Here is a 57,671-nt window from a genome sequence, read left to right on the forward strand (position 1 = left end):
ACCACCTGGTGCTGCTGCGCGAACTTCAGCAGCGCGTCCGGATCGATGCTCTGCACGTAGCCCGTCGTCGTCGCCGGGACCGGGTGCCAGGTCAGGTTCGCGGGCGGTTGGCTGGGCGGGGTTGCCGGTTCACGGGCTTCGTGGCCCAGTTCGGCGGGGAACATGCCGTCGATCGAGCGCAGCGTGTCGCGCATCACCGAGCGGGCGATTTCCCCGGCCTGGATCGTCGAGGCGATGTGGTGGATGAAGAAGATCAGAAATCCGATCGCGACGATCGAAAGCACCAGTCCACCAACCACCGCGAGTGACGGGACGAACTGGCCATTGCTGCCGCCGCTGATCGTACGAAGCACGAGCAGACAGTAGGTGTAGACCCCGACGAACACGCCCAGCACGACCTGGTTTGCGCGGTCGCGCATGAAGTTGCGCAGCACGCGCGAGGTGTACTGCGTCGACGCCTGCGCGAGCGCCACGATCGTGATCGAAAACACCACGCCAGCGACCGTGATCATCGAGCTTGCGATCGCCGACAGCATCGCGCGCGAGCCCTCGGCCTCGGCCGCGAACATCCGGGGCCAGCGCTTGCGCAGCGTGTCGTCGACCTGCTGGTCCACCTCGACCAGCCCGAGCGCGAGCGCGATGAAGGCCAGCATCATCACGCCGGGCACGAACCAGAAGCTCGAACGGATGCTGGTCGACAGCTGCTTGAGTTTGCCCGCGGGCAGGATGCCGGTCATCGGTCCTCATTGATCTCGTGGAGTGGTTCGCTGGCTGACACGAACGCGGCAGCAGGCCGCCCGCTGCGCCTGCCACAGGGTGTTTCGAAGAGTAGGGCGCCGCCGTGATCGCAGGGGCAAGGCGACGGGCAGGTCGCGAGGCGCCGCGCTCGAGCCCAATTGCAAATGCGAATGATTCGCAGTTAAATGCGCGGCACTTTTCCCCCACTGCCGCCGTGGCGCGTCGCTTTCGCGCCCCGCAAGCCCCGGCGATCGCCCACAGAGGTCACCTTGAGTCTCCGCATTTGCGCCTGCCCCCGCGCCGTCCTTCCGTTTCGCCGACACGTGCTTGCCGCCTCGCTCGCCGTCGCACTCGTGCCCGCGCTGGCCACCGGAGTGAGCGCGGCCGACGACGCGACCGAGCTCGACCGCGTGGTCGTCTCCGGCGCGCACCCGGATGGCTACTCGGCCGGTGAAACCTCGGCGGCGACCGGCCTGGTGCTGACGCCGCGCGAGACGCCGCAGTCGGTGAGCCTGGTCACGCGGGAGCAGATCGAGGATTTCGAACTCGACAACATCAACGAGGTGCTCGCCCTCACCACGGGTGTCAACGTTGAGCGTGTGGAGACCGGGCGCACGTACTACACCGCGCGTGGCTTCGACATCACCAACTTCCAGCGCGACGGCCTCGGCATCCCGCTGCCGTACGGCATCCAGAACGGTGATGTGGACACGGCGATGTTCGAACGCATCGAGGTGCTGCGCGGTGCGAATGGCCTGATGTCGTCGACCGGTAATCCGTCCGCCACCGTGAACTTCGTCCGCAAGCGCCCGACCGCCGACGCGCAGGGCCGCGCTTCGCTCACGCTCGGTAGTTTCGACCGCGTACGGGCCGAGGTTGACGTGTCGGGACCGCTGGCTGCATCCGGGTCGGCTCGCGGTCGGGCCGTGCTTGCCGCCGAGTCGAGCGACAGCTACCTCGACCGCTTCGAACACGCGAAGGCGATCGGATACGGCGTCATCGAGGCCGACCTCGGCGAGCGCACGCTGCTGACCGCCGGCGTCTCGCACCAGCGCAACGATGCCGATAGCCCGCTATGGGGCGCGCTGCCGCTGTACTACACCGACGGCACGCCAACGAACTACGACCGCAGCACGAGCACCGCCGCGGACTGGTCGTACTGGGATACCGAGGACACGCGCGCATTCGTCGAGCTCGCGCACGGCATCGGCGCGGGCTGGGAGCTGCGCGCGGCCTACAACTTCGAGCGCGCGACCGAAGATACGCAGATCTTCTACGTGTACGGCACGCCGGACCGGGTGACCGGTGAAGGCCTGTTCGCGTACCCGTCCGATTACGAGGGCGAATGGGATGCGCACCAGCTCGACGTGCGGGCGGCGGGCGGTTTCATGCTGGGCGGGCGCGAGCATGACCTCGTGCTGGGTGCGGGCTGGAGCCGGGGCGACATTGTGGAGACGTCGCTCTACGGCGGCGTCGGCGATCCACTGCCAGCGCCGCTCGAGCAGTGGAGCGGCGCATTTCCGAAGCCGTTTTTCGACCCCGCATTCCCGGACGGCTCGAACTTCGATTTCCGACGCGAGAGCGTCTACGCGACTGCACGGTGGAACCTGTCCGACGCCTTCAAGCTGATCACCGGCGCGAACCATGCGCGCGTGCGCAGCACGGGTGTCGGCTACGGCGAGGCCAAGGACGCCGAGGAAAGCGCCGTGACGCCGTTCGTTGGCGCGGTGTGGGATGTGTCGAGCAACGTGTCGCTTTACGCGAGCTACGGCGAGATCTTCGCGCAGCAGACCGAGATCGACATCAATGGCCGCACGCTGCCATCGGTCGAAGGCGACAACGCCGAGATCGGCGTCAAGGGCGAATGGTTTGCAGGCCGCCTCAATGCATCGGCCGCAGTGTTCCGCGTGCACCAGGACAACCTTGCCGAGTACGCGGGCTACGACCTCGTGAACTTCCGCTCGTACTACGCGGGCCAAGATGCGGTGTCGGAAGGCATCGAGCTGGATATCGGCGGCAGCATCGGCGAGCACCTGTCGTTGTCGGCCGGCTTTGCGCATGTGCAGATCGAGGACGCGGACGGTAACCGCGCACGCACCTACGTGCCGCGAAACACATTGCATGCGGCTGCCGTGTGGAACCTGCCGCAGCTCGATGGTCTGCGCCTCGGCGCGACCGTGCGCTGGCAGGACGACATTTACCGCGAGCAGAGCCTCGTGCTCGATGACGGCACGACGGTCGTCACACGACAGGACGCGTATACGACGCTCGGGCTGATGGCCGGCTACCGCTTCGACACCGGCTGGGATGCGACGCTCAACATCGACAACGTGACCGATGAGAAGTACCTGGCCAGCCTGTACTGGGAGCAGGGCTTCTACGCGCCGCCGCGCAGCGCGTCGCTGACCGTCGCGTACCGGTTCTGACGGAGCACCCGTGATGGCCGCCACTGCCTCCCGTCCCACGCGCCTGCGCCACGCACTCGACGTGGCCATGCGCACGCTCGCCGCACTCGTGGCCGGCTACGCCTGCGCGCATACGTTCGCTGCGTTCATGACGGTGGTGCTGCCGTTTGCACGGCCGGACCGTGTCGTGGCCGGCACGCTGCTGTCGTTCGTCGTGTGGACGCTGGTGGCGCTGCATGCCTTCGCTGCAGCATCGCCATGGCGCGCGTGGTGGCTGCCGGCTGTGGCGTTCGCACTGATGATGGCGGTCGTGTTCGCGTTCCCGGACGCCGGCCTGCGGCCCTGAGGAGATCGCAGCGATGAAGAACTCCCTTCGCCAGTCGATGGCGTGGCTGCACACCTGGGCCGGCCTGCTTGCAGGCTGGTTGCTGTTCGTGATTTTCGTAGGTGGCACGCTGTCGTGTTTCGACCGCGAGCTCGACGACTGGATGCGGCCATCGCTGCACGACATCAATGCCACGCCCGCACCGAGGTTCGATGCGCCGATGTTCGACAACGCGTTCGCGCAGATCGCCGCACGCGCGCCCGGGGCGCACTCGTGGTGGGCGCACGCGCCGCACGAGCGTGAGCGCGCGATGGAGACGTTCTGGATGCTCGACGACGGCACCACGCGCAAGCTCACGCTCGATCCGCGGACCGCGACGCCGGTGCCGGAGACGGCCGGCGGCGATTTCTTCTTCGAGCTGCACTGGAACCTGCACGCCGGCACGACCGGCATGTTCATCGTCGCGTTTGCGGGCATGTTGATGCTCGTCGCGTTGGTGGCGGGCGTGATCACGCACAAGCGCATCTTCAAGGACTTCTTCACGTTCCGGCCGTCGGCGGGCGGGCAGCGCGCGTGGCTGGACGGGCACAACCTGACCGGCGTGCTCGGGCTGCCGTTCCACCTGCTGATCGCGTACACGGGCGTGATCATCTTCGCGACGAGCTACATCACCGGCGGGCTCGACACCGCGTACAAGGGCGATCTGAACCGCTTCTTCCAGGAGGCCGGTGGCTTCCACGAGCGCGAGGACGCGGGGCGTCCGCTCGCGCGCCTGCATTCGATCGATGCGCTCGTGGCCGATGCGCAGCGGCGCATGGGCCAGCCGGTGGACTGGGCGTCGGTCGAGCACCCGGACGATGTCAGCGCGCTGATCATCTTCGGCACCGACCATGCACGGCACGTGGCGTGGGACATGCAGCAGGTGCAGTACGACGCGGCGACCGGCGCGTTCGTGCACCACAGCGCGCCGCCGACGGTCGGGTATCTGACGTATTCGTTTCTCGGCGGGCTGCACATGGTGCAGTTCGGCGGCGGTGGGCTGCGCGCGCTGTATTTCCTGCTCGGCCTGACCGGCTGCGTGATGCTGGCAAGCGGCATGCAGGTGTGGGTGCGCAAGCGCGCGCAACGCATCGCGGCAGCCGGGCCGGTGTCGGGTTACGGAATCGTGCAGGGGCTCAACATCGGCGTCGTGGCCGGCATGCCGTTCGCATGCGCGACGCTGCTGCTCGCCAACCGCTTGCTGCCTGCGCAAACGCCGGAACGCGCACGGGCGGAGATCGCCGTGTTCTGCACGGCCTGGGCCGTCGCCGCCTGCTGGGGCATGGGGCGCACGCGCAGCGGACGTGGCTGGCGCGACCTCTTCGCCGGCACGGCGCTGGCATGCGTCGCGATTCCGCTCGTCAACTTCGCCACCACCGACGCGAGCCACCTGCTTGCGACGCTGCCGCAGGGGCAGTGGTCGCTGGCGTCGGTCGACCTCGTGGCGCTGGCGTTTGCGGCCGGGTTCGGCTGGCTTGCGCACCGGGCCGCTCTACGCAGCCCACTGCGGCCGCCGATGGCGCTGCGCACCGCCGCACAGGGGGCATGACATGGCGCTGGCCGGTGCGTTGCTGATCCTCATTGCCTGGTCGTTGCTGGCGCTGTCGATGGACAAGCATTACGAGGCGCTGCTCGGGCGCCGGCTGCCGCCTGCGCGCTCACGCAGGTGGCGCTTGGGCGCGGTCGCGGCGCTCATCGCCAGCCTTGCGTGCTTCATCGTTGCCCGCGGGTGGGAGCAGGGCCCGGTGTTCTGGACGGTCGCGCTGATGCTCGGGGCGCTGGTCTCGGCGCTTTTACTGACGGCGCTGCAGTCGGGGCGCACGCAGCGCTCGCGCGCCCGGCGGTAGGACGGGCGGGGCACCGCTCACCGCCGACGAATCGGCACCGTGCGCGAACCATCTGCACGAGGCGCGTCGCGACCGCTGGCGTTGCTGCGATGCCTCCACTTCGGACGCACGCGATGGCATTCGCCGTCACGGCCGGTGTCACGGCGCGTAGGCGCGGCGCCGTGAAAATCGGTGCCTGCGCGAATTGAGCCGACCCTGCGCCCGTGGCCGGGCATGCATGTCCCGCTAACGACGCAGTGCGGGAGCAGGCAGGCGCACGTGAACCGCACTGCGGCGCCAAGGTCAGCGCGCGCGCACATCGCTGCACACCGAGGTGAACCGACGATGCCGAACACGAACGCGCATACCGAAGGCCGTCTGCAGGCGCGCCCGAAGCAGGTCGAGCAGGCGGACGACACCGGACTGCAGTCGCTCGGTTACGACCCTGCGCGGGACAGTTACTTCTATGTGCCCGACGGATACCGCCCCGATCGGCCCGCGCCGGCCGTGCTTTTGCTGCACGGCGCGGGTGGGCACGCGCACCATGGGCTTTCGTTGCTGCGTGACCTGGCCGATGCGCACGGCCTGGTCCTGATCGCGCCCGCATCGCGCAAGGGCACGTGGGACGTGATCGCCGGCGGCTACGGGCCGGACGTCGCACTGATCGACCAGGCGCTGACAACCGTGTTCGACCGCTACTCGGTGGACCCGCAGCGGCTGGCGATCGGCGGGTTCTCCGACGGCGCGTCGTATGCACTATCGCTGGGCATCACGAATGGCGACATGTTCACCCACGTCCTCGCGTTCTCGCCTGGCTTTGCGGCTCCGGCCGACCAGCGGGGCGCACCGGCGATCTATATCTCGCATGGCACCGACGACGCGGTGCTCCCGATCGAGGCCTGCAGCCGCGTGCTCGCACCGCGGCTGGAGCGCGCGGGCTATCGCGTGCGCTACCGCGAGTTCAGCGGTGGCCACGTGATTCCTCCGGACATCGCGCGCGAGGCGGTCGACTGGTTTTTCGACGGGACCGCCGAGGCTTCCGGGGCGAGCTGATCGCACCGCCGCGCCGCGTGCTCACATCTCGCCGCGGACTGTCGGAACGCACGGCCGCAAAACGGGCGCGGGCCCGATCGGGCCCGCAGTAGATGGTCTTGTGTGTAGCGGCGCCCGGTCGGACGCCTTCCGGGTCAGTGCACGTTGCGGCTGAAACCCGCTCCCTGGCCGTGCATGGCCGTGGGCTGGCCTTCGGACTTCGCACCTTCGGACTGGTCGGAGAAGTTGTCGTCATGGACGAGCAGCCCACCCTTCTTCGTCTGCGTGTTGATACGGCCCTGGTTCACGGCCTTGTTCAGCACCGGGCTCTTGGTGTCGTTGTTCTTCGGCTTCTTCATGGTGACTCCTCATGCGTACGACCGCCGGGTCGTGGCGGCACGGCACCAGACTGGCGCCGCGGCCGTTAGAGGAAGGCGATCATCGCGTTGTCGAAGCGTGTCGGGACGGCATGGCCACGCTCGCGGTTCAGGCGCAGGCGACGTTCGAATGGCCGTCGAACGGCCGAGCCCGCGTTGAAGCCGGCGGAGCCCTACAGGCTGGATGATCCGATCGGCCCTGCTCCTGAGGCGCTGCGTTCACCTGCCCCGGCGTATCCCTGACGCCTGGCCTTGTGCCGGTAGCTCAACCGACAACGAATCAAGCAATGAACACACCCGAGCAGGTCCGGCAGGGCCTGGCACAGCTGGCAAGCCATCTGCGTGAGCAGCGCGACGAGATCCTCGACGCCTGGCGCGCGATGGTCGAACAGGACCCGTCGCTGCAGGACACGTCCGAGTGGACCGCCGCGCAGTTCGTCGATCACTTTCCCGAGGTGCTCGATGGGTTCGAGCGCCTGCTGCTCGCGTGGCCCGACCCGGCCCCCGGCATGTGGCGTCGGCATCTGAAAAAGGCCGAGTCGCATGCGCGGTTCAGATGGCTGCAGGGCTACAGCCTGCGCACGATCAGCCAGGAGTGGGGCTACTTCAATCGCTGCGTCGTGGCGCGTCTGACGACGTTCCGCCCCGACGCGGGCGATGCCTGTGACGAGGTGCTGCACCACGCGCACCAGATCTGGGCCGGCGTGCTTGATCAGCACCTGACGGAAAGCGTCAACGAATACCACCACCTGCTGCAGGCCGAGGCGGGTACGCGCGCGCAGGAGCTGTCCGAAGCGCTCGCGCGCGTGCGCGAGCTCGAGAAGCGGCGCAGCGAGGTGATGCACGGCGCGGCGCGCGAGATCCGCAGCGAGTTGTCGCTGGTGCTGACGACCGCCAGCGTGCTGGATGACACCGGTCTGGATGAGGCCGAGCGCGACGAGCTGCGGCGGTTGTTCCAGTCGGGGTTCGCGTCGCTCGACCAGGCGCTGGACAACCTGGTCAGGCTGGCGCAACTCGAGGCCGGTTCGGAACAGCTGGCACCGGCGCCGCTGGATGCAGGCGAGGCGATGACATTGGCATGCGCAGCGCTGGTGCCAATCGCCGAGCAGCAGAATGTCGAGCTGCGGTTCGATGGTCCCGGTTCGTTGCCGGTCGAAGGCGATGCCACCCGCATCCCGTTGCTGGTCAGGCACCTGCTGCTGGCCGCCGTGCCCGGATCACGCAGGAGCACGATCGATCTGCGCTGGGGCGAGGACCGCCGGTCGAACGGGCGCTGGTTCATCAACCTGCGGTTCAACCTCTCGCCAAGCGGCGATCGCATCTCGTCGCCGACCGCATCGGTGCTGTCCGAGGCCACGCGCGATGCGCATCAAACCCAGCGTGGCTCGCGGCTGCCGCTGGAAGGAGAAGGGCGTGCCCCGGCCGCCACCAGCCCGCTCGGCACCGACGGCGTGCATCTGGCGATCGCCAAGCGTCTGTGCGAACTGCTGGAGGCAAGCCTCGAGCTGGAAGCGATCGAAGGCGGCCTGCAGTACCGCGTGACGCTGCCGCGCACGTATTCGTCCGATCTGGTTCCGCGCTAGCCGCACTGGACGCCGCGGGCACCACCGGCTGCAACCGACGGCCGACGGCAGACACAGCCGACCGCGGTGTCGTCGCCGCGGCGGTTATTTCGGGCCGACGGTCGCTACCGCGTCGAGCAGCTGGCCGGCGTCGACCGGCTTGACGAGGTGCAGGTCGAACCCGGCTTCCTCCGACAGCGTGCGGTCCTCCGCACGCCCGTAGCCGGTCACCGCGATGAGCTTGGCATCCGCAGCGCCCGGTTGCTGGCGCAGGCGCTGTGCGAGCTCATGGCCGGACATGTCGGGCAGGCCGATGTCGAGGATGTAGAGCTGGGCCGGCTGCGCCCTGGAATCGGCCAGCGCGGTGGTCGCGTCGTGATGCACGCGCACTTCGTGGCCCTGTAGTTCCAGCAGCAGCGCGATCGTACGGGCCGCATCGGCGTTGTCGTCCACCACCATCGTGCTGAGGCGGGCATCGACGGCGCGGCGCGACGGCATGCGGCCGGTGCCGGGCTCGGCGCGCTCGAGCTCCGCCAGTGGCAGCAGGACCTTGAACTCGCTGCCGCGGCCGCGGCCGGCACTGTTAGCGACGATCGAGCCGCCGTGCAGCTCGACGATGCTCTTGGCGAGCGCCAGCCCGATGCCGAGCCCGCCGAGCGAGCGGTCGGGGCCGCGCGCGCCCTGGGTGAACAGCTCGAACACCTGGGGCAGCAGCTCCGGCTCGATACCGCTGCCGTTGTCGCTCACCTCGATCACCGCGCAGCCGTCGTCGACTGCGAGTTCGAGTTCGATCCGGCCACCGCTGCGGGTGTACTTGGCCGCGTTGTTGAGCAGGTTCGACACCACCTGCACCAGTCGGATCCGGTCGCCCATCACCAGCAGTTCGCCGTCGGGCAGATGCGTGATCAGCTGATGCTTGCGCTCGTCGATCAGCGGTCCGATCTGCTCGATCGCGCTGCGCGCGACGGTAGCGAGATCGACCACGTCACAGTCCAGTCTCGCCAGACCGCGCGTCACGCGCGAGACATCCAGCAACTCGTCGACCATGCGCGTCATGTGGCCGACCTGGCGGCGGATCACGTCGCCGAGCTGGCGCACCCGCTTCGGGTCATCCGGGGTGGCGGCCAGCACGCTGGCGGCGGTGCTGATCGGCGCCAGCGGGTTGCGCAGTTCGTGCGCGAGCATCGCCAGGAACTCGTCCTTGCGGCGCGACGCGTCCTCGAGCAGCTTCTGCGCGAGCACCTGTTCGTGGATGTCGGTGCAGGTGCCCATCCAGCGCACGATCTGGCCATCGTGGTTGCGCACCGGCAACGCGCGGCCGAGCACCCAGCGGTATTCGCCGGAGCGGTGCCGCAGCCGGTACTTGATTTCGTAGGGATCGCCGGTCGCGACGCTCGTGCGCCACGTGTCGAGCGCCTCGTCGCGATCGTCGGGATGGACGAGCTCGTGCCACGGCTCGTCGCCGATCGTGCCTTCGGGCATGCCGGTGTAGTCGTACCAGCGCCGGTTGTAATAGTCGTGCTGGCCGTCGGGCCGCGTCGACCATGCGATCTGCGGCATGACATCGGTGATCGTGCGGAAGCGGATCTCGCTTTCGCGCAGCCGCGCCTGCATCCGAACCTGGTCGGTGATGTCCATCTCGGCCACGACCGCACCGACCAGGGCGCCGTCATGGGTGCGCACCGGACGGGCGTGCACCTGCGCCGTGCGGCGTTCGCCGGGGCGGCCGAACGGCTCGATCTCGATGATCGCGCTGACTTCTTCCTCGCCGCGCAGCACGCGCGTGATTGGCCATTCATCGGGGCCGACCGGTTGGCCGTCGCGCTCGGAACCATCGGCCCACCACGCCTTCCAGCGGTGGTATTCGCTGACGTCGGTGGCGTCGGGGTGGTTGCCCCACATCTTGCGGATCGCGGCGTTGACCACTTCCAGTCGACCGTTCGCATCGGCATAGATGATGCCGACCGGCGCGGCCTCGAGCAGCGCGTCGAGCCGGCGCGCATGCATCTCCGACTCCAGTGCCAGGTCCAGCGCCTGCACCTCGCTGTGCCGCAGCTGATCCTCGAGATGGTGGTGTTCGGTGACGTCGGTGCCCTGGACGAATACACCGGTGACCGAGCCGGTGCTGTCGGTGATCGGCTGGAACACGAAATCGACGTAGCGCAGCATCGGGCTGCGCTCGCCGGGCGGCTGCAAGTGCACCGGCATGCGCCGGCCGACGAAGGCCTCGCCGGTTGCGTACACCTGGTCGAACAACTGCAGGTACACCTGGTCGGCCAGCTCGGGGATCGCTTCGGACACGCGCTTGCCGGCGAGGTCGGTCCGCCCGACCAGGCGCATGCAGGACTCGTTGGCCAGCTCGAGCATGTGGCCGGGGCCCGACGTGACCGCCATGAAGCCCGGCGCCTGCCGGAACAGCTGCTGCAGCCGCGCGAAGGAGTCGGCGCGGTCGCGCTCGGCGCGTACTTCGTTCGTGGTTTCGGTCAGCGCGCAGTAGATGCCCGCCACGGCTCCGGTTTCATCGTGGACCGGGGTGTACGAGAAGTTGAACCACGCCTCCTGCTCGACGCCATCGCGGCGGATCAGGAAGCGTTCGTTCTCGAAATACAGTGCCTCGCCCGCCAGGCTGCGGTAGACCAGCGGCTGGATCGCGTCCCAGATCTCCGACCAGACATCGGGCAGCGGGCGGCCCAGCGCTGCCGGGTGGCGGTCTCCAAGGATCCGGCTATAAGCATGGTTGTAGACCATGCACAGCTCGGGCCCCCAGACGATGAGGGTCGGCGTCTTCGAGCCCAGCGCCAGGTCGGTCAGCGTAATCAGCGGTTGCGGCCAACTCTCGCGCGGCCCCAGCGGCGAGTCCGCCCACGGCCCATGGCGAAACCAGCCGGCAGTCTCGGCCTTGGTGACAGGTGTGACGGGGCGGCTGGGATGCGTGCTCATGCGTGAAGCTCGACCACTGTTTGCAGCGCGCTCCGAATCTAGAAACAAACCCGCCGCGGGTTGGAAGCTGCGTCTCGCGTCTGGCTCACTAGCGCCGGGATGCGACGGTGCAGTGACCATACGCGTCAGGGGTGCAGCGATCCGTGAAGCGCCGCGAGCCTCGCGGTTGGCGTGGGAGCGGCTGACGCGGCCGTCGGTCGCGTGGTACGGCGAAGGCGGCGGTATTCGTAGGGTTGTTGGCCATGCCGGTTGCGATGCGCGGCCTGGCTCGGCCGTCGGGTCGGTGCGTCGCGTAGTACGGCCGCCGGGCTGCAACCGCGTCGGGCCGCATGCGCGCGCGCGCCAGCGCTCGCCCGGCGCCAACTCAGGCGGGGCGAGCGGGGGTTCCTGGCCGCCCCTGATCGGCTAACGGCTCACGTGGTCGCGGCGACCGTGCCCGGACGACGGCAGTACTGCTCGACATACGCCTGGTGCGACGGCAGCTGCCGCACGGTTTTCTCGATGCCCGAGCGGATGCCGCCGAGGAAGCTCGACAGTTCCGCGTCGCCCATCAGTTCCGCGACCGGGTGGTGCTGGCGCGGCACGATGCCCTGGCCGAGCATCACCTGGATCCACGAGTTCTCAGCGAACAGCTCGTTCGGAATGCGGAACACGCGCGCCGATTCGCGGAACAGGTCGATGCGGTGGCGCAGCGACGCAGGCACGTCCATCTCGCGACAGCCGCGCCAGAACGCCGTGTCCTGCCGGTCGGTGACGTGGTAGTGCAGGATGATGAAATCGCGGATGTGCTCGATCTCGGCGCGCGTCTGCTGGTTGTATTCGTCGACGTCGACCTGGTTGATGCCTGCCGCCGGGAACATCTGCATCAGCCGCACGATGCCGCGCTGGATCAGGTGGATGCTGGTCGATTCGATCGGCTCGAGGAAGCCGCTCGCCAGGCCGATCGCGACGCAGTTGCCGCGCCAGGTCTGCCGGCGCTGGCCCGGCTGGAAGCGGATCACGCGCGGCGGCGTCAGCACCTCGCCCTCGAGATTGCCGAGCAGCGTGCGTGTTGCGGTCTCGTCGTTCAGATGGCGGCTGCTGTAGACCAGGCCGTTGCCGACGCGGTGCTGCAGCGGGATGCGCCACTGCCACCCGGCATCGCGCGCGATCGAGCGCGTGTACGGCACTGCAGGCCCGACCGATGCGGTCTGCACCGCAACCGCGCGATCGCAATGCAGCCACTGCGACCAGTCCTCGTATTCCACCCCGAGCGTCTGGCCGATCAGCAAGGCGCGAAATCCCGTGCAATCGATGAACAGGTCGCCTTCGAGTTCGACGCCTGATTCCAGCCGCAGCGAACGGATCTGCGTACCGGAGTCATCCGTCTGCACCGAGACGATCTTGCCTTCGACGCGCTGCACGCCGAAGCCTTCGCTGAAGCGGCGCAGGAAGCGCGCATACAGACCCGCATCCATGTGGAACGCATAGTTCATGCCGCCACGCGGCAGGTGCGCGAAGCGGTCTGCGCGCGCCGCCCGCAGCTCGAGGCAGTAGTCGCCGTAATCGCTGGCCAGGCCGCGCTCGTGTCCTTCGAGCCAGAAGTGCTGGAACCCGGCGGTCCAGTGGTCCTTGCCGGTGACGCCGAACGAGTGGATGTAGTCCCGATCGACGTCGCGCCAGTTCTCGAACGAGATGCCGAGCTTGAACGTGGCCTGCGTGGCGGCCATGAACTCCTGCTCGTTGATGTCGAGCAGGCGATGGAATGTCACCAGCGTCGGAATCGTCGCTTCGCCGACGCCGACCGTGGAGATCTCGTCGGACTCGACCAGCTTGATGTCGAGCAACTTGCCCAGCGTTTTCGACAGCGCGGCCGCCACCATCCAGCCGGCGGTCCCGCCGCCTGCAATCACCACGCGCCGGATCGGTTTTGCAGCGGTGGCGGTCGGATCATCAGCGCGCATGTCGCGTACTCCTAACGGTTGATTCGCTTCAGCAGGCGCGCACGCAGTTCGCGCGCGCGTGTCTCGTCCATCGGCCCCAGCACGCGCCGGGCCGGTTCGGGAATATGGGCAGCGGTGTTTTCGTCGGCCTCGAACACGTAGTGCTGGAACAGCGCCTGCCAGGCCGAGCGCTGCGCCGGTGGCAGGTCGCGCACGGTCATCAGCGCCAGCATCAGCGCGTTCATCGGCGTGTCCATGTACGCCGGCGACTGCCGCCACCAGTAATTCACCAGCACGTTGAACGCGTCGAGCGCCTCGACGTGGTGCCACCACATGCTCGGAATGAAGATCGCGTCCCCAGGCCCGAGTTCGGCCACCTGCGCGTGCTCGGCCGCCTGCGCGAAGCGCGGGAACCGCTGCAGATCGGGCTGCGCGAAATCCACGAGACTGATCGCCTGTCCGGCCGGCGTCAGGTCGAGCGGCCCGATGTAGAGGTTGGCGACCTGTTCGGGCGGGAACAGCGTGAAGCGGCGGCGGCCCGCCACGACGCAGGCGAGGTTGTCGGGCAGGTCGTGGTGCGCGGCGATGCGCGTGCGGTTGCCGAGCCAGATACTGACCAGTGGATTGCGTCCGCCCATGCCGAAATCGTTCGCGGCGCGGAAGCCCGGCAGGCAGGCATCGACGGTCGTCGATCCGACGTACAGCGCCGGCGGGGCGTCATCGTCGAGGTGGCTTGCGAGCGTGTCGAGCATCGCCAGTAGGGCGGGCCGCTCCATATGGAAATTGAAGCCGCTCAGATCCTCGTTGTAGAAAAACCGCCCGCCGATCTCCGGCGCCCCGACCATCGCCGCCACGGTCGATCCCGCATCGAACCTGCGCAGGTAGTCGATGCCGGCACCCCGCGAAGCGCGTGATGCCTGCACCGCAGGCCAGCCCGCCGCCAGCCCGCGCAGCACGACCGGCCGGGTCGAGGTCAGCACCTCATCCGGCAGCGCGTCCGCATCGACGCCGGTGAGTTCGCACACCCGGTCAGCGGTCTGCAGCATCGACCCGGTTCACCCGCTCGATCAGCGCGCGGAAGTTCGACAGCGAAGCGACGGCCATGTAGATCGCCTCCAGATGGCCGGCGCGATGCAGTCGCTCGAGCGCCGTTCCATCCAACTGCGCAAGGCGGTCCTCGTTGATTGTGTAGAAGCCGGCCAGGCGGTTCTGCGAGCCGTCAGGCAGCTCGATGTCCAGCACGAACGACTCCAGCAGGTCGAGTTCGACCAGCATCGCGACGAATGCCGGCACCGCACGGACGCCGTCGTGCAGCGTCAGCAGCACCGAGCTGATGCGTTCGAGCGCGGCCGTCGTGCCGCCATGCTCGAGAAACAACGGCTCGCCCGCGTCGACGCCGGTGCGCGGGCTGTCGAGGTCGATGTGGATCACCGGTTCGCCTTCCGCCGTGCCGATCAGAAACGGCTGGCGCTCGATCGCGAGCGGCAGGTAGGTCACGTCCCAGCTGCCGGATTCCAGGAACAGGTTCTGCCCCTCGCGGAAGCCGAACAGCGCGACCGGCTGGAACGAGGTCCCGTTCGGCGTCTTCGCGAACACGATCGGGTAGTGCGCCTGCAGGTTGCGGAACTCGGTCGGGAAGGTGGGCGCGAACATCACCTCGTCGCCCAGCCCGCGGACGCGGCGCATGTCGACGCGCAGGTCTTTGTGGTCGATGTTGTTGAGCAGTACCGCGTTGGCCATGCGTCAGATCCTTGGCAGCCCGTGTCGCGTGATGTGGGTGATGAGCTCGCGGTGGCCGGGCAGTCCGGCGAGCATGCGGCAGGTCAGGTCCGCGGCTTCGCGGAAATAACCCTCGGCCGAGTCGAGCTCGTCCAGCCGCGCACGCCGCGCCGACGGATCCGGGCGGAACCCCATCCCGTAGAGGATGTACTGGTAGCTCGCCGACGGAAACACCTCGTCCACGCGCACCAGGTCGTAGCGCGACGGCGGCCGGTAGCGCCACAGCGCGAGCAGCTCCTGCAGGCGCTCGGGGATGGATTCGGCGCGCAGGTGGTCGCGCCAGAACGGCGTGTCGGTGCGCCGCGTCAGCACGTAGTGCAGCTTGAGGAAATCGATCACGCGCTCCCAGCGGTAGCGGAAGCTGTCGTTGAACCGGCGGGCGACGCCGTCCATGTCCGCGCGCGTGACCGGCATCTGGTCGCTGAGCATCGCCGCCGACAGTTCAACCAGGGCGATTGCCGATGCCTCGAGTGGCTCGATGAAACCAGCCGACAGGCCGATCGCGACGCAGTTGCGATGCCAGAAGCGCTCGCGATAGCCGGGCCGGAACGAAAGCTTGCGCGGCGAGGGCAGGTCGGTCGGGCCGTCGGAGCGCCTGACATACGTCAGCAGCTCGGCTTCGGCGGCTTCATCATCGGTGTGCGCGCTCGAATACACGTGCCCGATGCCGCGCCGCGAGGGCAGGCCGATGTCCCAGATCCAGCCGCTGCGCTGCGCCGTCGATATCGTGTGCGAGGCGATCTCGGACTGCTGATCGGCGTACGGCACCTGCATCGCGAGCGCACGATCGTTGAACAGCACGTGCTTCTGGTCGATGGACCCGACACCGAAGTGCCCGCCCAGCAGCAGCGACTTCATGCCGGTGCAATCGACGAACAGATCGCCCGCGAGCGTGCCGCGCGTGGCGAGCTCCACGGCGGCGATGTCGCCGTTCTCCGCTGATGTCACCGACGCGACGTGATCGACGACGTGCTGCACACCGAGGCGCTCGACGCAGTGCGTGCGCAGGAATTCGCCGAACCGTCCCGCGTCGAGGTGGTAGGCGTAGTTCGCGACTGCCGCGAACTCGGGCGTGGTCGCCTGCTTCGGTGCACGACTGCGCGCGCACAGGTGCGGCTGGAAGCTCACCAGCGGCGCGAACGGCCGCTCCGGGTGGCGTTCCAGCCAGCCGGCCACGAGGTTCGCCTGCGTGTAGCCATGCGGCAGCACGAACGGATGGAAGTAGCGGTCATCGTCGGCGCCGGTTACCCATCCGCGGAACTCCGACCCCTGCTTGAACGAAGCCTCGCAGGCGCGGAAGAACTCGCTTTCCGACACGCCGATACCGCGCAGCGTGTCGCGCATCGTCGGCCAGGTGCCTTCGCCGACGCCGATCGTCGGCACGTCCGGCGACTCGACGACGGTGATCCGCAGGCCGCCGCGCGCATCGGGCCGGTGCGCGGCCGCCAGAACGGCCGCGGTCAGCCAGCCGGCCGAACCGCCTCCGACAATCACGATCTCGCGTATCACGTCATTCCCCGGCACGGTTCCATGCTAGCCCAGCGCTACCGCCAGCGGACACGAAAACGAAGAGCCGCTGCGGGCAGCGGCTCTCCGAATCGAACAGTGACGACAGGTGCAATGCCGGTACCGCCCTTGATCAGAACCGGTAGCGCAGTCCGAGCATGTAGCGCGGCCCGGTCTGCGTCGCGAACAGCAATTGGTTTTCGTGGCGGCCGTGGATGCGCTGCGTCTCGTTGGTCAGGTTGATCGCCTCGGCCGACAGCGACAGCTGCTCGTTGACCTGGTAGCTGAGGTTGACGTCGAGTTGGCCGTAAGCCTCGACATAGTTCGGGTTTGGCCCGGAGCCGTCGAAGCGACCGGCCAGGAACTTGTCGCGCCAGTTGTAGGCCGCACGGACCTGCCACGGCCCCTTGTCGTAGAACGCGACCAGATTGGCCGAATCGCTCAGGCCTTCGAGCGCGAACTGCTCGCCGATCACGGTGTTGTCGTACGTCAGGCCCGAGTCGACGATCGTGTAGTTGGCCGCCAGGCCGAAGCCGCTCTGGCCGAACAGGTGCTGGATGTTGAATTCCCAGCCGTCGAGCGAAGCCGAGCGCTGGTTGGCCGGCGCGCTGATGCGGAACTCCGCGATCGGGTCGCCCGGCTGACCCACGATCGTGCCGGTGGCATTGCCATTGGCGTCGAAGCCGGTGCGGGTCACGCCCGGGGCACCGTTGCGGTTGGTCAGGATGTAGTTGCGGATGCAGACCACATCGGCGGTCGCACAGCCCGCCGCCAGGGCCTCGTTCCAATAGGCGCCGCCGATCGGGGTGCGCAGATCGAACGGCGTGCCAACGATCTGTGTGGTGCCGATGTAGTTGTCGATGTTCTTGCGGAAGTAGCCCGCGGAGAAATAGCTGCCCTCGGCGTAGTACCACTCGAACGACAGGTCGAAGTTCTGCGAATGCAGTGGTTCAAGATCCGGGTTGCCCTGCGATCCCGTGCCGCCGCTGACACGCACCAGCGCGTCCAGCGTCTGTCCGCCCTGGATGTCACCCCAGCCGGGCCGGCCGATCGTCTCGCCGTAGCTGCCGCGCAGCTTCATCGACTCGCTGAGGTCGATGCTGAGGTCGAGGTTGGGCAGCCAGTACTCGTACTCGCCTTGGAGGCTCGTGAATTCCGCGCCGTCCTGGATGATGTTGAGCTCGTTCGCCGAACCCCAGGAGATTGCAGTTGCCGAAGGCACGAGCGCTGACGACGACACCTGGGTTTCTTCGTAGCGCACGCCTACGGCCAAGCTGACCGGCATCGCCAGGTCCCATGTGTTGCTCCACTGGATGTACGCGCTCTTGGATTTCTCGGTGACGCGGCGATCGGTTGTGAACTCGTCGGAGGCGCGATAGTCGGCAGCGTCGCCACCGCTGCGCACCCATGCATTCTCGGCCAGCTGGCGCACCGTCTCGAAATCCCACACGAAGAACGCGTCAGTGAAATTCGGGCTGTTGTGGCCGGCAAACTGGTCGAAGTACCGGCCGATGTAGTCCAGCCGCCATACCTCGTCCGGGTAATCGGCCGGGCTCGTCGCGCCGCCCCAGGTGTCGAGCTGCACGTTCGAGAAGGCCGAGCGGTTGTTGACCTCGGTCGCGGCCACGCCGAAATCCAGGCGCGAGTAGTTCTCGAATGTGAACTCGCCCTCCAGCTGCAGCTGCTCGACCTGCGACTTCATGTAGCTGTTGCGGAAGGTCGAGCCGGTGACAAGCATTTGGGACGGGTCGATCTGACTCATCCCGGGCGGCAGCTGTACGTTGAGGATCGGGAAATCGCCGGAGAAATCGACGGAGGTGGTGCCGCGGAAGAAGCCGGCAGCGCCGAGTACGCCGCTCGAGCCCCACGGGCTGTCCGCGCCCGAAGTCGCGGTCGAATCGTGGTAGTCGAGTGCCAGGGTGAGCTGGTCGGTGACTTCCCAGGCGATGTTGAAGCCCAGCGACTCGTTCTCGTTCCTGGTCGCGCTCATCGCGCCGCCCATCGACAGGTCGCTGGTGGCCGGGTTGATGATCTCGCTGTAGAAGTTCGGCGCTGCAACCGGGCCATCGGTCCAGCTGCTCTCCGACGGGCCGAAGTTGAACCACACCGACAGCTCGTTGCGCTCGGTCTGGATCTTGTTTTCCGAGTACGTGTAATCGAGCGTCGCGACAACGCGATCGGTCGGCGCGTACTGCAGCACCAGTTGGCCGTTCGTGCGTTGGCGCTGGACGCCGTTGACGCTGTAGCCGAGGTTCTGCGGGACCGAATAGATATCGTCGGGGCCTGGGCGGTTGGTGATCCGTTCCGAGCCGGGCGTACCGGGCTGGGGAATCGTGCCCCAGTTGTTCTCGTCGCCCTCGAACGTACGCCAGCCATTGCCGACCGCCACCTGGCTGAAGCCGTAGTCGCGCTCCTGGTAGCTGCCGCTCAGCGCAATGCCGAAGCGCCCGTCGGCGAGCGTCGTGCTGAAGATGCCCGAGATCTCGGGGGTGACCGTGTCGCCCTGCAACGAGTCGGGCAGGTTGTTGACCGAGGTGTCCCAGACGCCCTTGATGCCCAGGCTCGCAAGCGTGCCGTCCCTATCGAGCGGCCGCGCCGTCTTGATGTTGATCGTCGCGCCGATGCCGCCGGTGGGCGTGCTCGCGCGGGCGGTCTTGTAGACCTCGATTGCGGAGATCGCCTCGGAGGCGATGTTCGCGAAGTCGAACGCGCGAGAATTCGAAGCGCCCGTATCGGCGATGCTCGAGGCCGGCATCTGCCGCCCGTTGAGCAGCACGAGGTTGAAGTCCGGGCCGACGCCGCGCACGGTGACCCGCGAGCCCTCGCCGTTGCTGCGGTCGATCGACACGCCGCTGATGCGCTGCAGCGACTCGGCGAGGTTGGTGTCGGGGAATTTGCCGATGTCCTCGGCCACGATGCCGTCGACCACGCCCTGCGCATCGCGCTTGATGTTCGCCGATGCGGTGAGGCTGTTTCGGATGCCGGTGACGACGACCGTGTCGAGCGTTGCCGTCTCGTCACCGGCGTTCTCCGCGGTCTGCGTGGTGTTGTCCGCAGGGCGCTCGGTCTCGTCGGTCACCACCTGGGCAAACGCGGGATGGGTCAGTGCGACCAGCACCGCGGCGGTCAACAGTTTCTGCCTGGGGGTTTTGTGCAATTGCTTCATGGGCTTTCCCTGCAATGGGCGAGACACGAACGTGGATGCGTCGGCGGCAACTTCGGCTTTTCGGCACGGGAGATTCCACGTGCATATGACAGCGTTGTCAACTAAAGACGACAGTGGGCACGCAGACGCAGCGGATTAAAGGGCTTGTGCGGAAAATATGCTGCGGTGCAGCGGCCTCAGGGGCCGCTGCAGGTCACGGTGTGGTCCGCTTCGGTGCCGAGCGCGATGCGCGACACCGAAAGATCGAGCGGTGTTTTCGGGCTGACGCGGAACATCTCGGTGACCCGGCTCAGGTCGGCGCCGGAGCGGCCGAAGCACGCAAGCGGGATCGCCACGCTGACCCACTTGGAAGCAGGGATCTTCGCGAGCGTCGGCGCAAGATCCACGCGTCCCGCGCAGCCCTTGCCGCAGCCGACTTCGACCGGCACCGGACCGTTTGCCGGGGCGTTGAGCCTGAGCGTGGCGACCAGCGAGGCGCCTGCATTGCTTTCGCGGGTGAGGTCGACCGGTTCGTCGGCCTGGAGCCAGAGCGTGCCCGGTCCCTTGCCACTCCACTGGACGCGCCGCGCATCCTCCTGCGCCTCGTGATCGGTCGCGCGCACCGATACGTGGCGAGCGAGCTCGCCGGTCGGAAGCGACGTGACGGCACGGCCCGCGGCGTCGCCGTCGGCAACCGTGAGCGTCCAGCCCGGCGCCACTGCGCCGCGGGCGAAGTAAAGGCCCGGCTCACCGCCACCGTGGCGAAGTCCGGACTCCTCGGGCAACGGTGCCAGCTCGCCCGGCTTGCCGTAGCTCAGGCCGTAGCCGACCGGGAACTGCGGGTCGTAGCCGGTGTCGCCGACGTTGAGCGGCGTCTGCACCGCAGTCTTCGGCCAGGAGAAAGGCAGCCTGCCGGTGAAGTCGTGCGCGACCTTGCCGTCCTTGGCGGCGAACAGCACATCGGCGACGCCGGCGCCTTCCGAGCCCGGCAGCCACGCCGCGACGAACGCATCGGCCGCGTTGATCTCGCGGTTGACCCACATCGGGCGGCCCGACAGGAACACGGCCACGACCGGCACGCCTTCGCTCTTGAGTCGGCGAATCAGCGCGAGGTCGCGCTCCTTGCCCGGCTGGTACGCCAGGTTCGGAACGTCGCCGATGAACTCGGCGTAGGGCTCTTCGCCGAACACGACGATCGCCGCGTCCGGGCGCTGCTTGTATTCGCCCGTCACCGACAGTTCGGCCTCGCCGCCTGCCGCGTTGACGGTCGACTCGATGCCTTCCCAGATCGAGGTCGCGTTTGGAAAATCCTCGCGTTTGGTGCCGGTGCCCTGCCAGCTCAGCGTCCAGCCACCGGCCTGCTTGCCGACGTTCTCGGCGCCATCGCCGGCGACGAGGATGCGCGCGTCCGGCTTGAGCGGCAGCACCGATCCGTTGTTCTTGAGCAGCACCAGCGACCGTCGCACGGCCTCGCGCGCGAGCGCGCGGTGCTCCTTGCTGCCCAGATGCTCGAAGTCGCCACCGAGCGGGCGCTCGGAAGGCACTCCCGCATCGAACAGGCCCAGACGCAGCTTGACACGCAGGATGCGCGCGACCGCGTCGTCGAGGCGCTGCATCGGGATCTCGCCCGACCGCACCTGGGCCACGGTGTTCTCATAGACGCCCTTCCAGCTGTCCGGCGCCATGTACATGTCCAGCCCGGCGAGCAGGGCGGCGGGGCAGCTTTCGTTCGTGCAGCCGGGCACTTCTCCGTGGCCATTCCAGTCGCCGACCACGAAGCCGTCGAAGCCCATGCGCTCCTTGAGTACGTCGGTCAGAAGGCTGCGGTTGCCGTGCATCTTCTGGCCGTTCCAGCTCGAGAACGAGGCCATGACCGTCTGCGTACCGGCCTTGAGCGCGGCGATGTGGCCGGCGCCGTGGACGTCACGCAGCTCGGTCTCGCTGACGCGCGTGTCGCCCTTGTCCTTGCCTTCGAACGTACCGCCGTCACCGATGTAGTGCTTGGCCGAGGCGACGACCTGGCCGGGGCCGAGGAATTCCTTCGAGCCGACCTTGCCCTGCAGCCCTTCGACGATCGCGGTGGCGTAGCGAGCGACCAGTTGCGGGTCTTCGGAATAACCTTCGTAGGTGCGGCCCCAGCGGTCATCGCGGGGCACGGTCACGGTCGGGGCGAATGTCCATTCGAACCCGGTGGTGCGAAGCTCGGTCGCCGTGGCCTGGGCGATACGCCGCACCAGCTCCGGATCATTGGCGGCGCCCAGGCCGATGTTGTGCGGGAACAGCGTTGCGCCGACGACGTTGTTGTGGCCGTGCACGGCGTCGATGCCGAGCAGCACCGGGATCGGCTTGCGACCGCCGCCGGTGTCCATCGATGCGCGATACAGCGCGTCGGCGAGCGCGAGCCACTCGGGGCCCGTCGCGTTGTAGCGGCCACCGGGGTCGGAATTGCCACCGGCCAGCACGGAGCCGAGCCGGTACTTGCGCACGTCCTCCGGCGTGAGGCTGCCCAGGTCGCCCTGCACGATCTGTCCGACCTTGTCCTCCACGCTCATCTGCGCGAGCAGTTCCTGGATGCGCGCTTCGAGGCGGGCGTCGCGTTTGATCGGCGACTGCATTTGCGGCCACAGGGCCGGGTTGGCGACCGAGCTCGCCGGCGTGCCGGACGCTGGCGCGCCGGTGGTCTGCGCCGAAACCGCCGGCAGGCAGGCCGCGAGGCACAGCGCCAACAGGCGCCGGCGCACCTGTGGGGAACGACGGGGTGTCACCGGGAACATCGAGGGCATGGGCAATTCTCCTGGCCGGCCGGAACGGCGTTTGCCGCCCGGTCGGGGCGCTGTAGTGCGGGTGGTACTGGAACCGCATTTGACAGCGTTGTCAATTCTGGCGGGACCACAGTAGCCAAACGCTGCAACGACGCCGTGAAATGGTGCGTCGCGGCAAATGCAGTGCGACGCGCTGATCGAAAAGACGGCGGCGGAAAGCCCTCAACGCGGATGACACCAGCCGCCGGTCATGGCGATTGAGGCGCTGGGCTCACCTGGAACGGGACATTCGCATAGCCGGCATTGCCATGGCCGTCGTGGACTTCGACGAACAGGCGGTACGCGCCAGGCTGGCTCGGCGAATCGAAGTGGACCTCGCCATTGCCGGTTTCGGACAGCCGCGCCGGGATCGTCGGGGGCACGGCTTCGGGATCGCCGCCGATCGACTTGGCGGTGCTCTCGGCCAGCACTTTCCAGCGATATGCCAACCGGTCGCCGTCCGGGTCCTTCGCGGTGACCCGCGCCGTGTAAGCGCGATCCGGGGTCAGCCTGATGTTGTCGGTGGCGCGCTGACCGTCGATTTCGATCGGCGTGATCGACGGGCTGCGGTTGTCCGGCCAGCGACCGGTCCAGACGCGCTGCATTGCGTCGACGCTCGGCGTCGATTCGCCCGACGGCAGAAACAGCCCGTACCAGGTCGGCGTGCGTTCCTGCTTGCTGCCCCACAGGAAGACAAACGATCCCAGGCCCTGGCGATGGTCGGTATCGATGTACTGCCTGTAACGCTGCTCGAGCAACCCGGCCTTGGTGCTGCTGTCGTCTTCGATCGGCGCGCCCCACGCGGTGCTAGGGCTTTCCCAGTGGCCGGTCGGGCCCCATTCGGTCACCAGGTACGGGCCGGTCCATCCGCTCTCGCGCAGTTTTTCCGGCAACTGGGCGATGTCGCCGTAGATCTGGATGCCGATCAGGTCCAGCGAATCGGCGCGGGCTTTCACCTGCTCGATCAACGGCCGGTCGATGCCGGCCAGCGTGGTCATGACCGGATGGTTCGGGTCGACCTCGTGGATCATTTCGGCGATCTGGTCGACCGCATCCCACACCGCCGGATTGGTCGCCTCGAGGTTCAGTTCGTTGCCGACCACCCACATCAGCAGGGCGGGGTGGTCCTTGTATTGGGCGACCTCGCCGCGGATGCGCGCGACTTCCGCGGCAACCGCCGCCTTGTCGTTGAAGTCGAAGCCGTGGCGCTCGCCGCGTAACTGCAGGCCCAGTGCGACGAACAGGCCGTTACGCTGGGCCCGGTCGAGCAGCGCGCGGCCGGACTCGCGCGGCGTGCCCGGGCGCCAGGTGCGGAACGCGTTGCCGCCCCGGGCTGCAAGCTCCTCCTGGCTGCCGCTTTCCAGGCCTGCGCCCTTGACCCGGAATGGCGCGCCGTTGACGAGCAACCGGTAGCGACCGTCCTCCTCGACGATCTCGACTTTCGAAGGGCCGTGCGCCTGCGGCCGCGGAACGGGGCCCTGCGCGCAGCCGGCCAATGGAAGTCCGAGCGCGAGAATCGCTGCGATGCGGCAAAGCGCGCCGCCGAGGATGCGTGGCTCAGTCATACAGACGCGCGTACTTCGCGCCGAAGAAGAGGATGAACGCGTAGCAGGCCATGGGCACGTAGAACGACGGCTGGATGCCGACCTGGTCGGCCACGAAGCCCTGCACGAACGGAATGATCGCGCCGCCGACGATCGCCATGCACAGGATGCCGGAGCCCCGACCGGTCAGGTCGCCGAGTCGGTGCAGCGCCATGCTGAAGATCGTCGGGAACATGATCGAGTTGAAGAGGCCAACCGCGAGGATCGACCACATCGCGAAGCGGCCTTCACCGAGGATCGCCGCCAGCACCAGTGCCATCGACATCGTGGCGCAGAACGCGAGAGTCACGCCGGGGCTCACGTAGCGCATGACCGCGAAGCCGATGAAGCGGCCCACCATCGCGAGCCCCCAGTAATAGCTGACGTAGGTGGCCGCCGTCGCATGGGGCAGGCCGGCGATGTTGCGCTCACCCATGAAGTTGATGAGGAAGCTGCCGATGCTGACCTCGGCACCCACGTACAGGAAGATCGCGATCGTGCCGTAGAACAGGTTGCGGTGGCGGAAGATCGACTGGCTCGGCGCCGTGGCAGCCATGCCGACCGCGTCTTCCGCATGGCTGATCTGCGGCAGGCGCACCATCGCGAAGACAACCGCGAGCAGCAGCAGCGCGAGCGCGAGTACCGCATAGGGGCCCTGCACGGTGGCCGCTTCGGTCGCCCGGTAGGCCGCCTGCTGCACCTCGGTCATTGCGGCCAGTTGTTCCGTGCTTGCCGGCGCCACGCTGGACAGGATCAGGATGCCGCCGAACAGCGGGCCGACCGTGGTGCCCAGCGAATTGAACGCCTGGGTCAGGGTGAGCCGGCTCGATGCCGTCTTCGGGCTGCCGAGCGCAGTGACGTAAGGGTTCGCGGCCACCTGCAGGATCGTGATGCCCGAAGCCAGCACGAAGAACGCCAGCAGGAACAACGCGTAGCCGCTTTCGGCGGCCGGGTAGAACATCGCGCAGCCGGCCGCGGCGATCGCCAGCCCGGTCACTGCACCTTTCTGGTAACCGATGCGGCGGATCAGCATGCCGGCGGGCAGCGAGACGATGAAGTACGCACCGAAGAAGCAGAACTGCACCAGCATCGCCTGCACGTAGGTCAGCGTGTAGATCGACTTCAGGTGCGGAATCAGCACGTCGTTGAGCGACGTCAGCAGCCCCCACATGAAGAACAGCAGAGTCACCACGATCAGCGGGCGGGTGTAGTCGCCGGCTTCGACTGCGTGGACGGGAGTACTGCTCGAATACGTCGCCATATCAGCTGTCCGGGCTTGGTTTGGCCCGAGTCTGCCGCAAAATCGAAGCGGATGATAGCGCTGTCATTTTCGCCTACCATTGCCACGTACCCGCATGACAGGGCCGGCCGGGGTCGCCGCGTCCTGCCGTCAACGACGCCTTGCGCAGTGGCCGGTTAAGGTGGGCCGACCGCGCGCAGGGCGCCGCACCGAGTTGCGGAATCAATCGCGCCTATCCGGAGTGAGCATGGCATCGAGAGTGCGTATCGAGGACGTGGCCGAGGCGGCGGGCGTGTCGATGAAGACCGTATCGCGCGTGCTCAACCGCGAACCGAACGTGCGCGAGCAGACGCGCGAACGCGTGCTCGAAGCGGTGGAGAAGCTGCGCTATATCCCGCATATCTCGGCACGCAGCCTCGCCGGCAACCGGTCGTTCCTGATCGCGCTGCTGTACAACAACCCGTCGGACAACTACCTGATGGGCATCATGTCCGGCGTGCTCGCGGCCTGCGAGCAGCAGCAGTACAACATGATGCTCGGGCCGCTGGAGTGGGACAGCCGGCGCATGGTCACGCAGTTCGACGAGCTCATCGGCCGCTCGCGCCCGGACGGCGTGGTGCTGACGCCGCCGGTCACCGATGCGCCCGCATTGCTTGCGCGCCTGGCCGAACTCGAAATCCCGTTCGCGAGCATCTCGCCGAAGATCCGCAAGGACGTGGTCGGTGTCGGCATGGATGAAAAACAGGCCGCGTTCGACATGGTCTCGCACCTGGTGTCGCTGGGGCACCGGCGTATCGCGCATATTTCGGGCCACCCGGCGCATGGCGCGACCAAGTGGCGCATCGCCGGCTACCAGCAGGGCCTGAAGCAGGCGCGCCTGGAATACGACCCGACGCTGGTGGTGCCCGGCCAGTTCTCGTTCGACTCCGGTGTCGAAGCTGCGCGCGCACTGCTCGGCCTCAAGCAGCGCCCGACGGCGGTGTTTGCCGCGAATGACGATATGGCGGCCGGCGTCGTCGCGGTCGCATTGGAGCGTGGCCTGCGCGTGCCCGAGGACCTGTCGGTCGGCGGCTTCGACGATATACCGCTGTCCAGCCAGACGTTCCCGCCGCTGACCACGGTGCACCAGCCGGTCCGCGACATGGGGCGGCTCGCGACGCTCGAACTGCTGGCCGATATCCAGCGCCCCGGCACGGGTCGGATGCTGCATGTGCCGCACACGCTGCAGCTCAGGCGCTCGACGGGGCCGGCGCCGGCCTAGGCGGTAATGCGGGCGGGTCAGCGTAGCGGGGCAGTGGTCGGTCCGGTGGCGACGGCGAACGTTCCGTGGGGGCGTGATGTCTTGTCGCGAAATCCGGGCGCGTCATTCGGCCGCGCAATCGCCTGCGGCATGCGCGGTTGATGGGCCCGCCGCTGGGACGTATCAACCGCGCGCTATCGCAGAGGCAAAAGACCCGCGGTGCCCCGCGCCGGTACTGGCGCACACCGGCTCTGCCTCAGGCGGGCGCCCGCAGCAGATCGAGCAACTCGGCCGAGTCGACCGGTTTGACGAGGTGGTGGTCGAACCCGGCAGCACGCGATAACTCCCGGTCCTGCGACTGGCCGTAGCCGGTCGCGGCGATGAACACCGCGTCGCCCGCGCCCTGTGCCCGCAGCGAGCCCGCAAGCTCGTAGCCGGTCATGTCCGGCAGGCCGACGTCGAGGATGTACGCGTCGAACGCATGCGCCCGCCCCAGTTCCAGTGCCTGGCGGCCGGTATGCGCGACCAGCGCATCGTGGCCCTGCAGTCGCAGCAGGTCGGCCATCGTCGTGGCCGCATCCTCGTTGTCGTCGACGATGAGTACCTGCAATCCGTGCACCGGCACCGCACCGGTCGGCGCGTGCGTGGCGGGCGCTGGTTCGATCTCCGCCGTGTGCAACGGAAGCGACACCAAGAACGTGCTGCCACAGCCCGGCCCCGAGCTGGCCGCCGTGACGCTGCCGCCATGCAGCTGCACGATGCTTCTGACCAGCGACAGGCCGATGCCCAGGCCACCCTGCGAGCGGTCGGGTGTGCGCTCGGCCTGGGTGAACAGATCGAAGATCACCGGCAGCAGCGAAGGCGCAATGCCACTGCCGTTATCCGAAACCTGGACCTGCACCGCATCACCACGCAGCCCGACGTCAAGCCCGATACGACCACCCTTGGGCGTGTATTTCGCCGCATTGTTGAGCAGGTTCGCGATCACCTGGATCAGCCGCGTGCGGTCGCCGAGCACCGGCAGCGTGTCGGCGCCCGTCTGCACCTCAAGTGCGTGCCCGCGCGATTCGATCAGCGGACGCGTCTGCTCGACCGCGGCGGCCACCACCGTCCGCAGATCCAGCGGCACGCGATCGAGTTTTACGAGGCCGCGGGTCACGCGCGACACGTCCAGCAGGTCGTCGACCAGATCGGTGATGTGACTGACCTGCCGCATGATGATCTGGCTCGACGTTCGCACGCGATCGTGGTCGTCGGGCGCCATCTGCAGCAGTTGTGCGGCCGTGCCGATCGGCGCGAGCGGGTTGCGCAGCTCGTGCGCGAGCATCGCCAGGAATTCGTCCTTGCGTCGGCTCGCGTTGCGCAGCTCCTGCTCGGCCAGCTTGCGCGCGGTGATGTCCATGACGATGCCGGCCATGCGGCTTGGCCGGCCATCGATGTCGTAGACCGTGCCGTGTGCGCCGATCCAGTGCAGCGATCCGTCCGGCCAGATCACCCGGCATTCGAAATCCCACTCGTCGACGCGGTCCAGCGCGTTGTGGAACGCCTGCGCGACGAACTCGCGGTCCTCGGGATGCACATGCTGGATGAACTTCTCGAAGCCCCAGTCCGGGATCGGCTTGTCGTATCCGAAACACTGATCGTGGCGCAGCGAGCGGTGGGACTCGTCGGTGGTTAGGTCCAGGTCCCACTCGCCGAGCTGCGCCGCGTCCAGGCTCAGCTGCAGACGCTCGGCCACGTGCAGTGCATCGCGCCGCGCGCGTTCGAGCTCGGCCGTGCGCTCAGCCACGCGCACCTCGAGTGTTTCGGTCAGGCGCCTGAGTTCGACGACCCCGAGGAGCTGGCGGATCGCGGCGGTCGCGCGCCGCGCGACTTCGCGCACGAAATCGATGTCGTCCGCGGCACGCGCCTGCGGGCAGATGAAGGCCAGTGCCGAGGTCGATCCACCCGGCGGCGTCACGGACACCGCGAGCAGCACGTCATCAGGTCCCACGTCATCCGGCCCTGCGACGAGGCCCGACGCGGGCGACTGCACGACATCGTGGCTGATCGACAGTGTGCGCAGTGCTTCTGGAAGCGCCGCGCTGTCCAGCGACTGCGGCAGCCGACCTGTGCCGACCACTTCGTTCACCGACCAGTCCTGGCCGTGCTCGCAGCCGGGCTGGAGGATGAAGGCATCGCCGGCTTCCAGATAGGTCGCCAGCAACCGGGTGGCCGCGCACAGCACGTCGTCGGGCTGCTCCAGCTGCTCGAGCTGGTCTGAAAAATCCAGCAACAGCGACTGCCGCCGCTCGATCAGCACCCGGCTCGTGGTTTCCAGCACGCTGCTGTACATGCCGCACAGGGACCGGTCCTCGTTGCGCGCGGGGGCGAAGAAGAACGTGAACCACGCGCGCGTCAGCCGGCCGCCGCGCTGGATCGCCAGGGGCACGTCCTGCAGGTGCAGCGCCTCGCCGGCGCGTGCACGGTCGACCAGCGGGCCGATGTCGTCCCAGATTTCCGCCCACACCTGATCAAGCTTCTGTCCGAACGCCGCAGGATGCTTCTCGCCAAGAAACTGCACATAGGCTTCGTTGTAGAGCAGGCGGCGCTCGTCTCCCCACACCAGCGACATCGGCTGCTGCGTGTCGAGCATCATCCCGAACATCATCCGCAGCGCCGTCGGCCACTGCGCCGGGCGGCCAAGGCCGGGCACCTCGAAGCCGGTCGCGTCGACGACGGCCTGGACGGTGACGGGCGCGGAAGGGGGCGTGGGCATTCAAACCTCCGGATCGGCCCGCGAATGATTGCAGACTGCCGGGCCAGAACCTGTCGTCGTCGTGGCACTGCGGTGTTAAGCAGGCTTGCGGCTGGCCGCGACGCTTGCCGCGGCGCTGGTTGGCGATCGACCGTGGCCATCGCTCGGGTGCGACGAGCCGCATAGCGGCGCTCGCGCTGACGCGCTCTCTTTTACCGCGACGCTGAAGCGCCTGCGGGTGAGGCGGACTATCAGCCCGACGCGCGGTTCGCCTGCTCCGGCCATGCATTGCGGCGACCGCGCGCCGGCATGAAGGCTGCAGGCGTGGTCGGGGCGGCCACGATGCGCAACTGCCCCGCAAGCGCTGTAAGTCGCGCTCTTGCATACGCAGCCAGCAGCGGGTCGGTGCGCGATGCGATCTCCGCGCCGAGCTCATCGAACCAGTCTGAAATCGCCGGGTGTGCCTGCGTACCGTCGCCGCCGAATGTTCCCGCCGCTGCGGACGAGCGCGCGCGCCTTACGCGCATGGCCAGGCGTGCAAGTTCAAGCTCCAACTGACCGCGAGAGCGGATCAGGTCAGTGGACAACGGAATGCAGGTATTCACGGGCAACCTCGGGCGAGCCTGCACATACGCTAGAGCCAGCGTTGTCGCCGCCTTGTGAGGTTGTGCGAGCCGCCAAGCCAGGTGCGTGCGCTGCCGCAGCCCTGGTCGGGCTCGGCGTCCTCTGTCGCGCGGCGTCGCGCGCGATCGGGCAGGTGCGTGCCGCTCGCGCCCGCGCGCAGGCAGCAGCTCCGCAGCCGGCCCATCGCGCCCGGTCGCGCTTCGTGAGCAGAAAGTGAAGGTCCGTGAAGACGGCAAGCGCTACCGTTCGCGCCTGCACTCCCGCCCGCGCTGCCGGCCGGGCCGTGACCGCACTCTCACCAGGTAGTCGCTTCACCGATGAACACGCCGCCGACCTCCAGCGCTCCGCCGTCCGTGGCCACGTCAGCCGCTGATGCACGACCGGGACGCCCCTCATGCGGCGCACAGCGCGTCCATGCGCTGCGGCTCACAGAGGCGGAGATCGAACTGCTGCGTCGCGAATTCGCGGCCTCGCCGATGTGGCGGGATATTTTCCGCGTCGAGCCCGCAGCTGCCGCCTGATCGGCGAACGCAGCAACCGGCCGTAGGAACAACCGGCGCATCGGCACCGGCCGTGCAGGCACGGTCCGGGCCGAACCCGCGTCGGCCGCTTACGCCGCCTTGCGCAGCGCCTCGCGCCCCATCAGGTGACCGAACAGATCCTTCGGGTCTTCCATGCGCGGCACGAGGTCGATCGTGCGGCCCAGGCCGAGTTCCGCCGCGCAATCGCGAAGCAGGCGCAGCGCGGAATAGTCCTCCAGCGCAAAACCCACCGAGTCGAACACGGTGATCTCGTCGTTGCCCGTGCGGCCTTCGGCTTCTCCACCCAGCACGCGCCACAGCTCGGTCACGTGGAAGTCGGCCGGCATCTGCTGCAGCTCGCCTTCGATGCGGCTCTGCGGTTCGAATTCGACGAACACCTTCGCACGCTCCAGCACCTGCGCATCGAGCTCGGTCTTGCCGGGGCAGTCGCCACCGACCGCGTTGAGGTGCATGCCGGGTTCGAGCATGTCCGCGCTGACGATGATCGCGTTCGCCTTGTCGGCGGTAACCGTGGTCACGATGTCCGCGCCGCGTACCGCCTCGCGCGTGCTCGCGCAGCGCACGACGCGCAGCGTCGGCACCGCAGCGGCGAGGTTCGCGGCGAGCTTGTCGGTCGCGGCCTCATCGACGTCGTAAAGACGCACTTCCTCGATGCCGAGCAGCTCGTGGAACGCAAGCGCCTGGAACTCGCTCTGCGCGCCATTACCAATCAGCGCCATCGTCTTCGAATCCGCGCGCGCCAGCACCTTCGCCGCCATGACCGAGGTCGCCGCAGTCCGGATCGCGGTGGTGATCGTCAGTTCGCTGAGCACCGTCGGCAGGCCGGTGTCGACATCGGCCAGTGCGCCGAACGCCATCACCGTCGACAGGCCATGCTTCGTGTTGCCCGGGTGGCCGTTGACGAACTTGAAGCTGTATTCGCTCGCATCGGCGACCGGCATCAGCTCGATCACGCCGACGGGCGAATGCGCGGCGGTGCGTGCGGTCTTGTCGAACTCGTTCCAGCGGCGGAAATCGGCCTCGAGGTACGCGACGAGGCGACGGTGCAGTTCAGGCAGACCGTGGGCGGCGACGATCTTCGAGATGTCGTGGGTGGTGAGCAGCGTAGTCATGGGAGTCCTTGGCGGCCTGGTTCCTGGGGTCTCCATTGTCCAGTTGGCCATGTCAGCGCGAAACGGCAGACATGCGCAGCATTTGCCAGAATGCTGGCGATACGTCAGACGTGAATGGCAGATTGCTGCAGATGGACGAACTCGACCACCGCCTCGTCGCCGCGCTCCGCCACAACGCGCGTGCCGTGATCGCCGACCTGGCGCAGAGCCTCGGCGTATCGCGCGGCACCGTCACCAACCGCATGGCGAAGCTCGAACGCGACGGCGTGATTACCGGCTACACGGTGCGGTTGCGGCCGGACGCCGCGCCGGACGAGATCCGCGCCTGGACCGGCATCGCGGTCGAAGGCAACCAGCACGCGGTCGTGCGTGCACTGCTCGGCGAGCCGGGCGTCGCCGCGCTGCACGACACGAACGGCCGCTGGGACCTGCTCGCGGAATTGCGCGTCGCCGACCTCGACGCGCTATCGCGCACGCTCGAGCGGATCCGAGCCATCCCATGCGTGAGCGCGACGGAAACCAGCGTGCATCTGCGGACGTTTAGGGGGTAAGGCGCGGCGCCACCTTGTCGAGGCGCTGTTTCCGCATCAGGCAGGTCTTGCGCGTTAGTGCCGCGCCCGCTATGCCTCGCCAGGCTGCCTGGCTGTTGCGCAACGTTCTGCGTCATGCCACATGCGTTCCGCATGGGCGCGAGCTCGCTGCCGAAGGTTTTGTGGATCGCCGAATGAAATTGAGCCGGCGCGCAGCCATGGAATTCAGGAGCGTGGCGACGGGGGCCGAGCGCGGTTCCGCCCAGTCCGTGACGGGACGCTTCAGGCCTGCAAGGCACGTCCGATCGCTGCTTGTATGATCAGACGCAGCCGGACGCTTCGTTCGGCGCACGCACTCTCCATCGAGGTACTCCATTCACCGGAGCCACTTTGCGGCACGGATAACCCTGGGGTGAAGTAGCTATGAAAGGATTCGTACTATGGTCGGCCGTCCTGCTCTCCACTGTGGCTCCTGCGATGTCGGCGCCTGGATCCGATTCGGATCCGGGGGCGCGTATCGTGGCGCCGGCCGGGGTGGTCGTCGCGATGGAGCCGGCCAGTGGTGACCCCGTCCGGGCCGGGGCCACGGACGGGATCGACGTAGAAGTCGTACCAGGGCATTACTCGATCGCCTACCGCTGCCCGGCGACTAGCAATCAGCGCGTGTCGCGCCATTCGGTGACATTCGCACCAGGGCGGGTGTATCGCCTCTCCTGTCCGAGCAGCGGCGCCACGGTGCTGCGTATTTCCGAGCTGCCGGGTCGGTACATCAGCGTCCGCGCGCCTAAAGTCGCAGTGGCGAAGCCGAGCGCCCATGCTGCGCGCAGCGGTGACTCGGACGGCCCCGAGTCTTCTAGTCGCGCTGACCTGCCTCACTATCTCCGCAGTCTGAGTGATCCCCTGCCGCTGGCCGCGGCGCCGGATGTGATCGCGCGTGCCCTCAAACGTGCGAGTTGCGGGGAGACCGGTGGCGATGTGTCTGCGATCTCGATGTTCACCGGCCTTTCCTCACGTCCGAGCACCAGCGATGAGCTTCATGTCTCCAATGGCGTGCTCGGGGACGGCGCTCACTGGTTCGCACTGCAAAAGAAAGACGACGCGAGCTTCGCGTACTGCGGCATCGTGATGTCGCCGAGCGGCACCGGGTCGATGGTGTCCATGGCAGGCATCGCCGCGGAACACCAGGCCCGGGCGCTGGAGGCGGTGGCGTCCGGACGGTTTTTCTGCAAGTGCAGGTCGCTCGCCAAACGGTAGCCAGCGCGTTGCTCAGCCGCCCGCTGCCCGCTCGCGCTCGATCGCCCGCCAGCCGATGTCGTGCCGGTGGAACTCGCCGTGCCACGAGATCCCGGCAACCGCCGCGTACGCGCACTCCTGCGCCTGCGCGACGGTTTCGCCGAGTGCGCATACGCACAGCACGCGGCCGCCGCTGGTGACTGCGTGGCCTTCTTCGTCGAGCTTCGTGCCGGCGTGGAACACCTTGGTACCGGCGACCGGCGGGACGTCCCAGCTGCCCACGACATCGCCGGTGCGCGGCGTGCCCGGGTAGCCTTCGGCGGCCATCACGACGCCGAGCGAGCAGCGGCTGTCCCACTGCGCCTGCGTGCCCTCGAGTCGCCCATCGACGGCGGCTTCGATCAGATCGAGCAGGTCCGACTGCAGGCGCAGCATCACCGGCTGGGTTTCGGGATCGCCGAAGCGCACGTTGAATTCGATGACCTTCGGCGCGCCGCTGGCGTCGATCATCAGCCCCGCATACAGAAAGCCGGTGAACGGCACGCCGTCCTCTGCCATGCCGCGCACGGTCGGCTCGACGACCTCGCGCATGACGCGCGCGTGCACTTCAGGTGTGACCACGGGCGCCGGTGAGTACGCGCCCATGCCGCCGGTATTCGGGCCGGTGTCGCCGTCGCCGACGCGCTTGTGGTCCTGGCTGGTCGCCATCGGCAGTGCAGTCTTGCCGTCCACAATCGAGATGAAGCTGGCTTCCTCGCCGTCGAGGAACTCCTCGATGACCACGCGCGCGCCGGCTGCGCCGAACGCGTGACCGGCCAGCATGTCGGTGATTGCCGCTTCGGCCTCCTCGAGCGTCATCGCCACGATCACGCCCTTGCCTGCGGCGAGGCCATCGGCCTTGATCACGATCGGCGCGCCTTTTTCGCGCACGTAGTCGAGCGCGGCGTCGACGTCAGTGTGCACCGCGTAATGCGCGGTCGGGATGTTGTGGCGGGCGAGGAAATCCTTCGCGAACGCCTTGCTGCCCTCGAGCTGCGCGGCGGCCGCGGTCGGTCCGAAAATGCGCAGGCCTTCGGCGCGAAAACGATCGACGACGCCTGCGACCAGCGGCGCCTCGGGCCCGACCACGGTCAGCGCGACGTCCTCGCGGCGGACCAGCTCGAGCAGCGCCTCGATATCGGTCGCTCCCACCTCGACATTGCGGCAGCGCGACTCGCGCGCGGTGCCGGCGTTGCCGGGCGCGACGAGCACTTCGGTGATGCGCGGCGAGTGCGCGAGCTTCCAGGCGAGTGCGTGCTCACGGCCACCGGAACCGATAACGAGGATCTTCATTCGCGCTCCAGCGCAACGGACAGACCGTGCATTTTAGTAGAGCCGGGGGCGCGGCACCCGGCTGCTACCATCGCGGACCGTTCCACGCTCCAGGTACCGCCCGCATGCAATCCCCGCTGTCCGTGTTCGAAATGGTGCTCGCGCCGGTCATCGGCCTCATCAACCGGGTGCTCTGGGATTACGTGCTGGTCTACGGCCTGCTTGCGGTCGGCCTGTATTTTACGGTGCGCCTGGGCTTCATCCAGGTGCGGCGCTTTCCGCACATGCTGCGGATCATCAGGCCCGGTCAGGGTGGTGACGCGAGCGGCATTTCGCCGTTCCAGGCACTCGCGACCAGCCTGGCCTCCCGCGTGGGCACCGGCAATCTTGCCGGCGTGGCGATCGCGCTCAGTGTCGGTGGGCCGGGCGCGTTGTTCTGGATGTGGTGCACGGCCGCGGTCGGCATGGCGACCGCATATGCCGAAAGCGCGCTTGCGCAGCTCTACAAGGAGCGCGACGCCGAGGGCCAGTACCGCGGCGGGCCGGCGTACTACATGGCGCGCGGGCTCAAGAAGCGCTGGATGGGCACCGCATTCGCGCTGTCGCTGCTGCTGACCTACGGCGCGGTCTTCAGCAGCGTGCACGCGAACGCGATGGGGCAGGCGCTCGGCGAGGCATTCGGCCTGACGCCCGCGTTGGTGGCGATCGGCCTCGTCGTGCTGACCGCGGTCATCATTTTCGGCGGCCTGCGTCGCATCGCGCGCTTTGCCGAGTGGGTCGTGCCGTTCATGTCGGTCGGCTATTTGCTGCTCGCGCTGTGGGTGGTGGTTACCAACATCGCCGAGGTGCCGGACGTGCTGATGCTCGTGCTTCGCAGCGCGTTCGGCCTCGAAGCCGCGGCCGGCGGCGTGCTCGGCGGCATCACGGTTGCGATGCTGCAGGGCGTCAAGCGCGGGCTGTACTCGAACGAGGCCGGCATGGGCAGCGCACCGAACATCGCCGCCGCCGCGACGCCGGTGCCCCATCACCCGTCCAGCCAAGGCCTGGTGCAGTCGCTGGGCGTATTCATCGACACGCTGCTGATCTGCAGCGCGACGGGCTTCGTGATCCTGCTCTCGGGCGTGCTCGGCGGCGATGGCGACGGCGTGCTGCTGACCCAGCGCGCAATGGCGGTGTTCTTCGGCGATGCGGGCACGTACTTCGTCGCGATCGCGCTGTTCTTCTTCGCGTTCACGACGATCATCGGCAACTACTCCTACGCCGAGAACAACCTGCTCTACCTCGGCGGCGGCCGCATCGGCCTCATGGTGCTGCGCGTGGTCACGTTGTTCGTGATCGTATGGGGCGTGTATTCGAAGGTGCAGATGGTCTGGGATGCGGCCGATGCCGCGATGGCGATCATGTCGACGATCAACCTCGCCGCGCTGGTGATGCTGTCGGGCGTGGTGGTGAAGCTCACGCGCGACTACGACGCCCAGCTGCGCAGTGGCGGCTCGCCGGAGTTCCGTGCCGAGGCGTTTCCCGAGTTCGGTGACGGCGTGGACCGCGGGATCTGGAAGTAGCGCGCGCTGGTAGTGACGCAGTCGGGCCGGATCGGCCGGGCCGACCGCCGATCGAGGGACCAGTAAACCTAGCTGCGCGATCGACGGTTGCGCAGCGATCGCGCGGCCAGCACCGCGAGCGTGATCACCGTCAGCGGCACGACGAAGTTCAGCATCACGCGGCTGTAGGCGGGCAGTGCATCGTGGCCGGTCGCGTCGAGCAGCAGGTAGCCGGTGTACGCCGCGTAGTAGCCGAGAAACACCGCGCCCTCCCATCGCTGGATGCGCTGGCCGGTGAAGAAGATCGGCAGGCAGGCGACGGCGATCGCGATCATCACAGGCATGTCGAAGTTCACCGCGGCCGGCCCGACCGGAACGCCTGCGGGTGAGAACGCGGCGGTGAGGCCCAGCACCGCAAGCAGGTTCAGCACATTGCTGCCCACCACGTTGCCGACCGCGAGGTCCCGTTCGCCGCGAAGCGTGGCGATTACCGAGGTGGCAATCTCGGGCATCGACGTGCCGACCGCGACCACGGTCAGCCCGATCACCAGCTCGCTCATGCCCAGCGTCAGGGCGATCGCAACCGCGCCTTCGACCAGCCAGTGCGCGCCGGCGACCAGCAATGCAAGGCCGCCGACCACGAGCCCGATGTTGATCGTCCAAACCTTCGCGCCACGCGGTGCATCGGTCGAGGGCCCGTCCGCCGGCTCCATTCGGCCCAGCCGCAGTTGCGCGAACAGGTAGCCGGCGCCGAGCAGTGCAAGCACCGCGCCCTCGATGCGGCTGACCGCACCATCGAGCGCGAGCGCCAGCACGCCGATCGAGCAGGCGATCATTACCGGCACGTCGATGCGGACCAGCTGACGCCGCACGGCCAGCGGCGCGATCAACGCGCTGAGGCCGAGGATCAGCAGTACGTTCGTGATGTTGCTGCCGACGACGTTGCCGACCGCGATCCCGGGCGAGCCCCGGTGCACCGCCCCGAGGCCGACCGCGAGTTCCGGCGCGCTGGTGCCCACGCCGACCACGGTCAGCCCGATCACCAGCGGCGACAGCCCGGTTGCGAGCGCGAGCCTCGACGCACCGCGGACCAGCGCCTCGGCGCCGGCCAGCAGCGCGAGAAGGCCGCCGGCCAGCAGCAGCGCGGTCATCTCAATGGCGGAAGTGGCGGATGCCGGTGAACACCATCGCCAGGCCATGCTCGTCGGCCGCGGCGATCACTTCGGCATCGCGCATCGAGCCACCCGGCTGGATCACCGCCCTGATCCCGGCAGCCGCGGCGGCGTCGATGCCGTCGCGGAACGGGAAGAACGCATCGGACGCCATCGCCGAGCCCGGCACGACCAGGCCCGCTTCCTCGGCCTTGAGCGCGGCAATCTTCGCGCTGACCACGCGGCTCATCTGGCCCGCACCGACGCCGACCGTCCGGCCGCCCGCTGCGTAAACGATCGCGTTGGACTTGACGTACTTCGCCACACGCCAGGCGAACAGCAGATCGGCGAGCTGCGCTTCGGTCGGCGCGACTTTCGTGACGACCTTGAGTTCTTCGCGCGTCACTTCGCGGATGTCAGCGGTCTGCATCAGCAGGCCCGAGCCGACGCGCTTGACGTCGACGATGTTGCGGCCGTCGCCGTGCGGGATGCGCAGCACGCGTACGTTCGCCTTCTTCTTCGCATACGCGAGAGCGTCTTCGTCGTAGTCGGGTGCGATCAGCACTTCGACGAACTGACGGTCGAGGATCGTCTTCGTGGTCGCCGCATCGAGCTTGCGGTTGAACGCGATGATGCCGCCGAACGCGCTGGTCGGGTCGGTCGCATACGCAAGCTCGTACGCGGTCGCGTTGTCGGCGGCTTCGGCGACGCCGCACGGGTTGGCATGCTTGACGATCACGCATGCGGTGCGATCGAACTGGCGCACGCATTCCCAGGCCGCATCCGCGTCGGCGAGGTTGTTGTACGAAAGCTCCTTGCCCTGCAGCTGGTTGAACGTGGCAAGCGTGCCCGGCACCGGAAACAGGTCGCGGTAGAACGCGCCCTGCTGGTGCGGGTTTTCGCCGTAGCGCAGGTCCATGACCTTGATGAAGCTGCCATTGGCCTGATGCGGAAACATCGAGCGGCAGGCCACGCCGTTGTCGCCGACTTCGACGACCGAGGACAGGTAATCGCTGATGCATGCGTCGTACTGCGCGACGCGGTTGAACGCAGCGACCGACAGCTTGAAGCGCGTGGCGCCGCTGAGCGCACCATCGTTCGCGTCCAGTTCCTCGACCAGTGCCGCGTACTGCGAGGCATCGGTCGCGACCGCGACGCGCGCGAAGTTCTTCGCGGCCGAACGCAGCATCGCCGGGCCGCCGATGTCGATGTTCTCGATGATCTCGTCCATCGGCGTATGCGGATTGGCCGAGACCTGCTCGAACGGATAGAGATTCAGCACCAGCAGGTCGATCCTGCCGATGCCGTGCTGGGCCATCACCTCGTCGTCGATGCCGGCACGCCCGAGCAGGCCGCCATGCACGATCGGGTGCAGCGTCTTGACGCGTCCGTCCATCATTTCCGGAAAGCCGGTGACCTCGCTGACATCGCGAACCGGCAGCCCCGCGTCGCGGATCGCTTTCGCGGTGCCGCCGGTCGACAGCAGCTCGACGTCATGGCGGTGCAGCACGCGGGCGAGGTCGATCAGGCCGGTCTTGTCGGACACGGACAGCAGCGCGCGGCGGAGCTTCACCGGCGCGACGGACGAGGCGTCGAGGGTCATGGGTATCGAAGGCAGGCGGGGAGGGCGCGGATTATACGGCGCGGGTCCGGCGCGGCCTGCTTCGAGGGGGGCTCGCTTGGGGAGACGAGAAGCGAAGCGGCGCAGTGCCGCCTGCGAAGGCTCAGGCCAGCCCGTACTCGCGCAGCTTCTTGCGCAGCGTTGCGCGATGGATGCCGAGCATCGTTGCGGCCCGGCTCTGGTTGCCGTCGCAATGCTGCAGCACTTCGGCAAACAGCGGAATCTCGAGTTCGCGCAGCGCGACCTCGTAGAGGTTCGCGGTGTCGCAGCCGTTGAGGTCGCGCAGGTAGCGCCGGACCGACGTCGCGACATGGTCGCGCAGCGGCACGCGCGACGCGGAGCGGGATTCGGATCGTTCGACGGCGGTGCTCAAGCGGAGTCCCCGGATAACGCGGCTCGAAGACCGCCGCGGCTGGCACGACGGGGAGGGGAGTCTAGCCCGCGCCTGTCGCCACGGACAACGCGACAGGGGACGCCGGTCCCAGAACCGCGACGACGCTCAGCGGAAATCGAACGCGAACGCGACGACGCCCGGTCCCGGCTCGAGCACGTCGAGCTGGACGCTGGCCGCTTGCCCGGGTTCAAGTACGCCGGTCGTTCCCCCGGCGTACTCGTGCGGTGCGAATGCGCGCGTGCCCAGCGGTGCACCGTCCACGTCGGACAGGGTCAGCATCAGCGTCGGCCATGGCTGTGGCCAGCGCGCATCGTTGCGGAAGCTCGCCCGCGCGGTCAGCACCCCCGGCGCGCCCGGTTTGGGCTGCACGTTGCGGTCGAGCATGGTGAACGCGGACGGCTCGCGCCACGCCGGCACGTTGCAGCCGAGCGCGCCGCACAGCGCCTCGACGGTCGGCCGCCATTGCGGTTGCGCCGCGAGTACGTCGCGCTGGGCGAGCACGAGCTGCAGCGCGAGTACCAGCGCGAGCGCAGCGCTTGCGAGGTACAGCGGCCACTCGCGCGGGCGTGAGGTCGCGGCCGGTTCGCGACGCCGCACGAAGCTTGGAGCGTGGCCCGAGCCTGTACGCGCCGGTGCCCCGGGAGCTGACTCAGGAGCTGACTCGGGCGATGACGCCCGGCGCGGTGGCGGCCGGCCGGCATCGTTGGGCGACGCCTCGCGCTGCTGTGCAGCGGGCTGCGTAACGTCGCGGTTGGGCACGACGCTCGGGGCCGCAGCCTGCGGAGCATCTTCGTGCGGGCGCGCCATGATCGGTGGCGCCGCGATCCGCGCAGTGGGCTCACGCAAAGACTCCGCGAACGCCGCCCTGTCGCGCGTGCCTCCGGCGCCGGGCGGGTTGCGGTCATCTGACCCGGGTCGGGCAGCGCCCGTCGATTCGACGACGATTCCATAGCCGCAGCGCGGGCAGTGCTGCTCGGTCGCGCCGCTTTTCGGCACGACGAGGGCAACGAGGAAACCGCAGTTGGGGCAGGACTGGAGCATGCGCCAAGTGTAAGCGGGGCATGCGAACCCGCGGTCGTGACGTCAGTCGCGACGGCGACCGCTGACGCGCATCCAGTCCTCGAGCTGATCGGCCTGCAGATCGTCGAACCACTGCGCGTAGCGCGCGATCACTTCGTCTTCCTGACCGGCGAGGATGCCCGACAGCGCGATATGTCCGCCCGGCGCGACGCGCGAGGCGAGCGTGTCGGCCAGTGCGACCAGCGCCGAGGCGAGGATATTGGCGACCACGACCGGATATGTGTGCACCGGCTCGTCGGACGGCGCGAAGACGGCAAGCCGGTCGGCCACACCGTTGCGCTCGGCGTTGTCGTGCGTCGCTGTCAGCGCCTGCGGGTCGTTGTCGACACCAACCGCGCGTTTCGCTCCGAGCTTGAGCGCCGCCAGCGCGAGGATGCCGGACCCGCAGCCGAAATCGAGCACGTCGGCCTGGTCGAGCACGCCTTCGCGCGCGAGGCCATCAAGCCACTGCAGGCACAGCGCCGTGGTCGGATGCGTGCCCGAGCCGAACGCGAGGCCCGGGTCCAGACGCACGACTGCCGCATCGGCCGCATCCGCGCCTTCGGGCAGGTCGTGGTTCCACGGCACGATCCAGGTGCGCTCACCGAAGCGCAGTGGCTCGTACTGATCCATCCAGGCCCGCTCCCAGTCCTGGTCGGCGACGTCGCGGAACTGCGCGCGCGACCAGTCCAGCCCGTCATCGACCGCGGCGAGCGCATGCAGCAGCAGCGCCTGCGGCGTTTCTGCGGGAAACAGCGCCGTCAGCAGCAGCTCGCCCCACAGCGGCGTCTCGCCGACGCCGGGCTCGAAGATCGCCTGCTCGTCGGGCGCGTCGGCGTGCGCATCGGCCAGCACGACCGCAAGCGCCCCCACATCCTCGAGCGCACGCTCGTAGCGCGGCTGCTCGCGCTCGGTGCAGGGAACGGTGATTTCGAGGAACGGCATGGGCGCGGCCTGGACGACGGGGCGGCCATTATCGGTGAGACCGGCTGGGGCGTGATCGATGCCGGGGCGTCGCCCCGGAAAACTGTCCGACTACAACCGGTCGTCACCGCGCCGAGGCGAAAGCGACAGTCGTCGAGGTCGAGGTCGAGGTCGACGTTGCTGTTGCCGTTGCTTGAACGCCCGACCAACGGTAGACCCGGAGGGCGCTCGGCAGGACGCCGAGCGTTTTTCGACTGGGCAGGAAGCCCTGTCGAAAAATCCCGGTGCAAGCTTCCGACGACGTCGAGGGTTTTGACGTCACGAGAAAATGCCCTTTCTCTTGGTTACTTCTCTTTGGGCAAGCAAAGAGAAGTAACTCGCCGTCAGGCGAAAGCAGTTGCTCTTGCCTTCAACAACAGCATAGGCAACGCCCGAATCCCGGAGCCCGGGGCAACGAAGAAACAGAGCGAAGACGCTGGGCGAACAGTCACCCACCCATCAGATGCACAGGCGCGAGAGCGCGTACGAAACCGAAGAACCCCGCCGCGCAGACAGCCCGCGCCAGCCGCCTGCCGCCTCAATCAATCCCGAGCTTCTTGAGCTTGTACCGCAGCGCCCGGAACGTAATGCCCAGCGCCGCCGCAGTACGGGTCTTGTTGTAGCGGTTTTCCTGCAGCGCATGCTGGATCGCCGCGCGCTCGATCTCCTCGATGTACGACGGCAACGCGCTGGTCGCCGTGTCGCGTGGATCGAGCGTGCGCGGGTCGATGCCCGCGGCCGGCGAGATCGACGCGGTCGGGCCGGGCGCAGCACTCGCCTGTGCGCTGGGTACGCGCGGCAGGCTCAGGTCGTCGACGCCGATCACTTCGCCGTCGGCCAGCGCCAGCGAGCGTTCGAGAATGTTCTCGAGCTCACGCACGTTGCCCGGGAACGGATAGGCACGCAGCGCCTCGACCGCGTCCGCGCTCAGCGACGGCGGCGTGCGGCCCTGCGCCTCGGACAACCGCGCAAGCACATTCGCCGACAGCCCCGGCAAGTCGTCGAGCCGCTCGCGCAGCGGCGGCACGCGCAGCTCGATGACGTTGATTCGATAGTAGAGGTCGTGACGGAATCGGCCGTCGGCGATCAGCGCGCCAAGGTCCTTGTGCGTGGCCGACAGGATGCGCACGTCGACATTGATTTCGCTGTTCGCACCGACCGGGCGGATCGATTTTTCCTGGATCGCGCGCAGCAGCTTGACCTGCATCGGCAGCGGCAGCTCGGCGACCTCATCCAGGAACAGCGTGCCGCCGTCGGCGGCCTGGAACAGGCCAGGCTTGTCGGTATGCGCGCCGGTGAAGCTGCCCTTCTTGTGGCCGAAGAACTCGCTTTCCATCAGCTCGGCCGGGATCGCGCCACAGTTGACCGGCACGAACGGCCCGGCCGCGCGACCGCTTTCGGCGTGGATCGTGCGCGCGACGAGTTCCTTGCCGACGCCGGATTCGCCCGCGATGTAGACCGGCGCCTGGCTGCGCGCGACCTTCGTGACGGTCTGGCGCAGCGATGCCATCGCCGGTGAGTGCCCGTACAGACGCGTGGCGACCGCGTCGGTCGCGACCGGCGCGTTGCGGCGCTTTTCATGCAGCTCGAGCGCGTGGCGCACGAGGTCACGCAGTACCGCCAGGTCGACGGGTTTGGCGACGAAATCGAATGCGCCGGCCTTCAATGCCTCGACCGCGGCCTCGACGTTGCCGAACGCGGTGATCATCGCGACCGGCGTGTTCGGGCACTTCGCGGTGATCTCGGCAATGACCTCAAGGCCGGTGCCATCGGGCAGGCGCATGTCGGTCAGGCACAGGTCGTAGCGGTTGCGCGCCAGCTGGTTGCGGGCGTCGGCGACGCTCGAGGCGGTATCGCACCGCAGCCCCATGCGGCCGAGCGTCATCACGAGCAGCTCGCGGATATCGCGCTCGTCGTCGACTACCAATGCACTGCGATTGTCTGCCATTGCGGCTCTCGTCCCCTGCCCATCGCGCACGATAGCCCAAGCGGTCGGTGCGGCCAACGTCGCAATGTGACCGCGCGCGGCGATCTGCGGCCGCTGGCACGGTTTGGGCGGCCGCGTGGGACTCAGCCCCCCTCGCGCTTGCCGTGCAGGCTGACCCGGAAACAACCGCCACCGGCCGGAAGCGGCACGTAGTCGAGCCGGGCCTGGTTCGCGCGGCAGAGCTCGCGGGCGATGTACAGCCCCAGCCCGGTGCCGTGTGGCGAGGTGGTGAAGAACGGTCGGAACAAGCGCACGGCCACCGCGTCCGGAATGCCCGGGCCCCGGTCGCGCACCTCGACCATCGGTGCGCCGTACGCGTCCAGCTGCACATGCACCGCAACTTGCGCCGGCTCGCCGGGCATGCGGCCGTAGTTGAGCGCATTGCTGACCAGCACGGTCAGCACCTGGTGCAGCTGGCGTGGGTCGACCAGCGCGGACAGCTCGCGCACGCTGCCGGTCGCGCGCAGCATGTCGTGCTCGATCGGGTGGCTGGCGAGGTAGTCGTCGACGAAGCGGCGCGCGAAGCCGACCAGTTCCACGTGCTCCGGCTTGGCCGGCTCGCGCCGCGCGAGGCCAAGCACGTTCTCGACAATGCCGTTCATGCGCTGGCACTGCTGGTGGACGATTTCCAGCAGGCGGCGATCGGCGGGGCGGATGTCGTCGGACTCCTCGAGCAGCTGCACGGCGTAGCTGATCGCCGCCAGCGGGTTGCGGATCTCGTGCGCGAGGCTGGCCGAGAAGCGGCCCAGCGTCGCCAGCGTCATCGATTCCGCGCGGCGGCTCGCAAGCGACGTGTCGTCGAGGAAGATCAGGGTCTGATCGCTGCCGGCCAGCAGGCGCGCGAAACGCGGCACCACGTCGGGCAGGTTCGCGCCCAGCGGCAGCGGCGTGTCGTCGGGCTTGCCGTCGGTGCGCCACTGCTCCAGCCGGCGCGCCAGCTCAGGCATCGCGATCGCGAGTTCGCGGTAGCCCTGCGCATCGTCGACTTCGCCGAGCAGCAGGCTGGCCGCTTCGTTCGCAAGCCGCAGCCGGCCGAGGCCGTCCACGAGCAGCACGCCGGTGCGCAGCCGGCGGATGATCAGTTCGTTGATCTCGGCCAGGTGCGAGGCCTCCGCGCCGCGTCGTTCGGCCAGCTCGTAGCTCTCGCGCATCTGGCGGCCGAGCAGGCTCATGAGCGTGGCGATCGCCGCGTAGCCGACCGCGAACATGATCGGTTCCGCACGTGGCCTGCCGACGTCTTCGCCAAGGCCCACGCCCCATGCGTATTCGCCGACGATCGCCGCGATCGCCACGGCCGCGGCACCCAGGCCGAATGCCGGCCGCAGCAGCAGCGCCGCCGCGCCGACGTTGAACATCAACATCAGCGCGATGCCGACACCGACCGCTGGCACCGCATGCATCGACAGCACGCCGAAGAACACGTCGCTCGCGATGCCGGCCATGGTCATCGCCCGCGGATCGCCGCGACGGCCGAACGCGAGCAGCAGCACTGAAATGAACGCGTATGCGATCGCGAGCGCACGCGCGAACAACTCGTGGCGCGGTTCGGCGATCAGTGTCGCCACCGGACCGAACAGCACGAGCACCAGCAGCGTGGCTTCGAACAGGCGGTACAGATTGAAAAGCCGCAGTTCGCGGCGCAGCACGCGGTCGGCCTCGGAGACCTCGACGGGGGCGATCTGGAGCGGCAAACGGGCATCCTGCACGGCGGGCTCGGCGCGAGTATAGGCACGGCCCGCCGCGATCCGCGGCGATCGCATCACGAGCATACGGCGCCTCGCCAACGTCGCTGCCGCCAATGGCCGGATGTTGCCCGACCGGTCCGCATCGGCGCGATTTTTGCCCGGACCAGCGCGATCGGCGACAATGCGGGCCCTCGCGCGCGGCCGGCACGGTGATTTCGTGTCTCCGGCCACTCGACTGCGCGGGCCTCTTTCATCTCCCCTCGGTGACGCATGAATTTTCACGAATACCAGGCAAAGCAGCTGTTTGCCGAATACGGCATCGCGGTGCCGACCGGGCGCGTCGCGCGCACTCCCGAAGAGGCCGTTGCGGCCGCGAAGGCGATCCCGGGCGACCTGTGGGTGGTCAAGGCGCAGATCCATGCCGGTGGCCGCGGCAAGGCCGGCGGCGTCAAGCTCGCCAGGTCGTATGACGAGGTCAAGCAGTACGCCCAGGCGATGCTCGGCACGAAGATGGCCACCTACCAGACCGCCGGCGTCGAGCTTCCGATCGACACCGTGCTGATCTCCGAAGGCACGGACATCGCGAAGGAGCTGTACCTGTCGGTGCTCGTCGATCGCTCGACGAAGTCGGTGACGTTCATCGCGTCGGCCGAAGGCGGCATGGACATCGAGCAGGTCGCGGCTGAAAAGCCCGAAGCGATCGAGACGCTCAACGTGAACTACGTGCAGGGCCTGCAGCCGTACGAGTGCCGCAACCTCGGCTTCGCGCTCGGCCTCGACGCTAAGCAGGTCGGCCAGCTCACCAAGATCATGACGGGCCTGTACAAGCTCTTCATGGAAAAGGACCTCGCGCTGGTCGAACTCAACCCGCTCGCGATCCTCACCAATGGCAGCCTCGCCGTGCTCGACGGCAAGGTCGATTCCGACGACAACGCGAGCTTCCGTCATCCGGAACTCGTCGCGATGCGCGACATCCGCCAGGAAGACGAGACCGAGGTGCTGGCCAGCCAGCACGACCTCAACTACGTCACGATGGACGGCAACATCGGTTGCATGGTCAACGGCGCGGGTCTGGCGATGGCGACGATGGACGTCATCAAGCTTGAAGGCGGCGAGCCGGCGAACTTCCTCGACGTCGGCGGCGGCGCGACCAAGGAGCGCGTGACCGAGGCGTTCAAGCTGATCCTCAGCTCGGACAAGGTCAAGGCGATCTTCGTCAACATCTTCGGCGGCATCGTCCGCTGCGACATGATCGCCGAGGGCATCATCGCGGCGGTCAAGGAAGTCGACGTCAAGGTGCCGGTGATCGTGCGCCTGGAAGGCACGAACGTCGAAGCCGGCAAGGAGCTTCTGAAGAACTCCGGCCTGGCGATCACGCCGGCCGACGACATCAACGATGGCGCGAAGAAGGCGGTTGCCGCCGTCTCCGGCCAGTAAGGAACGCTCACCATGTCCGTTTTGATCAACAAGAACACGAAGGTGCTGGTGCAGGGCTTCACCGGCTCGCAGGGCACCTTCCACGCCGAGCAGATGCTCGAATACGGCACCCAGGTCGTCGGTGGCGTTACGCCGGGCAAGGGCGGCACGAAGCACCTCGGCCTGCCGGTGTTCAACACGATGGCCGAAGCCGTTGCTGAAACCGGTGCCGATGCGTCCGTCATCTACGTGCCGCCGCCGTTCGCGGCCGACGCGATCCTCGAGGCGGCCGATGCCGGCATCAGGGTCATCGTCTGCATCACCGAAGGCATCCCGGTGCTCGACATGCTGCGCGTGAAGAACGTGCTGGCCACCTACGCGGACGTCGTGCTCGTCGGTCCGAACTGCCCGGGCGTGATCACGCCGGGCGAGTGCAAGATCGGCATCATGCCGGGCCACATCCACATGCCGGGCAAGGTCGGCATCGTGTCGCGCTCGGGCACGCTGACGTATGAAGCGGTCAAACAGACCACCGACGTGGGCCTGGGCCAGTCGACCTGCATCGGCATCGGCGGCGACCCGATCAACGGCACGAACTTCATCGACGCGCTGCGCTGGTTCCAGGACGATCCGCAGACCGAAGGCATCATCATGGTCGGCGAAATCGGCGGCAGCGCCGAGGAAGAGGCCGCCGATTTCATCCGTGAGTACGTGACCAAGCCGGTCGTCGGCTTCATTGCCGGTGCATCGGCGCCGAAGGGCAAGCGCATGGGCCACGCCGGCGCGATCGCGTCGGGCGGCTCGGGCACGGCCGAAGGCAAGTTCGCGGCGATGGAAGCGGCCGGCGTCACCACGGTGAAGTCGCCCGGCGACCTGGGCGCGGCGATCGCGAAGCGCCTGGCGAAGTAACGCCAGCGCTGGCGACCGCCGACTGTGCAAAAAGGCCACCTCCGGGTGGCCTTTTTGTTGGGCTGCGCAGGCCATAGCCTTCACTGATGCTCCCACTGACGAGCTGTGTTGCGCATGAGCATTTGACCTGCTCGCACACGCTTGCGTTTCCGCGGGCGGGAATGAAGGCAGGCAGGGCCCGCACAGGGAAACGGAAGTTCCGGTAGGCGAGGTCGCACCGCTACCGGCTACCGCGCCGCGAGATTCTGGAACAATGACGCGCTCGTACAGACCGATGCCGTGCTCGTCGTAGTCATCGACGGGCGGTAACGGACGGTCTGCTTAGATCGCGATTCCCGCAGGGACATACCGGAGGCCGCTGGCCATGACGAAACCGCTCCGCCTTGCGCTTGCGCAGTTCGACTTTCCTGTGGGTGCGGTCGAAGCGAATGCCGAGCGCATCACGGCCATGATCGAGCACGCGCGCGACGAATACGGCGCGGATCTGGTGGTGTTTCCGGAGCTTGCGATCAGCGGCTATCCGCCCGAGGACCTGCTGTTCCGGCCGTCATTCCTCGCCGATTGCGCCGCGGCGCTGCAGCGTATCGCCAGCCGCGTGCGCGGCATTGTCGCGGTCGTCGGCTGGCCGCAGAGCGTGGGCAGCATCGTCTACAACGCGGCAAGCGTGCTGCGCGATGGCCAGATCGAGCAGACCTACCGCAAGCGCGAGTTGCCGAACTACGCGGTGTTCGACGAGCGGCGCTATTTCGATGTCGACCCCGATCGCGAGAACTGCGTGTTCGAGGTGGCCGGGGTCCAGGTCGGCCTGCTGATCTGCGAAGACCTCTGGTTCGCCGAGCCGCTGGCCGAAACCGTCGAGGCGGGCGCGGCACTCGTGGTGGTGCCGAACGCGTCGCCGTTCGAGCACGACAAGCACGTCCAGCGCGACACGCTGCTCGCGCAGCGCACGCGCGAGACCGGTGCGGCGATCGTCTACCTCAACATGGTCGGCGGGCAGGACGCGGTGGTCTTCGATGGCGCGTCGGTGGTCGCCGATGGCGACGGGACCGTGCATCCGGCGGCGGCCGCATTCGCCGAGCAATGGCTCGTGCTCGAGTTCGACGCTGAAACCCGGCGTTTCGCGCCGCTGCAATGGGTCGAGGACGGCGACGAGAGCCGCGACGCGCTGGCCTGGCGCGCGGTGGTGCGCGGTACGCGCGATTACTGCCGCAAGAACGGCTTCGACAAGGTCTGGCTCGGGCTGTCCGGCGGTATCGATTCGGCGCTCGTGCTCGCGATCGCGGTCGATGCGCTCGGCGCCGAGAACGTCACCGCCGTGCGCATGCCGTCGCGCTACACCGCTGACCTGTCGAACGACCTCGCCGCCGAGCAGTGCGAAACCCAGGGCGTAAGGCTGCTGACGCTGCCGATCGAAAAACCGTTTCAGGGTTTTCTCGATGCGCTGTCGGAGACGTTCGCGGGCCGGCCCGTCGACATCGCCGAGGAAAACCTGCAGTCGCGCACGCGCGGCGCGCTGATGATGGCGCTGAGCAACAAGTTCGGCGGACTGCTGCTGACGACCGGCAACAAGAGCGAGTACGCGGTCGGTTACGCGACAATCTACGGCGACATGGCCGGCGGTTACGCGCCGCTGAAGGATCTGTACAAGACCGAGGTGTATTCGCTTGCGCGCTGGCGCAACACGGTGGGCGATGTGGTAATCCCGCGCGGCGTGATCGAGCGGCCGCCATCGGCGGAGCTGCGCGAGAACCAGAAGGACCAGGACTCGCTGCCGCCGTACGACGTGCTCGACGCGATCCTGCTGCGCCATGTCGACCTCGAGCAGTCGAGCGAGGAGATCATCGCGGCCGGCTTCGATCGCGAGACCGTCGAGCGCATCGTGCGGCTGGTGCGCATCAGCGAATGGAAACGCCACCAGGCCGCGCCGGGCCCGAAGATCTCGCGTCGTGCATTCGGCCGCGAGCGGCGCTATCCGATCACGAACAGCTACCGCGCCTGAGGTGACCCGGCATCGGGCTCAGGTGGCAATCGCGACGGCGTTGCCGCTGACCCGGATGCCGCCTTGGGCAGGAATCGTGACGGTCAATTCGCTGGGCCGGCCCATGTCGGCGCCTTGCAGCAGCTCGACGGTGGCAGGCGGGCGCACGAGCCCGAGTTCACGCAGGTAGGCACCGAACGCGGCAGCCGCAGCGCCGGTCGCCGGGTCTTCGACCACGCCGCCGACAGGGAACGGGTTACGCACGTGGTAGCAGGAATCGGATTCGCGCCATACGAGCGCGACCGTCGTCAGCTCGTGCGCGAGCATGAGTTCGCGCAGCGGTTCGAACGCGTAATCGAGCTGTGCAAGCCGCTCACGCGAGTGCGTGGCCAGAATCAGGTGGCGCGCGCCGGCGAAGCCGATACGCGCTGGCAGTGCCGGGTCGAGATCACCGGGCTGCCAATGCAGCGCGCCGAGGGCGGCCGCGACGAGTGCATCCAGCGCTTCGCTCACCTCCGGAGACACGCTGGTCAATGTGGCGCGCGCCCCGGATGCGTCGCGCGCGGTCTCGACGCGGACCTCGCCCGCGCGCGTCATGAAGCGCAGTTCGCCATCGTGGCCCCGGTCCGCGAGCGCGACCGCGCTTGCGATCGTCGCGTGGCCGCAGAACGGCACTTCGGCTTCGGGGCTGAAGTAACGCACCTCGAAGGCCTGCGGACCCTGCGGGCGCAGAAACGCCGTTTCCGAATAGCCAAGCTCACGCGCGATGCGCTGCATCGCGTCCGCATCCAGTGACGAGGCGTCCGGCACCACGCCGGCCGGGTTGCCGCCCATCGGGTCGCGACTGAACGCGGTGTAGCGAAGAATCTCCGGCATTGCCATCGCGCGATCCCTGCGTGGAAAACGCCAGTCTAACGGCGCCACCGACCGCGGCTGTTGCGGATGCAGGGCGCTTCGTGTGGCGCGCCCACGCAAAAACGCCGCCCGGAGGCGGCGTCGATGCTTTCGGTCGCTGCAGGAGTCAGTCGTTGTCGAGCGCCGACTTCTCGCCCGCGAACGGGTTGAGCTTGCGCAGGTTGCTCGGGTAGTCCGGCCAGTCGCCTGCGAGGTAGGGGTGGTTCGGTGCGAGCTGCTGCAGCTGGTTGCGGGCGCTGGTGGCGAGCGCTTCGTTGCCGAGCCCGGTGTACGCGGCGGCCAGCGTCGCGACCGCATCGGCCTGGTGCTCGCTTTGCGGATAGGTGTCGAGCAGGTAGCGCGCGCGCTCGGCGGCGGCGACGTAGGCATCGCGGCGCAGGTAGTACAGCGCGGTCTCCAGCTCGTGGCGCGCGAACATGTTGCGCAGCTTTGCCATGCGTTCGCGTGCGTCCGCCGCGTAGCGGCTGTTCGGGTAGCGCTCGGTGACGATCGTGAAGTCGTTGTACGCCTGCATCGGCGTGGCGAGGTCGCGGCGGCTCGCGTCGAGGCTCCAGACCTTCTGCAGGAACACCGCATCGCGCGTGGAATTGACCAGCCCGCGCAGGTAGTACAGGTACGCGATGTTGCGGTGGGTCGGGTAGGTGCGGATGAAGCGGTCGATGCTGCTGATCGCCTCCTCGTGCTTGCCGGCCTTGTACTGCGCGTAGGCCGTCTCGATCAGGGCCTGCTCGGTGTACGGGCCGTACGGGTACTGGGCCACGAGGCGCTTGAAGCTCTGCTCGGCGCCCGACCAGTTGCCGTTCTTCATCGAACGGCTGGCCTTTTCGTAGATCGCCTCGACCGGCTGGCCTTCGTCGGCGTCCTCGTCCTTGAACATCTTGCCGAAGCGGGCGCAGCCGCTACTGCCGACCGCAATGAGCACTGCCAGCAGGACGCTGGTGCGAAGGACGGCGCCGGAACGGGCCGGACGCTGGATGGAACGATCGGTCATGGCGGCTCGACAGGCACCAAAGGCACAGACCGCCGATAATAGCAGTCCCCGGGGCAGCGCCCTGAATCGTGCTTGTCCGATGTCCGACGCGCCGCTCCACGCCACCGTTCCCGACTCCAGTGCCGGCCGCCGCTTCGATGCGGTGCTGGCGGAGCTGTTCCCTGATTACTCGCGATCGCGCCTGTCGGCGTGGATCAAGTCGGGCGATGCGCGCCTGGACGGACGCGAGGTGCGCCCGCGCGATCCGGTGCGCGGCGGCGAGGCCGTCACGCTCAATGTCGTGCTCCAGGTGCAGACGCATTCGGAAGCCGAGGACATCGCACTCGACGTGCTGTTCGAGGACGAGCAGGTCATCGTCATCAACAAGCCGCCGGGCCTGGTCGTGCACCCGGGTGCCGGCAACCCGGCCGGCACGCTGGTCAATGCCCTGCTGCACCGCGACCCGTCGCTCAACGCATTGCCGCGTGCGGGCATCGTGCACCGCCTCGACAAGGACACCTCGGGCGTGATGGTCGTGGCGCGCACGCTGCCGGCGCACACCGCGCTGGTCGAGCAGCTATCGGCGCGCGGCGTGCACCGGCAGTACCTGGCCGTCGTCGTCGGCGCGCTGGTGTCGGGCGGCACGGCGAACGCGCCGATCGACCGCCATCCGCGCGACCGCATCCGCATGGCCGTGCGCGAGGACGGGCGCGAGGCGGTCACGCATTTCCGGCTGCGCGAGCGCTTCCGCGCACACACGCTGCTCGAATGCCGGCTCGAGACCGGACGCACGCACCAGATCCGCGTGCACATGCAGCACCTCAAGCACCCGATCGTCGGCGACCCGCTGTACGGCGGCCCGCTGAAGCTGCCGCGTGGCGCGACGCCGGAACTCATCGAGTCGCTGCGCGGATTCCGCCGCCAGGCCCTGCATGCCGAGACGCTGGAGTTCGCGCATCCGGTCAGTGGCGATCCGGTGCGCTGCACGGCGCCGGTGCCGGATGACATGCAGCAACTCGTCGCCGTGCTGCGCGCCGACAGCCGCGCGGCGGCCGAATCGGGACGCTGAGCCGTGGAGCAGGCGCCCTGGCTGACCGCGGACTGGCCGGCGCCATCGCGCGTCCGCGCGTTCACGACGCTGCGCTACGGCGCCGGTCGGTCGCAGTCGCCATTCGATGCGTTCAACCTCGGCAACCGCTATGCGGCCGACGGTGATCAGCCCGATACGGTCGAGCGCAACCGCGCAGGTTTGATGGCGCTTGCGCAGCTGCCGGGGCGGCCGCACTGGCTTCGCCAGGTGCACGGGACCGATGTGCAGCGGATCGAAGCCGGCAGCGCAGGGCATGGCGATGTCGAGCCCGAAGCCGATGCCGCAGTCACGGCCGTGCCGGGCGAAGTGCTGGCGATCCTGACCGCCGATTGCCTGCCGGTGCTGTTCTGCTCACGCGACGGCAGCGAGGTCGCGGCCGCGCATGCGGGTTGGCGTGGCCTCGCGACAGGCGTTCTCGAAGCGACGCTGGACGCGATGTCGACGCCGGCGTCGCAGGTGATCGCATGGCTCGGCCCGGCAGCCGGCCCGCAGCAGTACGAAGTCGGGCATGAGGTGTACGACGCATTCGTCGCGCCGGACTGGGGCGCGGGCGCGGCGTTCGTCAGCACGCGGCCGCTGCACTGGCGGGTGGACCTGTATGCGCTCGCGCGGCGGCGGCTGGCGGCCGCAGGGCTGGCGAACGATGCGATCCACGGCGGCGGGCTGTGCACGATCTCCGAGCCGCAGCGGTTCTTCTCGCACCGCCGCGACCGGCGCACCGGTCGCATGGCCTCGCTGATCTGGATCGGGCCGCAATAACGGGGCTGCGCGCGGTGTCGTTCAGGCCGGCGGTGGATGCGCCCCGTCTTCGATGCGTGCCCGGCGCGGCGGCAGCGCGCTGATATCCACCTCGGCGGACGTGCGCCGCCGCCGCTCGCCGCCGTCGGGCTTGGCCGCGGCCGGGTCGGACTCGCGCAGCGCGCGCAGGAAATTACGCCGCCACGCCGTGATGTCATGCGTGCGCAGCCGCTTCATCATCGTCTGCCAGCGCTCCTGCCGCTCGCCGAGCGGCATCTGCACCGCAGTGGCGATCGCATCGGCAACGCCCTGGTTGTCATAGGGATTCACGATCAGCGCGCCGTCGAGCTCGCGCGCCGCACCGGCGAATGCCGACAGCAGCAACACGCCGGGGTCGCCCGGGTCCTGCGCGGCGACGAACTCCTTCGCGACCAGGTTCATGCCGTCGCGCAGCGGCGTGACCAGGCCGATGCGCGCCAGCCGGTAGAAGCCCGTCAGCGTCGGATGCGGGTAGTTGCGGTTGACGTAGCGCATCGGCGTCCAGTCCGGCTCGGCATAGGTGCCGTTGATGTGGCCGGTCAGCCGTTCCAGCTCGTGCCGCAGCGTCTGGTATTCGGCCACGTCACCGCGCGAAACCGGTGCAATCTGCAGATAGGTCAGCCGCCCGCGCTGTTCGCGGTAGCGTTCGAGATAGTCGGCGTACGAGCGGAAGCGCTCGGGGATGCCTTTGGAGTAGTCCAGCCGGTCGACGCCGATCGCGAGGTGCCGCCCGGACAAGCTGTCGTTCAAACGCCGCACGCTGGCCTTACCGAACCCGTCGGCGGCGAGCTGGGCGATACGCGCGGTGTCGATGCTGATCGGGAACGCGCCCGCGCACAGCCGTTTGCCGTGCTCGGTCTCGAGCAGGCCGTACTTCATCACGCGGCCGCGGCCGTACAGGCGCACGTAGTCCTGGAAGCGCTCGAGATCGCGCTCGGTCTGGAAGCCGATCAGGTCATACGAGGACAGGCCCTCGAACAGGCGCAGATGCCCCGGCAGTGCTGCGAGCAGGTCCGACGAGGGCATCGGCACATGCAGGAAGAAACCGAGCTTGCACTTGATGCCGCGCTCGCGCAGCAGCTTGCCGAGCGGAATCAGGTGGTAGTCGTGGATCCAGACGACGTCGTCCGCACGGAGCAGTGGCGCGAGCTTTTCGGCAAACAGTTCGTTGACGCGCAGATAGCCGTCATAGGTTTCGCGGCTGTAGTCGACGAGATCGACACGGAAGTGCAGCAGCGGCCATAACGTGCGGTTCGCGAAGCCGTTGTAGTAGTTCGCGTGGTCCTGCTCGGACAGATCGATCGTGACGTACTGGATGCTGTGCGCTTCCTGCATGCGCACTTCGCCCGAAACCTCCGGATCGATGCGCCCGCTCCAGCCGAACCACATGCCCCCCGTTTCCTCGAGCGCGGCCTGCAGCGCCACCGCCAGCCCGCCGGCGCGGGGCTCGTCAGGCAGGGCAACGCGGTTGGATACGATGACGAGACGGCTCATGGGGCTGTGCTCCTGTAGCGGATCGAGCCGTCGTCCTGACGGCAGCGGCGATGACTCCGGGTGATACGGCGCCCGCCGGCAATGCGGCGGGGCGGGTCATGGATGGGGCGATGTACGGATGGAATGGATGCCGGTGCGGCCCTCCTCACGTCGCGTCCTGCCAGGGCCGGCTCAGGCGCATGGCGGCGGTGATCAGGCCCACATGGGAATACGTCTGGGGGAAGTTGCCCCAGGGTTCGTTGTCCTCGAACGCCAGATCCTCCGACAGCAGGCCCAGCGGATTGCGCTTGGCGAGCACCGATTCGAACAGCTCGCGCGCCTCATCGCAGCGGCCGATCGAGGCCAGCGCATCGATGTACCAGAACGTGCAGATCGTGAAGCTGGTCTCCGGTGCGCCGAAATCATCGGGCGCGACATAACGGAATAGTGCATCGCCGCGGCGCAGGTCCTGGCCGATCGCGTCGACGGTCGCGATGTAGCGCGGGTCCTCGGGCGTGACGAAGCCGGTGTCGGCCAGCAGCAGCAGCGACGCATCGAGCCGGTGGCCGCCGAATGCATCGACGAAATGGCCGCGCTCGGGATCGAAGCTCTCGGCAACGATGTGCTCGTGCATGCGGTCCGCGCGTTCGCGCCAGAACTGTGCGCGGTCATCGACGCCGATATGCGCGGCGATCTTCGCAAGCCGGTCGCAGGCGGCCCAGCACATCACCGCCGAGTACGTGTGCGTCTCGGCGCGGCCGCGGAATTCCCACAGGCCCGCGTCGGGGCGCGCATAGAGCTCGAATGCACGTTCACCGACCGGCTCGAGCCGCGTGAACATCGACAGCGGATCGGGATGGTCGAGGCGGCGGTCGAAGAACAGCTGCGTCGAGGCGAGCACGACGCTGCCGTACACGTCGTGCTGCTTCTGCAGCCAGGCGAGGTTGCCGCGGCGCACCGGGCCCATGCCGCGATAGCCGGACAGCGATTCCACCTCGTCCTCGGCGAGCTCGGTCTCGAACGCGATGCCGTACAGCGGCTGCAGCAATCCGTCCGGCGTGGCGAGGTTCGACACGTAGCGCAGGTATTCCTCCATCGTGCGCGTCGCGCCGAGGCGGTTGAGTGCGCGCACAACGAATGCCGCGTCACGCAGCCAGCAGTAGCGGTAGTCCCAGTTGCGCACCGTGTGCGGCGCTTCGGGGATCGAGGTCGTCATCGCCGCGATGATCGCGCCCGTCTCGTCGTACTGGCAGAGCTTGAGCGTGATCGCGCTGCGGATCACCGCGTCCTGCCATTCCAGCGGGATCGACAGCGTGCGCACCCAGTTGCGCCAGTAGCCGATCGTGAGCTCCTCGGCGCGGCGCACGAACGAGGTGACCGATTCGGTCATCGACTCGTCCGGGCCGAGCACGAGGTGGAGGTCCTGGCTGAGCACGAACGGCACACCCTCGCGGATCATGCGCACCGGCGCGTCGGTGGTCAGTCGCAGCGTGAAGCCGGAGACCAGGTAGCGGACGTGGTTGCTGCCCCAGGTCATCTCGGGCACGCATTCGCCGTAGTTGCTCAAAGGACGCAGCACGACGCGGATGCGCGGCTGCCCTGCAAGCGCGCGGACACGGCGCACGAACATCACAGGCCGGAAAAAGCGGTCGAACTGGTACCAGCGCGGCGCGAAATCGGTGATCTCGACCGCGCCACCATGCGCGTCGCGCAGCACCGTGCGCAGCACCGCGGTGTTCGGAAGGTACGCCTGCTCGGACGACACCATGTCCTGCAGCTCGATCGCCCAGTCGCCGCCGGCGTGGTGGCGCGGCGACAGCAGCGCGCAGAACGTCGGATCGCCATCGAACGCGGGCACGCAGCCCCAGACGAAGCGGCCGGTCTCGTCGATGAGGGCGGCGACGGTACCGTTGCCGATGACGCCGAGGTTGAGGCTTGAGGTCATGCAGTCGCTTCCTTCTTCGACAGACGGGTGGCTGCGTTGAGCAGCCAGGCGCGCAGGGCGGTCGGGGTTTCGATGCAGAAGCCGGCAGCGGTCGGCGTGCGCGTGCCGACCAGTACCGCGATGCCGCCGAGGTCGTTGACGGCTTCGAATCCGTGCTCATCGGTCAGGTCGTCGCCGATGAACACCGGGGTGCGGCCGCGGAAGCGGTCGGTTTCGAGCAGGTGGCGGATCGCGCCGCCCTTGTCGAAGCCGTCCGGTCGCAGCTCGAGCACGTGGTTGCCCGGTTGCATGCGGTAATGCGGCAGCGTGGCGAGCGCCGATTCGGCAAGCGCTTCGAATTCAGGCGCTGCGGCCGAGGCACCGGACGCGCGCCAGTGGAACGCGAGCGTCGCGCCCTTGTCTTCGACGAGCGCGCCAGGGTGGCGGGCGGCGATCGCCTCGCCCTGCTGACGGATCTCGTCCAGCCCGGGCGGTGGCGGTGCGGATTCAACGGTCGCGCCGGGCGTCTCGCGCAGCTGCAGCCCATGCAGGCCAGCGCCAGGCAGGCGCAACGGCGAGAACAGGTCGTCGAGCTGCTGCAGCGACCGCCCGCTCACGAGCGCGAGCGCACCGTCGAGCGCATCCCGCAGGCCCGAGAGCGCATCGACCAGGTCGTCCGGCACATGCACCGCATCAGGCGTGGCAGCGAAGTCGAGCAGGCTGCCGTCGACGTCCAGGAAAAGCGCCCAGTCGGTAGACAGGGCAGGTGGTGCAGGTAAATGGGTATGCATCATGAACACAATTGTGAACGGGCAGATGTAAGCACCGGGTGGACGGACCCTTCGGGTGCGGTTTTTCGCGGCATTTGCGAGGCCGCTCGGTGGCGGCGAAGGCACGGTGGCGCCGTCGCTGTCGACGCACGGTGGAGCCTTTAAAACACGCGCGAGAAACCGCATCTCACCGCCATCGCGGGGGCGGCCCGCCACTGATTCGAGGATCACGACATGCGGATGGACAAGCTCACATCGCGCTTCCAGCAGGCGCTCAGCGACGCGCAGTCGCTGGCCGTCGGGCGCGACCACAATCTGATCGAGCCCGTGCACCTGCTCGCGGCGCTGGTCGACCAGCAGGGCGGCAGCACGCGCCCGCTGCTCGCCCAGGCCGGCGTCAACGTGCCGTTGCTGCGCGAACGCCTCGGCGAGGCGCTCGACAGGCTGCCGAAGGTCTCCGGCCAGGCCGGCTCGGTCTCGGCCGGCAACGACCTGGCGC

The 57,671-nt window shown here is 68.0% G+C and carries 42 protein-coding genes and 1 pseudogene (2 of these 43 cut by a window edge); 16 read left to right on the forward strand and 27 right to left on the reverse strand.

Annotation, left to right across the window (positions count from 1 at the left end):
* Positions 1 to 737, reverse strand: the 5' portion of a protein-coding gene (locus ACFFGH_RS18535; protein WP_386670972.1) for a DUF2254 domain-containing protein. 625 nt of this gene lie to the left of the window's left edge; the window shows 737 of its 1,362 coding nt (coding positions 1-737); it begins with the start codon at positions 735 to 737; its stop codon lies off the left edge, out of view.
* Between the two features lie 324 nt (positions 738 to 1,061).
* Between ACFFGH_RS18535 and ACFFGH_RS18540 the strand changes: the two genes are divergently transcribed.
* The 5 genes from ACFFGH_RS18540 (at position 1,062) to ACFFGH_RS18560 (ending at position 6,386) form a co-directional block, all read left to right on the forward strand.
* The gene (locus ACFFGH_RS18540) at positions 1,062 to 3,164 is read left to right on the forward strand and encodes a TonB-dependent siderophore receptor (protein WP_386670974.1); all 2,103 of its coding nucleotides are present in this window, start codon (positions 1,062 to 1,064) and stop codon (positions 3,162 to 3,164) included.
* 13 nt (positions 3,165 to 3,177) lie between these two features.
* Positions 3,178 to 3,489: a DUF3649 domain-containing protein gene (locus ACFFGH_RS18545; RefSeq protein ID WP_386670976.1), complete on the forward strand. Its 312-nt coding sequence runs from the start codon at positions 3,178 to 3,180 to the stop codon at positions 3,487 to 3,489.
* A gap of 13 nt (positions 3,490 to 3,502) precedes the next feature.
* Positions 3,503 to 5,056, forward strand: a complete 1,554-nt coding sequence (locus ACFFGH_RS18550) for a PepSY-associated TM helix domain-containing protein (protein WP_386670978.1) — start codon at positions 3,503 to 3,505, stop codon at positions 5,054 to 5,056.
* Position 5,057: 1 nt separating this feature from the next.
* Positions 5,058 to 5,354, forward strand: coding sequence for a DUF3325 domain-containing protein (locus ACFFGH_RS18555; protein WP_386670980.1), 297 nt, complete (start codon positions 5,058 to 5,060; stop codon positions 5,352 to 5,354).
* 324 nt (positions 5,355 to 5,678) lie between these two features.
* Entirely contained in the window at positions 5,679 to 6,386 is a 708-nt protein-coding gene (locus ACFFGH_RS18560) for an alpha/beta hydrolase (protein ID WP_386670982.1), read from the forward strand.
* Between the two features lie 134 nt (positions 6,387 to 6,520).
* Here the strand turns inward: ACFFGH_RS18560 and ACFFGH_RS18565 are convergent, their stop codons facing one another.
* Positions 6,521 to 6,724: a hypothetical protein gene (locus tag ACFFGH_RS18565; protein ID WP_386670984.1), complete on the reverse strand. Its 204-nt coding sequence runs from the start codon at positions 6,722 to 6,724 to the stop codon at positions 6,521 to 6,523.
* Between the two features lie 305 nt (positions 6,725 to 7,029).
* Here ACFFGH_RS18565 and ACFFGH_RS18570 point away from each other — a divergent pair, with 305 nt between their 5' ends.
* Complete coding sequence (locus ACFFGH_RS18570; protein WP_386670986.1) at positions 7,030 to 8,325, forward strand: sensor histidine kinase; 1,296 nt, start codon at positions 7,030 to 7,032, stop codon at positions 8,323 to 8,325.
* Positions 8,326 to 8,409: 84 nt separating this feature from the next.
* Here ACFFGH_RS18570 and ACFFGH_RS18575 read toward each other — a convergent pair whose 3' ends face one another.
* The 9 genes from ACFFGH_RS18575 to fucP form a co-directional block, all read right to left on the reverse strand.
* Positions 8,410 to 11,364, reverse strand: a complete 2,955-nt coding sequence (locus tag ACFFGH_RS18575; protein WP_386670988.1) for a hybrid sensor histidine kinase/response regulator — start codon at positions 11,362 to 11,364, stop codon at positions 8,410 to 8,412.
* Positions 11,365 to 11,657: 293 nt separating this feature from the next.
* Positions 11,658 to 13,187, reverse strand: a complete 1,530-nt coding sequence (locus tag ACFFGH_RS18580; RefSeq protein ID WP_386670990.1) for a tryptophan halogenase family protein — start codon at positions 13,185 to 13,187, stop codon at positions 11,658 to 11,660.
* A gap of 11 nt (positions 13,188 to 13,198) precedes the next feature.
* Positions 13,199 to 14,212 (reverse strand): cupin-like domain-containing protein, encoded by a 1,014-nt coding sequence (locus ACFFGH_RS18585; protein WP_386670992.1) that lies wholly within the window; start codon positions 14,210 to 14,212, stop codon positions 13,199 to 13,201.
* The gene (locus tag ACFFGH_RS18590; protein WP_386670994.1) at positions 14,196 to 14,906 is read right to left on the reverse strand and encodes a SapC family protein; all 711 of its coding nucleotides are present in this window, start codon (positions 14,904 to 14,906) and stop codon (positions 14,196 to 14,198) included. Before ACFFGH_RS18590 ends, ACFFGH_RS18585 begins: the two co-directional genes overlap by 17 nt.
* Positions 14,907 to 14,909: 3 nt before the next feature.
* Positions 14,910 to 16,469, reverse strand: a complete 1,560-nt coding sequence (locus ACFFGH_RS18595) for a tryptophan halogenase family protein (protein WP_386670996.1) — start codon at positions 16,467 to 16,469, stop codon at positions 14,910 to 14,912.
* Positions 16,470 to 16,584: 115 nt separating this feature from the next.
* Positions 16,585 to 19,617: a TonB-dependent receptor gene (locus ACFFGH_RS18600; RefSeq protein WP_386670998.1), complete on the reverse strand. Its 3,033-nt coding sequence runs from the start codon at positions 19,615 to 19,617 to the stop codon at positions 16,585 to 16,587.
* Between the two features lie 176 nt (positions 19,618 to 19,793).
* Positions 19,794 to 22,379 (reverse strand): glycoside hydrolase family 3 protein, encoded by a 2,586-nt coding sequence (locus ACFFGH_RS18605; RefSeq protein WP_386671000.1) that lies wholly within the window; start codon positions 22,377 to 22,379, stop codon positions 19,794 to 19,796.
* Between the two features lie 227 nt (positions 22,380 to 22,606).
* Positions 22,607 to 23,962 (reverse strand): glycoside hydrolase family 2 TIM barrel-domain containing protein, encoded by a 1,356-nt coding sequence (locus tag ACFFGH_RS18610; RefSeq protein ID WP_386671002.1) that lies wholly within the window; start codon positions 23,960 to 23,962, stop codon positions 22,607 to 22,609.
* Positions 23,955 to 25,241 carry an L-fucose:H+ symporter permease gene (gene fucP / locus ACFFGH_RS18615; protein WP_386671004.1) on the reverse strand — a complete coding sequence of 429 codons (1,287 nt, stop codon included), beginning with the start codon at positions 25,239 to 25,241 and terminating at the stop codon, positions 23,955 to 23,957. The genes ACFFGH_RS18610 and fucP overlap by 8 nt, the downstream gene beginning before the upstream one ends.
* 226 nt (positions 25,242 to 25,467) lie before the next feature.
* On the opposite strand from fucP, the gene ACFFGH_RS18620 reads away from it, so the two are divergent.
* Complete coding sequence (locus ACFFGH_RS18620) at positions 25,468 to 26,481, forward strand: LacI family DNA-binding transcriptional regulator (RefSeq protein ID WP_386671006.1); 1,014 nt, start codon at positions 25,468 to 25,470, stop codon at positions 26,479 to 26,481.
* A 235-nt stretch (positions 26,482 to 26,716) separates the two neighbouring features.
* Here the strand turns inward: ACFFGH_RS18620 and ACFFGH_RS18625 are convergent, their stop codons facing one another.
* From ACFFGH_RS18625 to ocd, 3 genes are all read right to left on the reverse strand, one after another.
* Positions 26,717 to 29,218, reverse strand: coding sequence for a hybrid sensor histidine kinase/response regulator (locus tag ACFFGH_RS18625; RefSeq protein WP_386671008.1), 2,502 nt, complete (start codon positions 29,216 to 29,218; stop codon positions 26,717 to 26,719).
* A 230-nt stretch (positions 29,219 to 29,448) separates the two neighbouring features.
* Positions 29,449 to 29,724: a hypothetical protein gene (locus ACFFGH_RS18630; protein ID WP_386671010.1), complete on the reverse strand. Its 276-nt coding sequence runs from the start codon at positions 29,722 to 29,724 to the stop codon at positions 29,449 to 29,451.
* A 707-nt stretch (positions 29,725 to 30,431) separates the two neighbouring features.
* The gene (ocd, locus tag ACFFGH_RS18635) at positions 30,432 to 31,475 is read right to left on the reverse strand and encodes an ornithine cyclodeaminase (RefSeq protein ID WP_386671012.1); all 1,044 of its coding nucleotides are present in this window, start codon (positions 31,473 to 31,475) and stop codon (positions 30,432 to 30,434) included.
* A gap of 8 nt (positions 31,476 to 31,483) precedes the next feature.
* On the opposite strand from ocd, the gene ACFFGH_RS18640 reads away from it, so the two are divergent.
* Positions 31,484 to 32,026, forward strand: a complete 543-nt coding sequence (locus ACFFGH_RS18640; RefSeq protein WP_386671014.1) for an Lrp/AsnC family transcriptional regulator — start codon at positions 31,484 to 31,486, stop codon at positions 32,024 to 32,026.
* A 402-nt stretch (positions 32,027 to 32,428) separates the two neighbouring features.
* Positions 32,429 to 33,259 carry a hypothetical protein gene (locus ACFFGH_RS18645; protein ID WP_386671016.1) on the forward strand — a complete coding sequence of 277 codons (831 nt, stop codon included), beginning with the start codon at positions 32,429 to 32,431 and terminating at the stop codon, positions 33,257 to 33,259.
* A gap of 12 nt (positions 33,260 to 33,271) precedes the next feature.
* Here ACFFGH_RS18645 and purD read toward each other — a convergent pair whose 3' ends face one another.
* Complete coding sequence (purD, locus tag ACFFGH_RS18650; RefSeq protein ID WP_386671018.1) at positions 33,272 to 34,570, reverse strand: phosphoribosylamine--glycine ligase; 1,299 nt, start codon at positions 34,568 to 34,570, stop codon at positions 33,272 to 33,274.
* 104 nt (positions 34,571 to 34,674) lie between these two features.
* On the opposite strand from purD, the gene ACFFGH_RS18655 reads away from it, so the two are divergent.
* Positions 34,675 to 36,111: an alanine/glycine:cation symporter family protein gene (locus ACFFGH_RS18655; protein ID WP_386671020.1), complete on the forward strand. Its 1,437-nt coding sequence runs from the start codon at positions 34,675 to 34,677 to the stop codon at positions 36,109 to 36,111.
* 68 nt (positions 36,112 to 36,179) lie between these two features.
* Here the strand turns inward: ACFFGH_RS18655 and ACFFGH_RS18660 are convergent, their stop codons facing one another.
* From ACFFGH_RS18660 to ACFFGH_RS18690, 7 genes are all read right to left on the reverse strand, one after another.
* Positions 36,180 to 37,241 carry a calcium/sodium antiporter gene (locus ACFFGH_RS18660; protein WP_386671022.1) on the reverse strand — a complete coding sequence of 354 codons (1,062 nt, stop codon included), beginning with the start codon at positions 37,239 to 37,241 and terminating at the stop codon, positions 36,180 to 36,182.
* 1 nt (position 37,242) lies between these two features.
* Positions 37,243 to 38,844: a bifunctional phosphoribosylaminoimidazolecarboxamide formyltransferase/IMP cyclohydrolase gene (gene purH / locus ACFFGH_RS18665; RefSeq protein WP_386671293.1), complete on the reverse strand. Its 1,602-nt coding sequence runs from the start codon at positions 38,842 to 38,844 to the stop codon at positions 37,243 to 37,245.
* A gap of 121 nt (positions 38,845 to 38,965) precedes the next feature.
* Entirely contained in the window at positions 38,966 to 39,235 is a 270-nt protein-coding gene (gene fis, locus ACFFGH_RS18670; protein ID WP_386671025.1) for a DNA-binding transcriptional regulator Fis, read from the reverse strand.
* A 126-nt stretch (positions 39,236 to 39,361) separates the two neighbouring features.
* The gene (locus ACFFGH_RS18675) at positions 39,362 to 39,853 is read right to left on the reverse strand and encodes a DUF3426 domain-containing protein (RefSeq protein ID WP_386671027.1); all 492 of its coding nucleotides are present in this window, start codon (positions 39,851 to 39,853) and stop codon (positions 39,362 to 39,364) included.
* 486 nt (positions 39,854 to 40,339) lie between these two features.
* Positions 40,340 to 41,260: a 50S ribosomal protein L11 methyltransferase gene (gene prmA / locus ACFFGH_RS18680; RefSeq protein ID WP_386671029.1), complete on the reverse strand. Its 921-nt coding sequence runs from the start codon at positions 41,258 to 41,260 to the stop codon at positions 40,340 to 40,342.
* A 556-nt stretch (positions 41,261 to 41,816) separates the two neighbouring features.
* Positions 41,817 to 43,226, reverse strand: coding sequence for a sigma-54-dependent transcriptional regulator (locus ACFFGH_RS18685; protein WP_386671032.1), 1,410 nt, complete (start codon positions 43,224 to 43,226; stop codon positions 41,817 to 41,819).
* A 122-nt stretch (positions 43,227 to 43,348) separates the two neighbouring features.
* Positions 43,349 to 44,956, reverse strand: a complete 1,608-nt coding sequence (locus ACFFGH_RS18690; RefSeq protein WP_386671034.1) for a sensor histidine kinase — start codon at positions 44,954 to 44,956, stop codon at positions 43,349 to 43,351.
* A 264-nt stretch (positions 44,957 to 45,220) separates the two neighbouring features.
* On the opposite strand from ACFFGH_RS18690, the gene sucC reads away from it, so the two are divergent.
* The 3 genes from sucC (at position 45,221) to ACFFGH_RS18705 (ending at position 49,274) form a co-directional block, all read left to right on the forward strand.
* Positions 45,221 to 46,387: an ADP-forming succinate--CoA ligase subunit beta gene (gene sucC, locus ACFFGH_RS18695; protein WP_386671036.1), complete on the forward strand. Its 1,167-nt coding sequence runs from the start codon at positions 45,221 to 45,223 to the stop codon at positions 46,385 to 46,387.
* A 12-nt stretch (positions 46,388 to 46,399) separates the two neighbouring features.
* Positions 46,400 to 47,275 carry a succinate--CoA ligase subunit alpha gene (gene sucD / locus ACFFGH_RS18700; protein ID WP_386671038.1) on the forward strand — a complete coding sequence of 292 codons (876 nt, stop codon included), beginning with the start codon at positions 46,400 to 46,402 and terminating at the stop codon, positions 47,273 to 47,275.
* 364 nt (positions 47,276 to 47,639) lie between these two features.
* Complete coding sequence (locus ACFFGH_RS18705) at positions 47,640 to 49,274, forward strand: NAD+ synthase (protein WP_386671040.1); 1,635 nt, start codon at positions 47,640 to 47,642, stop codon at positions 49,272 to 49,274.
* A gap of 18 nt (positions 49,275 to 49,292) precedes the next feature.
* Here the strand turns inward: ACFFGH_RS18705 and ACFFGH_RS18710 are convergent, their stop codons facing one another.
* Positions 49,293 to 50,135 carry a PhzF family protein gene (locus tag ACFFGH_RS18710; RefSeq protein WP_386671042.1) on the reverse strand — a complete coding sequence of 281 codons (843 nt, stop codon included), beginning with the start codon at positions 50,133 to 50,135 and terminating at the stop codon, positions 49,293 to 49,295.
* Between the two features lie 139 nt (positions 50,136 to 50,274).
* The gene (locus ACFFGH_RS18715; protein ID WP_386671044.1) at positions 50,275 to 51,159 is read right to left on the reverse strand and encodes an outer membrane protein assembly factor BamD; all 885 of its coding nucleotides are present in this window, start codon (positions 51,157 to 51,159) and stop codon (positions 50,275 to 50,277) included.
* Between the two features lie 79 nt (positions 51,160 to 51,238).
* Between ACFFGH_RS18715 and rluD the strand changes: the two genes are divergently transcribed.
* Together rluD and pgeF are read left to right on the forward strand one after the other, a co-directional pair.
* The gene (rluD, locus tag ACFFGH_RS18720) at positions 51,239 to 52,207 is read left to right on the forward strand and encodes a 23S rRNA pseudouridine(1911/1915/1917) synthase RluD (RefSeq protein ID WP_386671046.1); all 969 of its coding nucleotides are present in this window, start codon (positions 51,239 to 51,241) and stop codon (positions 52,205 to 52,207) included.
* A gap of 3 nt (positions 52,208 to 52,210) precedes the next feature.
* Positions 52,211 to 52,987 (forward strand): peptidoglycan editing factor PgeF, encoded by a 777-nt coding sequence (pgeF, locus tag ACFFGH_RS18725; protein ID WP_386671049.1) that lies wholly within the window; start codon positions 52,211 to 52,213, stop codon positions 52,985 to 52,987.
* Between the two features lie 147 nt (positions 52,988 to 53,134).
* Here pgeF and otsA read toward each other — a convergent pair.
* From otsA to otsB, 3 genes and pseudogenes are all read right to left on the reverse strand, one after another.
* A pseudogene (otsA, locus tag ACFFGH_RS18730) lies at positions 53,135 to 54,499 on the reverse strand (alpha,alpha-trehalose-phosphate synthase (UDP-forming)); the annotation flags it as partial.
* 145 nt (positions 54,500 to 54,644) lie between these two features.
* A complete protein-coding gene (locus ACFFGH_RS18735) occupies positions 54,645 to 56,423 on the reverse strand; it encodes a glycoside hydrolase family 15 protein (protein ID WP_386671051.1) in 1,779 nt (592 codons plus the stop codon).
* Positions 56,420 to 57,196, reverse strand: coding sequence for a trehalose-phosphatase (gene otsB, locus ACFFGH_RS18740; protein ID WP_386671053.1), 777 nt, complete (start codon positions 57,194 to 57,196; stop codon positions 56,420 to 56,422). Before otsB ends, ACFFGH_RS18735 begins: the two co-directional genes overlap by 4 nt.
* A 210-nt stretch (positions 57,197 to 57,406) precedes the next feature.
* Between otsB and clpB the strand changes: the two genes are divergently transcribed.
* Positions 57,407 to 57,671: the 5' portion of an ATP-dependent chaperone ClpB gene (clpB, locus tag ACFFGH_RS18745; RefSeq protein WP_386671055.1), read on the forward strand. 2,321 nt of this gene lie beyond the right edge of the window; 265 of the gene's 2,586 nt are visible here — the first part of the coding sequence; its start codon is at positions 57,407 to 57,409; the stop codon falls past the right edge of the window.

It is taken from the genome of Lysobacter korlensis, from assembly GCF_042434515.1.

Bases quoted from the DNA above. Each gene is read 5' to 3' on its own strand.
- ACFFGH_RS18545 (WP_386670976.1), top strand. From the start codon at position 3,178: ATGGCCGCCACTGCCTCCCGTCCCACGCGCCTGCGCCACGCACTCGAC.
- ACFFGH_RS18550 (WP_386670978.1), top strand. From the start codon at position 3,503: ATGAAGAACTCCCTTCGCCAGTCGATGGCGTGGCTGCACACCTGGGCC.
- ACFFGH_RS18555 (WP_386670980.1), top strand. From the start codon at position 5,058: ATGGCGCTGGCCGGTGCGTTGCTGATCCTCATTGCCTGGTCGTTGCTG.
- ACFFGH_RS18560 (WP_386670982.1), top strand. From the start codon at position 5,679: ATGCCGAACACGAACGCGCATACCGAAGGCCGTCTGCAGGCGCGCCCG.
- ACFFGH_RS18565 (WP_386670984.1), bottom strand. From the start codon at position 6,724: ATGAAGAAGCCGAAGAACAACGACACCAAGAGCCCGGTGCTGAACAAG.
- ACFFGH_RS18570 (WP_386670986.1), top strand. From the start codon at position 7,030: ATGAACACACCCGAGCAGGTCCGGCAGGGCCTGGCACAGCTGGCAAGC.
- ACFFGH_RS18575 (WP_386670988.1), bottom strand. From the start codon at position 11,364: ATGGTCACTGCACCGTCGCATCCCGGCGCTAGTGAGCCAGACGCGAGA.
- ACFFGH_RS18580 (WP_386670990.1), bottom strand. From the start codon at position 13,187: ATGCGCGCTGATGATCCGACCGCCACCGCTGCAAAACCGATCCGGCGC.
- ACFFGH_RS18585 (WP_386670992.1), bottom strand. From the start codon at position 14,212: ATGCTGCAGACCGCTGACCGGGTGTGCGAACTCACCGGCGTCGATGCG.
- ACFFGH_RS18590 (WP_386670994.1), bottom strand. From the start codon at position 14,906: ATGGCCAACGCGGTACTGCTCAACAACATCGACCACAAAGACCTGCGC.
- ACFFGH_RS18600 (WP_386670998.1), bottom strand. From the start codon at position 19,617: ATGAAGCAATTGCACAAAACCCCCAGGCAGAAACTGTTGACCGCCGCG.
- ACFFGH_RS18605 (WP_386671000.1), bottom strand. From the start codon at position 22,379: ATGCCCTCGATGTTCCCGGTGACACCCCGTCGTTCCCCACAGGTGCGC.
- ACFFGH_RS18610 (WP_386671002.1), bottom strand. From the start codon at position 23,962: ATGACTGAGCCACGCATCCTCGGCGGCGCGCTTTGCCGCATCGCAGCG.
- fucP (WP_386671004.1), bottom strand. From the start codon at position 25,241: ATGGCGACGTATTCGAGCAGTACTCCCGTCCACGCAGTCGAAGCCGGC.
- ACFFGH_RS18620 (WP_386671006.1), top strand. From the start codon at position 25,468: ATGGCATCGAGAGTGCGTATCGAGGACGTGGCCGAGGCGGCGGGCGTG.
- ACFFGH_RS18625 (WP_386671008.1), bottom strand. From the start codon at position 29,218: ATGCCCACGCCCCCTTCCGCGCCCGTCACCGTCCAGGCCGTCGTCGAC.
- ACFFGH_RS18630 (WP_386671010.1), bottom strand. From the start codon at position 29,724: ATGCGCGTAAGGCGCGCGCGCTCGTCCGCAGCGGCGGGAACATTCGGC.
- ocd (WP_386671012.1), bottom strand. From the start codon at position 31,475: ATGACTACGCTGCTCACCACCCACGACATCTCGAAGATCGTCGCCGCC.
- ACFFGH_RS18645 (WP_386671016.1), top strand. From the start codon at position 32,429: ATGAAAGGATTCGTACTATGGTCGGCCGTCCTGCTCTCCACTGTGGCT.
- purD (WP_386671018.1), bottom strand. From the start codon at position 34,570: ATGAAGATCCTCGTTATCGGTTCCGGTGGCCGTGAGCACGCACTCGCC.
- ACFFGH_RS18655 (WP_386671020.1), top strand. From the start codon at position 34,675: ATGCAATCCCCGCTGTCCGTGTTCGAAATGGTGCTCGCGCCGGTCATC.
- ACFFGH_RS18660 (WP_386671022.1), bottom strand. From the start codon at position 37,241: ATGACCGCGCTGCTGCTGGCCGGCGGCCTTCTCGCGCTGCTGGCCGGC.
- purH (WP_386671293.1), bottom strand. From the start codon at position 38,844: ATGACCCTCGACGCCTCGTCCGTCGCGCCGGTGAAGCTCCGCCGCGCG.
- prmA (WP_386671029.1), bottom strand. From the start codon at position 41,260: ATGCCGTTCCTCGAAATCACCGTTCCCTGCACCGAGCGCGAGCAGCCG.
- ACFFGH_RS18685 (WP_386671032.1), bottom strand. From the start codon at position 43,226: ATGGCAGACAATCGCAGTGCATTGGTAGTCGACGACGAGCGCGATATC.
- sucC (WP_386671036.1), top strand. From the start codon at position 45,221: ATGAATTTTCACGAATACCAGGCAAAGCAGCTGTTTGCCGAATACGGC.
- sucD (WP_386671038.1), top strand. From the start codon at position 46,400: ATGTCCGTTTTGATCAACAAGAACACGAAGGTGCTGGTGCAGGGCTTC.
- ACFFGH_RS18705 (WP_386671040.1), top strand. From the start codon at position 47,640: ATGACGAAACCGCTCCGCCTTGCGCTTGCGCAGTTCGACTTTCCTGTG.
- ACFFGH_RS18710 (WP_386671042.1), bottom strand. From the start codon at position 50,135: ATGGCAATGCCGGAGATTCTTCGCTACACCGCGTTCAGTCGCGACCCG.
- ACFFGH_RS18715 (WP_386671044.1), bottom strand. From the start codon at position 51,159: ATGACCGATCGTTCCATCCAGCGTCCGGCCCGTTCCGGCGCCGTCCTT.
- rluD (WP_386671046.1), top strand. From the start codon at position 51,239: ATGTCCGACGCGCCGCTCCACGCCACCGTTCCCGACTCCAGTGCCGGC.
- ACFFGH_RS18735 (WP_386671051.1), bottom strand. From the start codon at position 56,423: ATGACCTCAAGCCTCAACCTCGGCGTCATCGGCAACGGTACCGTCGCC.
- otsB (WP_386671053.1), bottom strand. From the start codon at position 57,196: ATGATGCATACCCATTTACCTGCACCACCTGCCCTGTCTACCGACTGG.